The organism is Parafrankia sp. Ea1.12, assembly GCF_900465275.1.
GTDB classification, from domain to species: Bacteria; Actinomycetota; Actinomycetes; order Frankiales; family Frankiaceae; genus Parafrankia; species Parafrankia soli.
Window position 1 is genome coordinate 1 of the sequence record NZ_UBIZ01000394.1, and the last position, 47,091, is coordinate 47,091.

General features: G+C 71.3%; 26 protein-coding genes. 14 read left to right on the forward strand and 12 right to left on the reverse strand.

Features of this window, described 5'->3' with window-relative positions; genetic code table 11:
- Positions 1-159 precede the first annotated feature (159 nt).
- Positions 160-1,197 carry an alcohol dehydrogenase catalytic domain-containing protein gene (locus FMEAI12_RS22475; RefSeq protein WP_200835382.1) on the reverse strand — a complete coding sequence of 346 codons (1,038 nt, stop codon included), beginning with the start codon at positions 1,195-1,197 and terminating at the stop codon, positions 160-162.
- A gap of 381 nt (positions 1,198-1,578) precedes the next feature.
- Between FMEAI12_RS22475 and FMEAI12_RS22480 the strand changes: the two genes are divergently transcribed.
- The gene (locus FMEAI12_RS22480; protein WP_112107738.1) at positions 1,579-2,133 is read left to right on the forward strand and encodes a hypothetical protein; all 555 of its coding nucleotides are present in this window, start codon (positions 1,579-1,581) and stop codon (positions 2,131-2,133) included.
- Positions 2,134-2,197: 64 nt separating this feature from the next.
- Here the strand turns inward: FMEAI12_RS22480 and FMEAI12_RS22485 are convergent, their stop codons facing one another.
- From FMEAI12_RS22485 to FMEAI12_RS22520, 8 genes are all read right to left on the reverse strand, one after another.
- Positions 2,198-3,568, reverse strand: coding sequence for an aldehyde dehydrogenase family protein (locus tag FMEAI12_RS22485; RefSeq protein WP_112107739.1), 1,371 nt, complete (start codon positions 3,566-3,568; stop codon positions 2,198-2,200).
- Positions 3,568-4,686 (reverse strand): AMP-binding protein, encoded by a 1,119-nt coding sequence (locus FMEAI12_RS22490; RefSeq protein ID WP_112107760.1) that lies wholly within the window; start codon positions 4,684-4,686, stop codon positions 3,568-3,570. The genes FMEAI12_RS22485 and FMEAI12_RS22490 overlap by 1 nt, the downstream gene beginning before the upstream one ends.
- A gap of 80 nt (positions 4,687-4,766) precedes the next feature.
- Positions 4,767-7,277: a diguanylate cyclase gene (locus FMEAI12_RS22495; RefSeq protein WP_112107740.1), complete on the reverse strand. Its 2,511-nt coding sequence runs from the start codon at positions 7,275-7,277 to the stop codon at positions 4,767-4,769.
- Positions 7,278-7,393: 116 nt separating this feature from the next.
- Positions 7,394-8,335 carry an SDR family NAD(P)-dependent oxidoreductase gene (locus tag FMEAI12_RS22500; RefSeq protein ID WP_112107741.1) on the reverse strand — a complete coding sequence of 314 codons (942 nt, stop codon included), beginning with the start codon at positions 8,333-8,335 and terminating at the stop codon, positions 7,394-7,396.
- A 138-nt stretch (positions 8,336-8,473) separates the two neighbouring features.
- A complete protein-coding gene (locus FMEAI12_RS22505) occupies positions 8,474-13,534 on the reverse strand; it encodes a DEAD/DEAH box helicase (protein ID WP_112107742.1) in 5,061 nt (1,686 codons plus the stop codon).
- Entirely contained in the window at positions 13,531-17,271 is a 3,741-nt protein-coding gene (locus tag FMEAI12_RS22510; protein ID WP_146776753.1) for a hypothetical protein, read from the reverse strand. The genes FMEAI12_RS22505 and FMEAI12_RS22510 overlap by 4 nt, the downstream gene beginning before the upstream one ends.
- Positions 17,272-17,491: 220 nt before the next feature.
- On the reverse strand, positions 17,492-17,869 hold the full coding sequence (locus tag FMEAI12_RS22515) for a hypothetical protein (protein WP_112107744.1): 378 nt from the start codon (positions 17,867-17,869) through the stop codon (positions 17,492-17,494).
- The gene (locus tag FMEAI12_RS22520; RefSeq protein ID WP_200835383.1) at positions 17,866-20,382 is read right to left on the reverse strand and encodes an AAA family ATPase; all 2,517 of its coding nucleotides are present in this window, start codon (positions 20,380-20,382) and stop codon (positions 17,866-17,868) included. Before FMEAI12_RS22520 ends, FMEAI12_RS22515 begins: the two co-directional genes overlap by 4 nt.
- Positions 20,383-20,661: 279 nt before the next feature.
- Between FMEAI12_RS22520 and FMEAI12_RS22525 the strand changes: the two genes are divergently transcribed.
- From FMEAI12_RS22525 to FMEAI12_RS22565, 9 genes are all read left to right on the forward strand, one after another.
- Positions 20,662-22,470 (forward strand): N-6 DNA methylase, encoded by a 1,809-nt coding sequence (locus FMEAI12_RS22525; protein WP_112107762.1) that lies wholly within the window; start codon positions 20,662-20,664, stop codon positions 22,468-22,470.
- Between the two features lie 62 nt (positions 22,471-22,532).
- Positions 22,533-24,500 (forward strand): class I SAM-dependent DNA methyltransferase, encoded by a 1,968-nt coding sequence (locus tag FMEAI12_RS22530; RefSeq protein WP_112107745.1) that lies wholly within the window; start codon positions 22,533-22,535, stop codon positions 24,498-24,500.
- Complete coding sequence (locus tag FMEAI12_RS22535) at positions 24,497-25,750, forward strand: restriction endonuclease subunit S (protein ID WP_146776754.1); 1,254 nt, start codon at positions 24,497-24,499, stop codon at positions 25,748-25,750. Before FMEAI12_RS22530 ends, FMEAI12_RS22535 begins: the two co-directional genes overlap by 4 nt.
- Positions 25,751-25,836: 86 nt before the next feature.
- On the forward strand, positions 25,837-28,914 hold the full coding sequence (locus tag FMEAI12_RS22540) for a DEAD/DEAH box helicase family protein (RefSeq protein ID WP_200835385.1): 3,078 nt from the start codon (positions 25,837-25,839) through the stop codon (positions 28,912-28,914).
- 33 nt (positions 28,915-28,947) lie between these two features.
- Positions 28,948-30,630 (forward strand): serine/threonine-protein kinase, encoded by a 1,683-nt coding sequence (locus FMEAI12_RS22545; RefSeq protein ID WP_200835386.1) that lies wholly within the window; start codon positions 28,948-28,950, stop codon positions 30,628-30,630.
- Positions 30,631-30,649: 19 nt separating this feature from the next.
- Positions 30,650-32,251: a hypothetical protein gene (locus tag FMEAI12_RS22550; protein ID WP_112107749.1), complete on the forward strand. Its 1,602-nt coding sequence runs from the start codon at positions 30,650-30,652 to the stop codon at positions 32,249-32,251.
- The gene (locus tag FMEAI12_RS22555) at positions 32,248-33,030 is read left to right on the forward strand and encodes a hypothetical protein (protein ID WP_112107750.1); all 783 of its coding nucleotides are present in this window, start codon (positions 32,248-32,250) and stop codon (positions 33,028-33,030) included. The genes FMEAI12_RS22550 and FMEAI12_RS22555 overlap by 4 nt, the downstream gene beginning before the upstream one ends.
- Complete coding sequence (locus FMEAI12_RS22560) at positions 33,027-37,610, forward strand: hypothetical protein (RefSeq protein WP_112107751.1); 4,584 nt, start codon at positions 33,027-33,029, stop codon at positions 37,608-37,610. Before FMEAI12_RS22555 ends, FMEAI12_RS22560 begins: the two co-directional genes overlap by 4 nt.
- A 191-nt stretch (positions 37,611-37,801) precedes the next feature.
- Positions 37,802-38,677, forward strand: a complete 876-nt coding sequence (locus FMEAI12_RS22565) for a hypothetical protein (protein WP_146776756.1) — start codon at positions 37,802-37,804, stop codon at positions 38,675-38,677.
- 74 nt (positions 38,678-38,751) lie between these two features.
- On the opposite strand, the gene FMEAI12_RS22570 is transcribed toward FMEAI12_RS22565, so the two are convergent.
- Positions 38,752-41,124: a WD40 repeat domain-containing serine/threonine protein kinase gene (locus tag FMEAI12_RS22570; RefSeq protein ID WP_112107753.1), complete on the reverse strand. Its 2,373-nt coding sequence runs from the start codon at positions 41,122-41,124 to the stop codon at positions 38,752-38,754.
- Positions 41,125-41,220: 96 nt separating this feature from the next.
- On the reverse strand, positions 41,221-42,768 hold the full coding sequence (locus tag FMEAI12_RS38525) for a hypothetical protein (RefSeq protein ID WP_235014322.1): 1,548 nt from the start codon (positions 42,766-42,768) through the stop codon (positions 41,221-41,223).
- A 304-nt stretch (positions 42,769-43,072) separates the two neighbouring features.
- Here FMEAI12_RS38525 and FMEAI12_RS22585 point away from each other — a divergent pair, with 304 nt between their 5' ends.
- A complete protein-coding gene (locus FMEAI12_RS22585; RefSeq protein WP_235014323.1) occupies positions 43,073-43,783 on the forward strand; it encodes a hypothetical protein in 711 nt (236 codons plus the stop codon).
- Between the two features lie 180 nt (positions 43,784-43,963).
- Here FMEAI12_RS22585 and FMEAI12_RS22590 read toward each other — a convergent pair whose 3' ends face one another.
- A complete protein-coding gene (locus FMEAI12_RS22590; RefSeq protein ID WP_112107756.1) occupies positions 43,964-44,455 on the reverse strand; it encodes a MarR family winged helix-turn-helix transcriptional regulator in 492 nt (163 codons plus the stop codon).
- A 182-nt stretch (positions 44,456-44,637) separates the two neighbouring features.
- Between FMEAI12_RS22590 and FMEAI12_RS22595 the strand changes: the two genes are divergently transcribed.
- The 3 genes from FMEAI12_RS22595 (at position 44,638) to FMEAI12_RS22605 (ending at position 46,970) form a co-directional block, all read left to right on the forward strand.
- Positions 44,638-45,585, forward strand: coding sequence for an NADP-dependent oxidoreductase (locus tag FMEAI12_RS22595; RefSeq protein ID WP_112107757.1), 948 nt, complete (start codon positions 44,638-44,640; stop codon positions 45,583-45,585).
- Positions 45,586-45,743: 158 nt separating this feature from the next.
- The gene (locus FMEAI12_RS22600) at positions 45,744-46,250 is read left to right on the forward strand and encodes a DoxX family protein (protein ID WP_112107758.1); all 507 of its coding nucleotides are present in this window, start codon (positions 45,744-45,746) and stop codon (positions 46,248-46,250) included.
- Between the two features lie 261 nt (positions 46,251-46,511).
- Complete coding sequence (locus FMEAI12_RS22605) at positions 46,512-46,970, forward strand: VOC family protein (RefSeq protein ID WP_112107759.1); 459 nt, start codon at positions 46,512-46,514, stop codon at positions 46,968-46,970.
- Positions 46,971-47,091 lie beyond the last annotated feature (121 nt).

Consider the following 47,091-nt stretch of genomic DNA (forward strand, 5'->3'; position numbering starts at 1 on the left):
AGGAACCACTGTCGGGCGGTGGAGTACCCGACTCCGTTCGCCGCAGCCCACTCCTTGAGGTTCACACCACCACCATACAGCGCTATCTGACACCATCCAGCGCTAACACGACAGCAGATTTCACCCCCCGGTGGCGTGGCGGCCGGCCCCGGGCGGCCGCTACGGGCGGACGAGGACCTTGAGGACCTTGCGGTCGTCCATCGCGCGGTAGCCGGCGGGGACGCCCTCGAGGGAGACGGTGCGGTCGAAGACCTTGCCGGGCTCGACCTCCCCGTCGAGGACGGCGGGCAGCAGCGTCTCGATGTAGGCCCGGACAGGCGCCGGGCCCCCGGTGAGGGTGATGTTGCGGCCGAAGAGGCTGGGGAAGCCGATCGGCGCGTCGGCGTACTGGGGCACGCCGACCCGGCTGATCACGCCACCCGGCCGGACCACACCGAGGGCCTGGTCGTAGGCGGCCCGGTAGCCGACGGCCTCGAGTACCGCGTGGCTGCCGTCGCCGCCGGTGAGCTCCCGCACCCGGGCGACGCCCTCCTCGCCGCGCTCGGCGACGACGTCCGTCGCGCCGAACTCGAGGCCGAGGTCGGCGCGGGCCTTGTGCCGCCCCATCAGGATGATCCGCTCCGCGCCGAGCCGGCGGGCCGAGAGCACCGCCATCAGCCCGACCGCGCCGTCACCGATGACGGTGACCGTGGTGCGCGGGTTCACGCCGGCCCGGACGGCAGCGTGGTAGCCGGTTCCGAACACGTCCGAGAGGGTCAGCAGGGACGGCAGGAGGGCGGAGTCCTCGGCCACCGGGACCTTCACCAGGGTGCCGTCGGCCTGCGGGACGCGTATCGCCTCGGCCTGGCCGCCGCCGACGCCGCCGGCCGCGAAGAACCCGCCGGTGCGGCACGAGGTGTGCAGGCCCTCGCGGCAGAACTCGCAGGTGCCGTCCGACCAGGCGAACGGGGCGATGACGAGGTCGCCGGCGCGCAGCGTCGACACCTCGCCGCCGACCTCCTCGACGACGCCGATGAACTCGTGGCCCATCGGGACGCCCGCCGGGGTTGCCACCAGGCTGTGATACGGGTGCAGGTCGCTGCCGCAGATACACGCCAGCACGACGCGCACCAGCGCGTCGGTCGGCTGCTCCAGCGCCGGGTCGCCGACGTCGGCGATCCGCACGTCGCCGGCGCCGTACATGTATGTCGCTCGCATGGGTCTCTTCCGAGGTGCTTGTCGAGGGGGTGGCCGCCCCGGCGGGGCTGACCCGTGGCCCGCCCTCGAGGGGCGTGCGCACCGCGCCGCGCGCCTGCGCGCCGCGTGCTGCGTGCTGCGTGCTGCGTGCTGCGTGCTTCCAGCGAACAGGCTGGCACGCGCGGGTGGGAGTCCCTGCCCGACCAAGCACTGGCAGAACCCCCCACGCCGGCTCTACCCGGCGGCGACGGCCAACGGTATTCCGCGGCGCCGCCTATCGGTTTGACCGACATGCGAACAGTACGATCCATACTCCATTTGCCACCCTTCTTCGACCCCACTAGGCTGGTGTCCGGAAACACCCGGACGATGGGCGTCCGAACACGAAGAGGGGTCTTTCTGATGGCACGCGAAGTAATATCGCTCATCAACGTCTGGTGCGACAACGTCGGGAACCACGGTACGGAGAGGATCGCTGCCACCAGGACCGCGGTGCTCGCCTACGACGGCAGGCTGGTGCGGCTCGACGTGTGCGACGAATGCCGCGACGAAATAGCGTCCGTGCTCGGCGAGTACGCGGAGTACGGCGAGACGGTGGCCATCGCCCGAACGGCCAAGATAGACACGGCGTGGACGGACGTGGAGAAGAACGACGCTATTGCGCCACCGGCGCCGGAGAGCGCTCCGAAACGCCCGGTGCCGGCCCGCTCCCGGCCACGCCGCCCGCACCAGACGGCGTCCGCGACCGACGTCCGCGCGTGGCTGAGGGAACACGCCGAAGACCACGGGCTGACCCTGCCCGAGCGGGGCTCGCGCCTGACCGCCGAGCTCAACGCCGCCTACGACCGGGGCCACGGCTGGGCCGACACGGACGGTACCTGGCGCCCGGTCGCCGACGCGCCCGCTGACGCGCCCGACGAGGTGCCGGCGACGGCCCGGGAGACGGTCCCCGGGTGACCCCGCCGGCCAGGCCGACCGCACCGGCCCCGGCGACCGCGCCGGCCCCGCGGGCGACCCCGGCTCAGTCACGGATCATGCCCTTCGTCCGCATGAGGAACTCGCCGAGATAGCGGTCATGCGGGATGCCCGGCCGGATCCAGTAGGTCGGGTGGTCGCCGATGTAGACATTGCTGATCGTCGGCTCCGCGACCAGCTCGTCCAGGAGCGCGTCGTCCGCGGTGATCGCGGTGAGGACGAGGGAGCCCCGCACCGGCCCGACGCCGTCCTCGCGGGACCACGGCGCCATCCACACGCAGGGGAAAGGCAGCTCGATGCCGGCCTGGGGCGCGTCCGACCTGTCCAGCTGGAGCACCGCCGGGCGCAGGGCGGCGCTGCCGTCGCCCAGCTCGTCGGCCACGCCGTCGCCGCCCAGCAGCATCCGCGCGTCGCCGGCGTGGTCGAGCAGGTAGCGCTCGACGGCGTGGGCGGCCGCGGCGCCCCGCACCGGCAGGACGGCCTTCTCTTCCTCCGGCTGCAGCGTCGGAATGGCCGCCAGCCGCTCGGCGAGGGCCGCGGCGACCGGCGCCGGGTCGCCGGCGACGAACACGGCGGTGGTGTTGACGCAGGCGGCCCCGCCCTCGTGGCTGACGGAGTCGACGACGACGTCCAGGTGGGAGCGCCAGTCCGGGTCGTCGAGCAGGATCTTGGTCCGGCCCGGGCCCTGCGTGAGCACCCGCGGGTCCCGGCCGTACCTGGCGACGACGTCGTCCCCGCCGTAGGCCATCGCCAGCTCCGCACCGTCGATGATCTCGTCGGCGACCCGGTGGTCGGTGGGCAGCAGCAGCACCGAGTCGTCGGGGAAGCCGGCCTCGCGCAGGGCGAGGATCAGCCGGTGCGGGGTGAACGGCTCGCGCCGCGACGGCCGGACGGCCACCCGGTAGCCGAGCGCGAGTGCCTCCAGCCACAGCGAGTGCACCGCGGGATGGTTGCCCGCCGCGTGCACCGCGAAGACGTTCCCGCGCCGGGTCCACAGCGCCCGCCCCTGCCTGGTCAGCGGGTCGTGCCAGTCGTCGACGGCCGCGGCCGGCCGGGCGGCGTCGGCCGAGGCGTACGCCTCCTGGGCGGCGAGCGCGACCGCGTCGGTCGCGGCCCGCACGACGGAGATCGGCAGGCCGCACACCCTGGTGACCGTGTGCTCGTACTCGTCGCGGGACATCCCGTCGATGACCCCGGTGGCGAAGATCTGGCCGGCGTGGGCGAGCGCGGCGGCGCGGCGGTCGGCGGTCAGGGTGTCGGCCCGGTGCAGGGCGGCCATCCCGCGCCGCACGAACAGGCTCGGTACCAGGCTCAGCTCGGCGACGGGCCGCCCGGTGACGTCGGGGATCGTCTCCCGGTTGCGGGCCCGGTACGGGCCGGCGGGGCCGAGCGCGTCGAGATCGATCAGGCCGGCCATCAGTAGACCCCCTCGATGAGCGGCTCGTCGTCGAAGACCGCCACCGGGCCGACGTCGGCGACCGAGTCCCCCATCTGCCCGGGCGGCGGTTCGATCCGGGTCGCCAGGTCGCGTTCGAGGTTGTTGGGCAGCAGGGCGTTCCTGCTGATGTGGTGCATGATCACCTGGCCGCGCTCGCCGTACCCGACCGGACGGCGGGTCTGCGGGTCGACGACCTCGAACGAGATGTACGGCGAGTACGGGTCGAAGACGCACGGGTCGTCGGCGGTCAGGCCGAGCCGCTCGTGCGCCGCGCCGAGCACCATCGTGCTGCCGTACACGCCGTAGATCTGGATCTCGGGGAAGACCTCGTCCCGGAGGATCGACCGGGTGTCGGCGTCCATGTGCGCGCCACCCCAGGTGATCACCCGCACGTGTTCGTTGACGAGTTTCACGAGGTCGTCGCGGCGCGCGAGCCGTTCCAGCAGCGGCGGCGTCGTCACGAGCACCCCGATGTCCTGGGTTTCGAGGATGCGCCCGGCCTGGTCGATCACGTGCTCGGCGTAGCGTTCGGCCTCCTCGGGACGGCCGTCCGCGAGCACCTTGCGGACCCAGCGCGGATCGAGGTCGACGGTGAAACGGACCGAGCCGCGCTGCCGTGCCTGCCGGCCGACGAACTCGCCGAACACGTGCGGGCCGCTCGGCGCCACGGACAGCCAGCCGACGCCGTTGGGGACACCGCGCCGGTCGCTGAGGTCCTGCGAGTTCGCCACCAGGCGCCGCATCCAGTCCTCCAGGATGACCACCCGCTTGGGCGCCCCGGTCGTCCCACCGCTCTCGTAGACGCCGACCACGTCCGGGTCGGGCCCGTAGCCGCGCGGGATGAGATCCTGCACCCGGACGTCGCGGAGCTGGTTCACAACGTTGGGGAAGCGCGCGAGATCGGCGAACGTGCGCACGTCGCGGCGCGGGTCGAAATCGAAGGTCTCCGCCGTCCGCAGCCAGAACGGCGATCCCGTCTCCGGCGAGAAATGCCAGCGCATGGCCGCCTGGATGAGCGCGTCCGGTTCCGGCTCGGCCCCGAAGGGGGCGTCCAGCACAGGATCGGGCTCCAGCACAGGATCGGAACGATGCGACATTCTGTCCTCCTCCAGCACGCTTGATGCGATTTCCCGGGCCGATCGCCGGCCGGGCGGCGGGCCGCGACGAGCGCTGGCCGTCACGGCGATCGGCACCGGTCGGCGTGACGGAGATCGGCATGCCGGGGATCGGCGTGATCGGCTGCGTCGGCGTGCGGGAGCGGGCTTGGCAGGAGGGCACGACCGCAGGGATCACCGAAGGCCAGCCGGCAGCCGCGTTCCCGCAGGCGGGCCGCGGTGGCCGGGCCGTCCACCCCGTCGGCGACCACGGTGATGCCGAGACCGATCAGGGTCGCGAGGCCGGTGCGGGCGAGGGCCGCGGCCGGATCATCGCGGCCGGGGGCCGTCCAGGTCGCGGTGAGGTCGGAATGGACGGTGACGATGTCCACCGGGGCACTGCCGAGAATGCCGATGGCGGCGTCGATCAGGGTGTCCGGTGCCCCGATCTCGGCGAGCCCGATCCGGACCCCGCTGGCGCGGACGCGGCTGACCACGTCACCGAAGTCGGCCGGGCCTGCGGCGCGCGGGGTGGGGCGGATCTGGAGGACGAGGCCGGCGGGCGGCAGGTCCGCCGCCCGCAGCGCGGCGGCGACGTCGTCGACGAGGGTCGGCTGGCCGGCCCGGCGGGCGGAGATCGTGACGTGCACGGGCAGCGGACGGCCCGACCCGTCCGCACGGCAGGCGGCGCGCAGCAGGATCCGGTCCAGGGCCGGCACCAGGCCGAGGGCATCGTCGGCGGGGAGCGGCCGGGTGGCGCCGAGGTCGGGATGTGCCCAGGCGAGACGCGCCTCGTGGGCTACCGGGGTGGCGGTGGTGAGGTCGATGATGGGCCGGTAGATCACGGCGAGCCGGCCGTCGGCGGGCTCACCGCGGGCCGCGGCGTCGAGCGCGGCCCGCAGCGCGGAGCCCGAGCGCGGCACGGCGAGATCGGGGGTGTAGACCGTCTGCCGCCCGTCCCCCTGGGCTTTCGCCGCGTACATGGCCAGGTCGGCGCGGTGCAGCAGGGCGTCCGCGGTGACGGGCCCGGTGGCCGGGTCGACGACGACGAGGCCGGTGCTGGCCGCGACGGTGAACGTGGTGTCGGCGAGCCGGATCGGCGCCCGCACCGCGGCGGCGAGCCGCCGCCCGACCGATCCGGGGTCCTCGGCGTCGGCGTCCAGCAGGATCGCGAACTCGTCCCCGCCGAGCCGGGCGACCGTGTCCGCCGGCCGCACGCACCCGGCCAGCCGACGGGCGGTCACCCGCAGCAGGTCGTCGCCGGCGGCGTGCCCGAACTCGTCGTTGACCCGCTTGAATCCGTCCAGGTCGCAGAACAGCACCGCGAGACGTCCGGCGCCCAGGTCACGCCGGCGCAGCGCCGAGTCGAGCCGTTCGGTGAACAGGGCGCGGTTCGCGAGCCCGGTGAGCGGGTCGTGGAACGCCTGGTAGTGCAGCTGGCGCTGCTTCTCCTCCACCTGGCCGAGCAGACGGATGTTGTCGCTCATCGTGGTCATCTGCCGGAGCAGCGCGATCAGCAGCAGGGCGAGCAGCGCCCAGATCTCCTCCTGCTGGGCGATGTCCTCCCGGGAGAGTTCGAGCAGCGTCGCGACGCCGGCCGCGGTCAGCGGCAGGTACGGCAGCATGGCGTGCCACCGCCGGCGCCGCGAGGGGACGAACGTGTCACCGCTCCCGTCCACGGCGGCGCGCCCCGGCCGGGACGTCTCCGGCGCCAGCGCCGCCAGCCCGACCAGCAGCGGCCCGGCGATCAGCAGCAGGTCCAGCAGCCGCGGGACGTCCGTCCCACCACGGACGACCACCGCCATGTAACTGGCGATCGAGGCGGTGACGGTGAGCAGCCCCATGATCAGCAGGCTCAGGCCACCACCGGAGCGCGGCTGGCGGAACACCACGACCAGGATCACCACCACGGCGATGATCAGGGTGTTGGCGGACAGGACGATCGAGTAGATGGGCCCGTCACCCAGCGGCCCCCACGCCGCGATCGCGTCCTCGAGGATGGTGATCCAGGCCAGCAGCGTCACCGCGCCGGCCACGATCAGACCGTCCATGATCGTGATCACGTACCAGCGGCGGTCGCGGCCCCGCCCCGGCGGCCGCAGCGACAGGTCGAACGGGTCGGTCGGGTAGCACAGCACTCCGGCCAGCCCGAACGCCTGCGGGATCAGATAGGCGAGCGAGGACGCGTCCTGCCGCGGGACCGGTGGCCCGCGGCTGGCCATGGCCGGGAACATCTCCGCCGCGCCGGCGCCGATGCCCAGCACCATCCCCGCGACCAGCAGCCGCCACGCGCGTTCCGCGCCGCGCCGGCGCAGGCCCGTCACCACGCAGGTCCCGCCGCCCAGCAGCAGACAGAAGATCATGATCAGGCGGACGGTGAGAAGTGCCGGCCGGGCCGGCAGGGCGACCGCGACGACCGCCGATCCGACGACCAGCAGCGCGCTGATCACCACCGCCGGCCAGAAGTAGCCGCTGCCGGCCGCCTGGCGCGGTACCGTCCGCGGTTGATCGACTGGCGGCGCGGACGGGTCGACCATCACGTTCACCGCCTTCAGGCGGGCCGCGGCCAGCGCCGTCGCCGGGCCGCGGCCCATCCCCCTCCTCTTGCCCCGGGCCGGGCGGGGATATCCGGATGGCTACGGAAAGCAACCAGGAGTAGACGCCCTGGCGCGGCGGCCGCCCGCGGACCGCCCGCGGACCGCCTAGGTTCTCAGGCGAGCGTGTCGACGGTGACGTCCCAGAGCCGGGCCGCGGCCTCGGGGTCGAGGGCGTAGGCGGCCACACCGCCCCGGACACCCGGAGTGTTCGGGAGCGCCTCGTTGCAGTCCTCGAAGTACCGGCCGCCGATCCCGTCCAGCAGCGGCGAGGTCGCGAGCAGCACCGAGGTCGCGGCGCCCTGCTCGACGGATTTCCAGACCAGAGCCGGGGCGTTGATCTGGCCACGGAGCCGGTCGAGATCCTCGGTGCTGATGTGGCGCTGCAGCCTGGTGGCGATCGCCCCCGGCATCAGCGCGTTCACGGTGATGCCGTCGTCGGCCCAGCGCCTGGTCGCCTCGACCGCGAACAGCACGTTCGCGGTCTTGGACTGGCCGTACGCCGCCCACGGCTCGTAGGCGCGCTCCCGGAAGTGGATGTCGGAGAAGAACACCGGCGATCGCAGGTGCCCGCTCGAGCTGACCGACACCACCCGCGCGCCCCCGGCCGCCGCCAGCGCGCCGCGCAGGCCGGAGGCCACCGCGAAATGACCGAGGTGGTTGGTCGCGAACTGCAGCTCCCAGCCTTCCGGCGTGCGCAGCTCGGGCGTGGCCATCACACCGGCGTTGTTCACCAGGATGTGCAGCGGGCCGTCCCAGCCGGCGACGAACGCGGCGACCGACGCCCGGTCGGCGAGATCCAGCGGCGCCACATGGATCTCCTTGTTGTCCGTGGCGGCGACGATCTCGTCGGCGGTCCGCCGGCCCGCCTCGACATCGCGGACGGCAAGGGTGACCTCGGCGCCCGCCCCGGCCAGCGCCCGGGCCGTCTCGACCCCGATGCCGGACGACGCGCCGGTCACCACGACGCGGCGGCCACCGAGATCGATCCCGGCCACGACCTCGGCAGCGGTGCACTCGGCGGTGAACGGTGTGGTGATCCGCCCGGACGTCGCCATGACCTCTCCATCCCCGGGTGATCCGGCCGTGCGGCACTCACCCGATCCGCTCCGATGGAGCCCCCGCGGGACTCCCGCTACTGCCATCTACCAGACGGCCTGCCTCAACACCCACCGCCGGCACCCGGGGGTACGACGCTAGACCGCGACGGCCACCACCATGGTCCTGGCCGGGTCGTCATGCACAGACCCGCCGTGCGACGGGCTGACGATCACCCCGGTGATCTCCCGGTCCTCACGGACCAGGGTGAGCCTGCCGACGACGTAGGTGCCCCTGCTGTCCCGGGCGAGCACGACTCGACCGTCCCAGAGATCGATCTGGCCAGGTGCCACGACCTCGAACACCTCTCCGGGGGCTTCTGCGAGGCGGAACCGTTCGTCGTGGCCCGCGAGCTCCGCCGGCGTGAAGGCCGCCAGATCCAGCGAAGTGATCTCACGCGCCGCCGCGTACCGGTCCGCCCGGCCGATGTCCGGCTCACCGAGCAGCCGCTGCAGGACGTCGAGAGCGGCACCGCGGCGCAGGATCTCGTGGTGACGTTCGTTGCGGAAAACGCGTAGGCAGCGGTGGCAGCTGGTCTCCGGGCCGCACTCGCAGTCACGGACCCGCGCAAGCGCCGCCGGCAACACCAGGTCCAACGCGTCGGCGATCCGGCGCACATTGCCGGCGCCACCCGGCACCGTGTCGTAGATCATCATCGAGGTCGAGCCGAACCGGTTGAGGAACAGGGTGCCGTCGATGTCGTCGCGCGCGATCTCCAGGGCCACCGAGGCGCCTTCCGCCAGGGCGTACAGCACCGACCGCCACACCATGTCGTCGGCGCCCACCGCCGCCTGGCCGTCGAAGGCGATCTCCAGGACGTCCGTCTGGTACTTGTGCGCGAGCGAAAGGGCCTCGAGCGGGCCGGTGCAGCTCTGCCCCGTTGTCGGCTGGTGGTGCTCTCTGACACTGGCGGCGGCCACCGGACGGCCGTAGCCGCACCACTTGCAGATCAGGTAGCCGGACCCGGCCGGGCCGTCGTTGAGGCTCACCAGCTCGCCGCGTGCGCCAGCCCGCGCGTAGACGGTCCCACCAGGCTTCTCGACCTTGTACTCCTCGATCTCCGCCCCGGGCGAGACGACATGGGTGCCGCCGTGCCAGGACCGCCGCGGCGGGCTGGCACCGGGCCGGCCCGGTTTACGTTCCGCGACGAACCCGTAGACCGGCAGGGCGTAGCGCCGTGGCGCGCCGACGAGAGGTGTCCCGCACCGCGGGCAGACGGGATCCAGCTCCGCGATGCTGTCGCGGAAATGCCCACAACCGGCGCAGATCGTGTAGTTGAGCCGTTCCAGCTCACGGTTCGGCAGCCGGTACACACCACCGGAGCGCCACAGCAGCCCACCGGCGACGATCTCCGCCGCCGGCGCGTACTCGTAGACGGCGGTCGTCAGGTCCCGCGACAGTTCGATCTTGCTCGCCGTCGGCGTGCCGATGTGAGAGACCCGCAGCTCGACCGTGTCCACCGGGAATCCGTACTTCGGCAGCACGTTGCGGTTCGCGAGCAGACCGATCAGATCGCGCTCCTCCAGCGTCCTGATCACACGCCCGTAGGTCCCGGCGAGGGAGTCCCTGCGGTTCTCGTACGCCTCCTTCCGCATCCGCTCGTACGTCTCGATGTCCGCGGTGTACTCGGCCAGCACGTCGACCAGCAACCCGTCCAGCTCGCCGACCCAGGTCCCGTCCGTGATGCCGAGCTCGTCACGCTCGGCCGCCGACGGGATGATCGCGGCCAGCGAGTCCGCGACCGCAGCCGGCAACGGACGCAGGAAAGGGGCCACGAGCGTCGCGGGCGCGAGCCCGGTGGTGTCCGGCGAGAAGAACTCACCGGCCTTGCGCCAGACGGCGCCGAAGGTGTCGAACTGATACCGGAAGAACGCGGACAACGCGACGGAGTGGAGGTGCCGACGGTCGATGCGCGGGTTGCCGAGCGGCACCAGCGGCGCGCGCACCTTCCCCGCGACCATGTTCTCCGGTTCGGCGAACCGGGCCAGGTCGTGCGAGCGACGCTGGGCGTAGGTGAGTACGAGCGCGGCCGAGTCGGTACGCCGGCCCGCCCGGCCGGCCCGCTGTACGTAGTTGGCCGTTGTCGGCGGCATGTTGCGAAGAACGACCGTCTGTAGCTCGCCGACGTCCACACCGAGCTCGAAGGTCGTGGAGCAGGACAGCGCGTTGACCCGGCCGGCGACGAAATCCTGCTGGATCTCCGCGGCCCGATCGCTGCGCCACTGCGCGGTGTGCTCCATGACCTTCAGTGGCACCGGGTCCATCGTCCGGTACAGCGTCCGGTAATGGTGCTCGTCCGCGGCCGGCAGGTGCCACTCGGTCAGCTCGCCGGCACAGTTCATGGTGGGGCAGACCCCGGCCACGTTCACCGCGGTGATCGTGCGGCATCGCCCGCACTCCCACATCCGCTCATCCGGGGTGACCAGACGCGGCGTCAGGCGCTCGTGGTTGAGCTGGTAGACCACGCCAAGGCCCGGCTTGTTGACGGCGACGAGCCACCGGTCCCGGGGGTCGGTCACCCTCGGGTCGTTCACCAGCATCTTCCACAGGCCGTCGAGGAGCTGGACGGGGTCGTCGCCCCGACCCAGCACCGCGAGCACCCGGCGCAGGTAGTCGACCCGCCGATTCATGCCACGGGTCGGCAGCCAGCTCAGGACCTTCCGCTGGCGTTCCGCGCCCGTGCTGCGCAGATAGATCGGCCCCCTGCGTGGCTCGAACACCTCGTCGCTCGGGTCGACGTCCTCCGGAGCGCTGACCGCGCCCTGGCGACGCACTGTCCGCAGCAGCTCCTCCACCAGGCCCCAGGCCTGCTCGGTGGTCAGGCCCAGGTCGAGCAACGGCCGCGGTGGCGCCCAGCCGGGGTCCCGGTCCAGTGCCCAGCGCAGCAGGCCGATTCCTTCCAGGGACATCCGTTCGTCGAAGCTGAGCAGCTCCTGCTGGGCCCACAGGTCGACGGCCCGGACCTTCTCCTGTTTTGAGAGACGGCGTTCGAACACCCCGGCACGGGTCGCCGCCCGGACCGAGTGGTGGAGGAGGTCGCCCCGCCTGACGTCCGCATCACCGTCGTCATCACCGTCGTCGACGGCTTCCCCGGTGGCGGCCACGAGGCCCTGATAGAGGATCCGCCGGTGCTCCGCGCTCGCATAGGAGTCCTCGAGGTAGGGCGCGAAGTAGGCGGCCGACTGGCGGCTGTCGCTGAAGAACAGGATCTTGCGTCCGCCACCCGGCAGCGCCGCCTGTTCCGTGTCGTCCATCGGCGGCAGCAGCTGGTACAGGGATGTCGCGAGTACCGACACCGCGGCGTCGTTGCCGCTCTCGAAGGACCGGATCAGCCGGCCGCCCCGGCCGCCGCAGCTCAGGCAGTGACCGAGTTCGCCGCCACCCGTCTTCGGCCTCATCAGCCGGACGGGACGGGCTGGCGCCCCGCCGCAGGCCGGGTCCGCGCAGGTGGCCGCGCTGCCAGGGCGATAGCAGCCGGAGCGGGTGCACAGCGTCCCCTGAACGGAGTCCCCCTTCCCGGCCGCGCCGGACCGGGTCTCCTCCAGGATCTCGTCGTCCTCGTCGCCGCCGCCAGCCATGGCATCGTCCATCGCGAGCCACACCTGGTGGGCGTCGTCCATGCCACGCCGGGAACGGAACACCGCCTTGGGCCCGACCCTCTCGAGCACCCCGGGCAGATAGACCGCCCCGCAGCGCCGGCAGGCCGCGAACTCGAAGGCCGCGGCGGCGCAGTGCTCGCAACGCTCCCGCCGGGTGAGCGTGACATGCGGCCCGGACTCCGCGAAGCAGGTGAACGCCCCCTCGGTGGCGCGGGCGAACAGGTGGAAGCGGGTGGACAGGACAGGGGTGCCGGCGGCGGTCCTGGTGGCGTTGGCGAGTTGGACGAGTGCCGTGGCCCGGTCGGCGGCAGCGTGTGCCGGTGCCTCCGGGAACAGCTCGGTGGCGAGGTCACCGAGCGGCGCCGGCCCCTCGGTGAGCCGTTCCCGCAGCTGGCGCAGCCGGCTCTCCGTCGCCAGTGCCTCACCGGCGTCGTCCCCCTGATAGCCGTGGCCGCGGGCGGCGGCGAGGACCGCGGCCCGCGCCTCGCCGGAACCAAGCAGCGCCGAGTAGTCCTCCCCGGCGAGCGGGCCCCAGGCGGGCCCGTCAGGAGCCGGCACCCGTTCCGAGACGACGAGGTCCTGGCGGTCCGGGTCGCCGTCGGCATAGTCGAACGGCGCGCTGAACAGCGTCTCGGCGAACCGTGTCACCGCGTGGGGATCGGCGCCGACCGTGGCGCTCGTCGCGATGCAGCGCAGGTTGGCGACATCGACCGGGTCGATGACCCGGTCGCGCAGCCGGCGCAGCAGCATCGCGAGCTCGGCGCCACGGGTGCCGTCGTACACGTGCGCCTCGTCGACGACCAGAAACCGCCAGTTACCCCCGTGCTCGCCCTGGAACAGCGCGATGTCCAACGGCCGCAGCAACAGGTATTCGAGCATCGCGTAGTTGGTGAGCAGCAGGTGCGGTGGCGTGGCGCGCATCTGCTCCCGGCTGAGCAGCTCGTTGGGCAGCATCGGCTCGCCCGGGTTCTGCGCGGCGAACTTCGCCTGCGCGTCCCTGGTGCTTTCCTGCGTCTCTCCGGTGTAGCGGCCGAAGGTGATGTCGGGTTCGTCCGCGAGCAGCTCCCGCAGCCGCTTCATCTGGTCGTTGGCGAGGGCGTTCATCGGGTAGAGCAGCAGTGCCCGCACCCCTGGGCCGAGCGTGCCGCGGGCACGCTGCGCGGACAGCTCGTTGAGGATCGGGAGCAGGAAGCTCTCCGTCTTGCCCGAGCCCGTACCGGTGGCGACGATCAGGTTGCGGCCCCGCGCGACCTTGCGGACGGCCTGCTCCTGGTGCCGGTACAACGGCCGGTCCACCGGCACCCGGATGCGTCCACCGACCAGGTCCGGATGCACGACACCTTCGGCGGCGAGCTGCCGCAGGGACGCACCGGTCCAGTACGGCGGGGTCGCCTCCACCAGCGGTCCCCGGGTGATGCCGGTGCCCACCGCCTCGCCGATGGCCGCGTGCAACGCCGCTGCCAGCCGCGGGTCACGGGGCACGATCAGACTGCGCAGGTACCGCTGGTACGTGTCGACGATCGCCTCGCTGGCGCTCAGCGGGTCGAGCCGGCTGGTCATCGGTCACCCTTCAGTTCCCGGGGCAGGTTGGTCGTCTGACAAGCAGTCGCCTGACGAGCGTTGGTCGTCTGACGAGCGGACGGAATGCCCGCGGACGGCACTGCGGGACGCCGCGGCGCGGCGCCCCGCAGGAGCAGCTCGGCGAGCAGCACATCGATGGTCACCAGGTCGGGGGCATGCCGGGCCAGCGCCGTGTGGGCGGGCAGGAGCGCCTGGTAGACCTTGAGCGACCGATCACGATCATCGCTCCTGGCCGCCTGCCGGGCGAGCCCGGCCAGCCCCAGGGACACCGCGGGCAGCAGCAACCAGCGCGGCGCGTCGGCGTCCCGACGGGCCGCGATCGCCGCCTCCAGCGCTGACGGCACCTCGGCGAGCGTGAGCGCCGCGAGCACCCTGCGCAGGGTGACGTCCGCCGTCCGGGCGAGGTCCCTGATCTCCTCCTGGTTACGCGCGTCGAACAGCCGGCGGGCGGCTACGGCCCTGGTGTCGGCGTCGAGCAACGCTCCCGGGACCACGCCACTGGCGCGCCAGACGTTCTCCAGCTGATCGGGGGGCAGTTGAGCGAACCGCGCGACGGCCGCGTCGAAGCGGCCGGCGGTCCGATGCGGGTCGGAGCCGCCGTCGAGCACGACCAGCGCCACCTCACCCGCAACGGAGCCGAGGCGATCCCGCTGCGCCTCGCGGCGCTGCTCCCGCTCCGTCTGGCGGGCCGCCCATCCTGGGTCGAATCGACGCGGGTCCGGTGAACCCGGCCGTCCCTGGACGCCCCGTGGTCCGCTCGCGGCCCGCAGATGGACGGCGCCGGCCAGGATCGCGGCCAGCGGGCTCGCGGACCAGAGGGCACGCTCGTCGTCGGCCGACAGACGGCTCCCGAGCGGCAACGCGGCCAGGCCGGCCTGCACCAGCGGAGCGACGGACGCCGTCGCGTCGACGCGGGCCGTGAGCGGCGCCGCGAGCGCGTCGGACGGGTGGGCCGCGAGCAGCGCCGCCGCGACGGGCCGGCCGTCCCGGGGCAGCCCGCGCCGCCGCAGGTCCTCGGCGACCCCGTACAGCCGCAGGGCGGCGACCGCGCCACCCGCGGACCGGGGCTGCCCGCCTCGGCCCGCCAGGCAGGCGGACAGTTCGGTCTCGACGGCCACCGGCCCGCTCGGGTCCGCCGGCGCCCGCCACAGCCGATCACGCAGGAGATAGACGTCCTCGTAGTCGCGAGGGTCGGGCCAGTCCGGCCAGTCGACCGGCACCCAGGGGTCGTCGAGGCGGAGCACCACCAGCAACGGGCCGGCGTCGCGCAGCTCGGCCGGGAGCGGACCGCTGCACCCGGCCTCGTCCAGCGTCACCAGTACGGGCGGACGCCACGGGGCGTAGAGCTGATAGCAGCCGGCCACGACGCCGCCGACGCCGGGAAAGCCCTGCGTGCTCAGGACCTCCGCGCCCTCCGTGGGGATGATCTCGATGCCGGTGGCGAGCCGGCGCGGTGCGTAGCGGATGACGGGGATCCGCAGACCGCTCAGATCGACCTCGACGACCGCCCGCCGGTACCGGGCGACGGTGTCGGCCAGCCGGGTGAGGTCGAACCGGGCCACGGTCGTCTGCCGGTCGCGGGTTCGCGGGATCCGCTGCAGCTCCTGGTCACCGGCGCTGACAACCAGCTCGGCGGGCACGGCCGCGGGTAGCTGGACCAGCAGCTCGCCACGGCCGTCGGTCTCCGCGTGCAGCCGCAGCGGCTGATACGACCAGGTGTTCCGGGCTCCGGGGACGACCCGCCGCAGGGCCATGTACGGCGCGCCGGCGAGCAGCTGCCGGCTGTGGCCGTGGGCCGAGGCGGTCACCCGGGCGGTGATCTCGTGGCGGCCCAGCGAGACCCGCGCCGGCGAGACACCGGGCCCTCCGCCTCCGGCCGGGCCTGCCTGCGCGTCGGTGCCGAGCTGGAGGGTCAGCCCGGCTGGCACCAGCCCGGCCAGGCTCATCTCGCGCCACGGCGGGTCGCTGCGCACGACCAGCCCTTCGGCGATCTCGACGACCCGTGTCAGGCCACGGCCGAGCGGACCGCGCACGGTGACCTCATAGGCGCCGAGAAGCGGGCGGGGCAGGCCTTCCCACGGGTCGACCCAGCGGGTCGCGGACCGCTCCGGCCGGGCGGAACCAGCGCGAACGTCGTCGCCGGCGCCCGGGTCGATGAGGCCAACCGGGTCGACGACCGTATCGATGGCGCCAACCGTGACGTCCCTCGCGGCAAGGCTCTGGTGGGCGCCGGGACGGCGCACCCGGACGGCCCAGGTGACCGGCACGGTTTCGACGGGCAGCGAGAGGCGAGGCGGCGCGCCCAGGACAGGCGTTCCGAACACCGTCGTCACATTCCGGAGCGGGGACGGCAGCTCCAGATGGGCGCGACGGGCGGTGTGCACGAAGCGTTGCCGGCCGGCGTACCCGAGCGCCTGAACCCCGGTGAGGTCGACATGCCGCAACAGCCAGCCGCTCCACCCGTACGGAGGCGGCGCGTCCTCGAGCTCGGCCGGGGTCCCGCCGACCGCCTCGAGGTCACGCTCGCCGAGCTCCTTGGGATCGGGGTGGAGCAGCCACACCGGGCCCTGCGGCAGCGAGTCGGCCGGGCCGATCCGCATCCCGTCCTCGGTGAACACGAGCAGCGGGTCGTCCTTGTCGACCAGCGTGAGCTCGTAACGCGGAGACGAGTCGTCGAGGCGCACGTCGATCGACCGGACCGGCTGGTTCAGCGGCAGCACCGTCTCCGGGGCGGTCTCGGTGGTCCCCGGCCAGATCGACCGGGTGCGCACCCGGTTCACGACGGAGTCGGTGGTCACCGTCCAGACCGCGCGGCCGTCCGGCGCCTCACCGACCGGCGGCAGCCACAGCACGACCCCGTTGTTGTAGGGGTCGAGCCGCACCTGGGGGCGCCCAAGCCCGACCGGGCCGGCGGCAGGATCCGTACTGCCGCTGTCCCGGCTCGTGCTGTCACCGGCCCTGGCACGCGCGTCGCCATACCTGGGCGACGACTGCCGGGCCGCGGTCCGCAGGGCCGCCAGGTCGAGCTCGCCGAGGTTCGCGAGCCGCACCGCCTCGTCGACGATCCGGCGGGGCAGGGACAGCTCGGCCGGGTCCAGGTCCGGGCGGTCCGGCGACGCGAGCAGGTTGACGAGGTCGAGGCAGCGGTCCACGAAGTCGGCCGCGTAGTCGCCGCCCTGCCGCAGGAAGCGCAGCACCGGCTTGTCGACGCCGATCTGGTGTTCGGGCGCGGTCCTCGCCCAGGTCAGGACCTCCCGACCGGTCACGCCCGGCTCCGCCTGCTCGCGCCGGATCAGCATCCGCAGCAGGTCCGCGAGGCAGTACACCGGGACGCCGCTGTGCATGAGGATCTCGTCGACGTTGACCCTGGTCAGCCCGGAGAACCTCGCGAGCCCGAAGAGGTCGAGATTCCTGCGGAACGCGTCGGCCCACGCCTGCTGGTCATGCTGGGTCGCCCGAAAGCCTGCGGTATCCCACACGCCGGACCAGTAATTGCCCTGGTGGTAGTTCTGCGCGCCGATCCCCGCAAGCCCGATGATGAGCGCGGCCGGGAAGCGCACCTGCAGGAGGCGCCACGCGTCGTCAGGGGGCGCGTCCGGGTATAGCCGGCCGAGAGCGTGAAGGATTTCACGCACCTCCCGGTCCGGCACGTCCAGCTCCGTGACCAACGAGACGGCCCGCAGCTGCCGCCGCCAGCCCAGTTCGTTCTTGAGCAAGAGTTCCTTGCCGAACACCATCCACCGCCCCCGATAGATCAGATCGTGTGACATTAACCCAGCGCAAGCTCACACAGTTGGCCCCATTTCCCGCCGATTGGCTGACAGGGCATCAGGGGCGGGTCCACCGGCGCTCCCCCTGTGGGCGCCGGTGGACCCGCGGCTCATCGGATTTACCGGCTCCACCCGAAACCCTGTCGTCGCGTTTGCTTGTCCAGCGTCAAGAAACGAGCTGGCTGACCAGGGCGTCGACCTCACACCGCCAGATCCGGACCTGCGCCGGAGTGGGGCCGATCTCGTACCCGTGGTAGTGGCAGCCGAGGCAGACGTGGGACCAGACGGCGGTCGCGCGGCGGGCCGTCCGCGGTGCGGCATAGTGGCGCAGGCAGAGCAGCTTGGCCCGCATGTTGATGCGGAAGGGCTCAGGGAGCACGGGTTCTAGCTTCCGGTCGATGGCGATCTCCAGGGCGGTGCGCAGGACGAGAGAGGCCCCGCGGTGGCACGCGGCAGGTGTGGTGTCGAGGTGTCCAGCGAGCAGCAGATCGGCTGTTCGCAGCAGCTCGCCGATCAGGACCTCGGGCGCCAGGGCGGCGGTCATGGCGCGGCCACCTGCGGCCTGCGGATCTTCTCCACGATCTCTTCGACGCGATCGACGAATCTGTGCGGGTCGGAGATCTGCGCTCCGAACCCGTGCGCGCCGCGCTGGCACTGCTTCACGATCTCGACGGCATGCGAGCCACCGCACAGCCTGGCCAGCTCGCCGTAGACGTCGCGGGTTCTCGCGACGTCACCGAACAGGGCAATCGCGGCGACTTTGTCGAGTTTCCCGGAGCCGTCGATCGCCGTCTGCAGGACACGTTCGTCGCCGCCATCACGGTGGTGCCGGATCCAGGCCGCCTCGGTGAAGGCGCTCTCCAGCGCGGTCCTGCAGACGCCGGGCAGCACATGGGTCCGGACCACCGGCGGCAGACTCTTGGTGCTGGCGAGATCGCGCGCGTCCTTGAGCGCCTGAGCGACAGGGTCCGTGACCCGCCGGACCGACACCCTGGACGACTCTGCGCGCTCGACCTGGAGAATCGTCACCGGCAGTTCCTGGCTGGTGAACGCCCGCTGGAGCCGGGGGTCGTGGGTGAACACCACGACCTGCCGGTGCCGGCCGATCTCGTCCAGCACCCGCGCGAGCCCGTTGACCTTCGCCGGGTCCATGGACTGCACCGGGTCGTCGATGACGACGAAGCCGAACGGGCTGTCGGCGGCGGTGGCCAGCGGCAGGAACAGCGACAGCGCGAGCGAGTGCTGTTCCCCCTGGCTCATCACTGACAGCGCCGAGGCCTCAGCCCCGTCGACGGAGACGTCCATGACGAGCTTGCGGACGGTGGCCCGCTCGCTGCCGTGCAGGTGGATCTTCTTCAGGCTGACATTGCTCTCCTGGCGCAGTTGCTCCCAGATCCGCTGGGATTCGTCGCCGAAGGCCTCCATCCGCTGCCCCTGGAGCTCGGTCACGAGCTCCTTGAGCCACCTGCGGGCCTTCCCGAGGTTCCGGAACCTGGGCTTGTTCTCCTCGACCTCGCAGGCGAGGGCGGTCCAGCTCGCCAGGCGGCCGTAGAGCGGACGCCACCGCTCGTCCCGGGAGGCGAGCTCGGCGGCTGCCTCCCGGCTCGCGTCGGTGCAGGCCGTGGCCACCGCCTGGGCGGCCTCGACGGCACGCCCGGCCAGCGCGGCGGGGTCGTCGATCGTCCGGCAGGCGCCCCACTCGCGCCACACGTCGGCGAGCTCGGCCGGGACGCTCGACGGCACCCGGATCAGACTCCGAACCTCCTGGACGGCCGAGGTCAGGCGGCGGCGCGCGTTCCCGGCGGCCTCGCCCTCCCGCCGCAGCACCGTCACCTGCTCGGCCGCTCGCCGCGCCCAGTCGGCGTCGAGAACCCCGCCGGTGCCGCACACCGGGCAGGCCTGCTCGCCGGCGTGCCGGCCGTGGTGCGCCAGGGCGTCGGCGAGCAGCTCGGCGCGGTGCAGGGCGTCCTCGCCGTCCGTCGCACGCGTGGCCTCGACCGCCTCGGCGGCCTCACGGAGCCGGGCCACCGCGGCCGTCACCTGCCCGGGGTCGGGGCCCCGCAGGGCCGCGGCGAGCCGCAGCTCGGCGAGACGCCCGTCATCGGCCGCCGGCAGCGTGGCCAGCAGCTCGGTCAGGGCCGCGAGATCCGGGCCGCCGGTCGCCTCGAACGCCTCGATCGCCCGGATCGCGCGACCCTCGTCCGGCAGCTCGTAGAGGTCCTCCTTCAGCACCTTCGCCTCGGCTTCGGAGCGCTTCGCCGCACCGCGCAGGCTGGTCTCCTCCTCCCGCAGCCGGCTGTCGGCCGTGCCGAGGTCCCCGAGCCCGAGGATCACGTTGACCGCGTCGTACAGCTCCACGGGCCTGCCGTTGATCATGCGGTCGAGGTCGACGTAGGAGAGGAAGGGCCGGAAGTCGGTCAGGGCCCGGGCCCAGGCCGCCTCGTCCTCGGGGACCTTGCCGTGGCCGGGCCGCTTCAGCTCGCCCTGGGAGTCGCCGAAGTCGTCGCCGTTCCACGTGCGGGTGAGGGTGCTGCGGCCGTTGTCGCCGTCGACGGCGAGCTTGACCTCGATCCGTGGGCTGGCGCCGTCGTGCAGGTTGCGCCACGCGCCGCGGCGCGTCGGGTCCAGCCGCTCCCAGCGGGCGTTCGTCCCGGTGAACGCGGTCTCGATGCTCTCGGCGATGCTCGACTTGGCCGAACCGTTGCGGCCCGTCACCAGGTTCACCCCGCGGCCGGGAGCGAGAGCCAGGCGGGTGCGAGCGCCGATGCCGCGGTAGCCGGTGACGGTGACGGAGTCCAGGTAGACCCGGCCGGTCGTGGCCGTCCCCGGCGCGTCCGGGCTTCCGAGGGCCTCCCGGAGAAGCTCCTTCACCGGCTCGGCCAGCCCGGGCTGGGCCAGGCGGGTGGCCGCCAGTTCGGCGATCGGCACGGAGCGGCCGGGCTCCTCTTCCTCTTCCTCTTCCTCGGGCGGACGGGCGGTCCCGCGCTGCTCGGGCACGGACGGCTCGGGCATGGACCGCGCCGGCGGTTCGGGCTCGTTCGGTTCGGTCTCGGTCACGGTGGCTCCCGGGTTCGGGTGGAGCGGCCAGGGGGAGACGAAGCCATCGCCGTGCAGGGCGATGATCTGGGTGGAGAGGACCCGGCCGTACCGCCGCCCGCTGAGGGGAGCGCGCGTTCCGGGTCTGTGCGGTGCGCGGCTGAACCGCGTCGAATCGTGACTGTAAGGTAGATCTTGTAACCACGTCAAGCGTGCACAGGCTTTCTGTGAACAGTGGCGTCACCGTACACAGACCCTTGCCGAGTGAACCCTTGCCCCTGTAAGGTCACCCCTGTGAACATGGACGGGCAGGACGAGATGACGGCGGCCGCCATCGCGCGGCGAGCCGGCGTCGGCCGGGCCGCCGTGTCCAACTGGCGCCGGCGCCACGAGGACTTCCCGAAGCCGATCGGCGGCGGCTCCACCAACCCGACCTACTCCTGGGCGAAGGTCGAAGCCTGGCTGCGAGAGACCGGGCGCGCCGACCAGCTCGCGATGTCCGGGCGCACCGAGACCGGCACGCAGTCCATCAATGATCCGATCAGGGCAGCGGGCGGCCGAGCAGAGGTGTCCACCGAAGCCGAGCCGGCCGTCACCAGCCTGACGTCCGGCGCACTGCTCGCCAGGGTGATCGCCTCATTGCTGCCGCTCTCCACAGCCGCCGGCCCCGGCGACCGCGACGGCGATACGGACGGCGACGATGGCGAGGCCGACGGCGACTTCGACCTCTCCGGCGCCGGGCTGCCCGCGGTGCTCGACCCGACGTGCGCCGCCGGCGAGCTGCTGCTGTCCGTCGCGGACAGGTTCGAGAACCGGGTCCGGCTACTCGGCCAGGACAACGACGAGTCGGCCGCCCAGCGCGCCGCACTCAACCTGCGCAGCCATCCGTTGGCCGGGCCGTACGAGATCCGCTTCGGCGACTCGCTGCGGGAGAACCAGTTCACCGACATCCTGGGCCGCGCGGCGGCCGTGGTGTGCGAGCCGCCGCTGGACCATCCGGCGTGGCCCGCCGACGAGCTGGCGGCCGACCGGCGCTGGGAGTTCGGGATCCCGGCGCCGCGCGACGGCGAGCTGGCGTGGGTGCAGCACTGCTACGCCCACCTGCGCCCGCACGGCACCGCGGTCGTCGCCGTGACCCCGCGGACCTGCGTGTCGCCGTCCGGGCAGCCGATCCGGGAGGAGATGGTCCGCTCCGGCGCGCTGCTCGCGGTGATCGCACTGCCGCCGGGGATGAGCTCGCTGCCCGACACCGACGTCTGCCTCTGGGTGCTGCGCCGCCCGTACGGGGACACCGACGGCGGGCCGGTGGTCATGATCGACCTGTCGCGGGTCGCGGCCATGGCCGACGTCCCGCAGCAGCATTCGGTCTGGCGCCGGCTGTTCCAGGAAGCCGAAGCGGCTCCGCCGGCCTCGGGGCAGGCCCGAGCCGGGCAGGCGGACCCCGGCCCGGCCGTCGCCCGTGCGGTCCCGCGGCTGCGGCTACTCGGCGGCGATGCCAACCTGCTGCCGTCCCGTCATGTCACCACCCGGGTTGAAGCCAGCGCCGAGGACCTCGCGGAGGTCACCGACCGGCTCGCGGCGCTGTACGCCCGGATCGGCGCCGGCCTCCCCCGCTTCGCCGCGGCCAGCGCCGGCTCCCGGCCGCCTCATACCTACATGACGACGCTCGCCGAGCTGGAACGGACCGGCGCACTGAGGATCCGGCCCAGGGACACCACTCCGCGGTGCGGCGACGTGCTGATACGCACGATGGGCCGGTCACCTGTGGTGGCGACCGGCGCAGAAGCCTCCGACGCCCGAATCGCCCACGTGGTCGAGCTGAACGCCGACCGCCTCGACGCCCACTTCGTCGCGACCTTCCTCGACGTCGACGCCCGGGCGATGCCGGTGGCGAACACGCTCGGCGCGCTCAGCCGCGAGGACCTGCGCCGCTGCCGGATCCCACGGATGTCACTGCCCGAGCAGCGCCGTTACGGCGCCGAGTTCCACCGCCTGGACGAGCTGCGGGACGCCCTGTCGGTACTCGCCCGGCTCAGTGCCACAGTGATCGAGCGGACGGTTCACGGCCTGACCGTCGGCACCCTCGACCCCGGCCGATCCGCTCACTGATAAACCGACCGACCAGCACGCGCGAAGACAACGAAACACGAGGACAGCGAAATGGAGACCCTGTGTCCGCTGGACCCAGTCACTCGAAGATAGCCGCCGACATCTGGGCAGTGGCCGACCTGCTGCGTGGCGACTACAAGCGCCACGAGTACGGCGGGGTCATCCTGCCATTCACCCTGCTCCGCCGCCTGGACGCGGTCATGGCACCGACCCGCGAAGCGGTCTGGAAGCGGGACACGGAGCTGCGGATCGACAACAAGCGGCGCATGCTGGAGATCGCGGCGAAGCTGCCCTTCTACAACACCTCCAAGCAGGACCTCAGGTCGATCGTCGCCGACGACAAGAACGTGGCGAAGAACCTGAAGGACTACGTCAACGGGTTCTCGCCGAACGTCCGCGAGGTGCTGGAGCGCTTCGACCTAGACAACGAGATCACCCGGCTCAACAGCGCCAGGATTCTCTACCAGGTCGCCGGCCGGTTCGCCGCGATGGACCTCGGCAGCCTCAGCAGCCACGACATGGGCTACGTCTTCGAGCACCTCATCCGCAAGTTCGCTGAGGACTCGAACGAGACCGCCGGAGAGCACTTCACTCCCCGCGAGGTCATCAAGCTGATGGTCAACCTGCTCATCGCCCCGGACGCGGACACCGTGGCCGGCGAGGGCCAGGTCATCAACGTCTACGACCCGGCCTGCGGCACCGGAGGCATGCTGACCACCGCGGAGGACCACCTCAAGTCAATCAACCCGGGCGTCGAGGTCTACCTGTTCGGCCAGGAGCTCAACCCCGAGTCGTGGGCGATCTGCCAGGCGGAGATGCTGCTGCGCAGCCAGCGCGGCGACATCCAGCTCGGCAACTCCTTCAGCCAGGACCACTTCCCCGGCCGCCGGTTCGACTACATGCTGGCCAACCCGCCGTTCGGGGTGGAGTGGAAGAAGGTCAAGACCGAGGTCGACCGCGAGGCCGAGCGCGGCCACGCCGGCCGGTTCGGCGCCGGGCTGCCGCGGATCAACGACGGCTCGTTCCTGTTCCTGCAGCACATGATCTCGAAGATGGAGCGTGTCGAGGGCAAGGGCGCCCGCCTCGCGATCGTCTTCAACGGCTCCCCACTGTTCACCGGCGCGGCCGAATCCGGCGAGTCGAACATCCGCCGGTGGATTCTGGAGAACGACTGGTTGGAGGGCATCGTCGCCCTGCCCGATCAGCTCTTCTACAACACCGGGATCTCCACCTACTTCTGGATCCTGTCGAACCGCAAGCCCGCCAAGCTCGCTGGGAAAGTTGTTCTGCTCGACGCCCGCGACCAGTGGGAGAAGATGCGCAAGTCCCTCGGCGACAAGCGCAAGCAGATCAGCGAGGCACAGATCGAGCACATCACGAAGCTCTACATGCGGGCCGTCGACGTCGCCGCGAATCCGGACGACCCCGATCACGGCAAGGTGAAGATCTTCGGGACCCGGGACTTCGGCTACCACCGCATCACCGTCGAGCGTCCGCTGAAGCAGCGCTTCGAGATCACCGAGGACACCCTCACCGCACTGGAGAACTCCAAGGCACTGGCCCGGTGGGACGGCCGGGACGCTCTGGTCACCGCGCTGCGCGGCACGAACGGCTCGGTGTGGCGGACCAAGGACGAGGCATCCGCCGAGCTGCTCACCACAGCCATGGCCGCCGGCGCCGGCCTGCCCGGCACCGCCGCGCTACTCAAGGCCTTCTGGGCCGCGATCGCGGTCTCCGACCCCGACGGCGAGGTCCAGCGAGCGAACGGCTCCCCGCTGCCCGACCCGGACCTGCGCGACTTCGAGAACGTCCCCCTCGACGAGGACATCGACGAGTACTTCGCCCGCGAGGTCACCCCGCACGTCCCCGATGCCTGGATCGACCACGACAAGACCAAGGTTGGCTACGAAATCCCCTTCACCCGCCACTTCTACGTCTACACCCCGCCGAGGCCACTAGCCGAGATCGACGCCGAACTCCGCGACCTCGAGTCCCAGATCCAGAAACTCCTCGGCGAGGTGACGATGTGACCACAAAATTCCTTCCGAGCTCCGTTACCTGGCCGTCACATTGGCAAAATCTTCCGCTCTGGGCACTTTTTGATCGAATCAAGGATGTTGGGCATCCGGACGAAGAGATGCTCAGCGTCTATCGGAGCCATGGGGTAGTCAAGAAAGATGGTCGCGACGACAACAACAACCAAACTGCCGAGAATCGGAATATTTATCAACTAGTTGAGCCTGGCTGGTTCATTGTCAACCGAATGAAGGCATGGCAAGGCTCGACCGGAATATCACCTTTCCGCGGAATCGCCTCGGGTCACTATATCTGTTTTCGACCGAAACACCGAGAAGACCCAAGGTATCTCAACTGGCTGCTACGTTCCAACGTATACACGACCGAGTATGCGCGCATGTCTCGCGGCGTGCGTCCAGGTCAGATCGAGATCGACAATGACGAGCTACACGGTCTAAGAATAGCCATCCCACCGCTCGACGAGCAGCGCCGCATCGCCGACTTCCTCGACGCCGAGACGAGACGCATTGATGCCCTGACAGCAGCAAGAAGGAGGATGCGCGAGCTACTTTCCGTTAAGAAACAGCGCGCGATCGAAGGCGCCCTAGGAATAGACTCCAGACCTCGCATGCTTCCACTGAAATTCATGGTACAAGCGATCGGGGTTGGCATCGTAATCAGACCATCGGACTGGTACGTAGAAGAGGGTGGCGTCACCGCTCTACGTGGCCTAAATGTTCACCCAGGCCGCATCGACACCTCCGAAGTAGTGCGGATCAGCATTGAGGGCCATCTTGAGAATAGAAAATCGCGACTGTCGGCCGGCGACGTCGTCGTGGTGCGAACCGGGCAAGCCGGCGCAGCGGCAGTTGTCCCCGAAGAATTGGATGGCTCGAACTGCATCGATCTACTAATTATCCAACCAGGCCATGTAACAAACTCACACTTTTTGGCGCACTATCTAAATTCCCCATATACACAAAGAAAAATAATCGAACATTCAGTGGGAAGCATTCAAGCACATTTTAATGTTGGCAGCATGAAACAGCTCGATTTCCCGGCATTGGACCTCGTCGAGCAGGAGCGACGCGCGACCGTCGTCGATGAGGTTGTCGGTTATTTCGATCTTTTGGAGTCCCGAATTGGGATGCAACTCAGTGTACTCGGTGAGCGTCGACAGGCTCTGATCACTGCGGCGGTCACTGGCCAGATCGACGTAGCGACGGCTCGTGGACTCGGGCCTTCTGGAGGTGTTGCTGCATGACTTTCGGAGCGCACACCGAAGGCGCATTCGAGGCCCGAGTTGAGTTGGAGTTGCTTGCGCGGGGGTGGGAGCGTGGACAGCCAACGGTGGGATTCAGTGCGGAGCTGGGGCTCGATACCGCCGAGATGATCAGGTTCATCGGGGCCACGCAGCCGCGGAGTTGGGACCGGCTCGTCGACCTGTATGGCGACAGGGTGGTGACGCATCGGCAGTTCTGCCAGCGGGTGGCGGCCGAGGTGGACGCGCGTGGGGTGCTGGACGTGTTGCGGCAGGGGGTGCGGGACCGCGGGGTGCAGATCGACCTGGCCTACTTCCGGCCCGGCCACCTGCTCGCCGCCGACGCTCTCAAGGAGTACGACGCCAACGTGCTGACGGTGGCCCGTCAGCTTCATTACAGTGCCCGAAACCCGGGCCAGTCGGTCGACCTCGCGTTGTTCGTCAACGGCCTGCCGGTGGCGACCGTCGAGCTGAAGAACCCGAACACCAGGCAAAACGCCGATCACGCGATCGACCAGTACCGCGAGCGTGACCCCCGGGAGCTGTTCTTCGCCAAGCGGGCGCTGGTGCACTTCGCGGTCGACCCGGACAGGGCGTTCGTCGCGACACGGCTGAAGGGCCGGGACACCGAGTTCCTGCCGTTCAACATCGGCTCGAACGGCCCCGGGCGCTCGGGCGGCGCTGGTAATCCGGCCCCAGCAGCCGGCTCGTACGCCGTCGCCTATCTGTGGGAGCAGGTCTGGCAGCGGGACAACTGGCTGGAGATCCTGCAGCGGTTCCTGCACGTCAAGGCGCCGGAGAAGAAGGGTGCGAAGACCAGCGTCCACGAGCTGGCGCGAATCTTCCCCCGGTTCCACCAGTGGGACGCGGTGCAGAAGATGGTCGAGCACGCCCGGAGCAGCGGCGCCGGGCACAGCTACCTGGTGCAGCACTCGGCCGGCTCCGGTAAGTCGAACACGATCGCCTGGCTCGCGCACCGCCTGTCGAACCTGTTCGACGCGGACAACCAGCCGGTGTTCCACAAGACAATTGTGATCACCGACCGGGTCGTCCTGGACCGCCAGCTCCAGAACACGATCTACCAGTTCGACCACACCCCCGGCGTCGTCAAGAAGATCGATCAGGACTCCGCGCAGCTCGCCGCCGCCCTCGGCGACTCCACCTCGAAGATCGTCATCTCGACGTTGGAGAAGTACCCCTTCGTCCTCGACAAGATCGCCGGCCTGGGGCTACAGGGTCACCGGTACGCGGTGATCATCGACGAGGCGCACTCGTCCCAGGGCGGTGAGTCGGCGAAGAAGCTCAAGGAGGCGCTCGGCGCGAACGCCGTCCGCGCGGAGGACGAGGATCTGGCGACCTACCAGACCCGGGTGCGTGGCAAGCAGCCCAACCTGTCGTACTTCGCGTTCACCGCCACCCCGAAGGCCGGGACGCTGGACCTGTTCGGCACCCTCGACCCGGAGCGGGTGAACCCGCACAGCGGTGAGCAGGGCATGAAGGTACCGTTCCACGTCTACTCGATGCGGCAGGCGATCGAGGAGGGCTACATCCTCGACGTCCTGGCGAACTATCTCACCTACGACACCAAGTGGCGGCTGCGCAACGCCGCCGTCGAGCAGCAGAACTCGGCGATCGCCAATCCGGACGTCGACGAGAAGAAGGCCAAGCGGAAGCTCGTCCAGTTCGCCGAGCGGCACCCGACGGCGGCGGCGCAGAAGGCACGTCTGATCGTCGAGGACTTCCGGGAGAACATCTCGGGCCGGCTCGGCGGCCGGGCGAAGGCGATGGTCGTCACGGGCAGCCGGCAGCAGGCGCTCGACCTGTACCAGGCGATCCGCCGCTTCGTCGACGACTCCGGGTTCACCGACTGCGGCACCCTGGTCGCGTTCTCCGGGAAACTGACGGACGACGCCACCGAGGCCGAGTTCACCGAAGCCCAGCTCAACGGCTTCCCCGAAGGCCAGCTGCCGGAGAAGTTCGGCTACACCCAGGCCGACGACCCGCACGCCGCCGACCGGGCCCAGGCTGGCCGGGTCCAGGACGAGTACCGGATCCTCGTGGCCGCCGACAAGTACCAGACCGGCTTCGACCAGCCGCTGCTGTGCGGCATGTACGTCGACAAGCCGCTGACGGGCGTGAACGCGGTGCAGACGCTGTCGCGGCTGAACCGGATCCACCCGCTCAAGTCGCAGGACGACGTCCGGATCCTCGACTTCGTCAACGAGGTGGAGGACATCCAGGCCTCGTTCGCGGACTGGTACGAGACGACGATCACGCCGCCGACCGACCCGAACCTGCTCTACGACCGGCAGCGCAAGGTCATGGAGTACGAGCTGCTCGTCGCCTCCGAGATGGAGTCGTTCATCCGGGTGCTGGCCGAGGCGGGCCCCGCCAGGATGACCGACGCCGCCGAGCGGAAGCTGCACGCCCAGCTTCACCAGCACATCCAGCCCGCCATCGACCGGTTCGTCGACCTGCCCACGGACGACGAACGCGAGGGCTTCCGCAAGGCGCTCACGGACTACGTCCGCGCGTACAGCCTCATCGCGCAGATCGTCGACTGGGGCGACCCGGACCTGGAGCGGCTCTACCAGTACGGCCGGATCCTGCTGATCCGCCTGCCGGGCCGCCCGGCCGCGTCGGTCGACATCGGCGACGCGGACCTGACCCACTATCGCCTCGAGTTCACCGGCAAGCACAACATGTCCCTCTCGCCGGTCGGCGACCGGGACGTCCGCGGTCACGCGGCCGACGGCGGCGGCTTCGAGGAACCCGAACTGGTCAAGCTTTCGACGATCATCGACGAGCTCAACGACCGGTTCGGTCTCGGCCTCGGCACGTCCGACCAGGTGCTCTTCTACCAGCAGGTTCTCGGCCTGGTCGAGGACACCCAGATGCAGCAGATCGCGCTGATGAACGACGAGGCCCGCTTCGGCCAGGTCGCCGACGACCGGCTCGACGACATCGTCGCCGAGAACGCCGAGCGCAACACCGATTTCATGAAACTCTATTTCGACAACACCGAATTCCAGAAGGCCATCAAGGAGGCGGCACGCAGGCGCGCCTACCGGATCATCACCGAACCCGCGCGCGACGAGGCCCTGGCCCGCCTCCGTGCCGAGATGCTCCGGGAAACCACCGGATCGGGGCCCGCCAGTATCGGCTGATATAAATATCGACCGGACTGCGAGGGGGATATCGTGGCGGATACAGCGAGTCCAGCGGGTATAGCGGATACCGCGGCGGCGGGCCCGGCGGGCGAGCCCGACGGAAAACGGCGGTTCGGCGGGCGTTACCGGGTCGACGGGGAGCTCGGCCGCGGCGGGATGAGCCAGGTGTTCTACGGCTACGACGAGCGTCTCGACCGGCCGGTCGCCATCAAGGTGCTCCGGCAGTCCCCCGCAGGCCAGATCCCCACCTCGCCGGACAGCCCGGAGAACATCGAGATCCTCGACCAGTTGGAGCGCGACCGTAAGCGCTTCCTCCGCGAGATCCGCACCACCGCGCAGCTCGAACACCCCGGCATCCCGGCCGTGTACGACACCGGTTCCGAGAAGAATCCCGACGGCAGCCCCCGGCTCTGGCTCGTCATGCAGCTGCTCCGCGGCTCCAGCCTCGAAGCCCTCATCGACGGAACCGACTACGAGACCGAGCCGCTCGCCCTGGCCAGGGCGGCGGCCGTCGCCGCCCAGATCGCCGCCGTGCTGGCCGACGTCCACCGCGTCGACATCGTCCACCGCGACATCAAGCCGGCCAACATCATGGTCGTGGACGGCGGCCTGGTGAAGGTCCTCGACTTCGGCATCGCGATTCTGCGCGGCGCCGGTGCCCTGCCCCGCCTCACCCAGATCGACAAGACCGTGGGCACCCCGCCCTACATGTCGCCCGAGCAGCATCTCGGCCAGGTCGTCACCACCGCCTCCGACATCTACTCTCTCGGTTGCCTGCTCTTCGAGCTGCTCACCGGTGACCGCCCGTTCTACGACCGCCCCGACAACTCGCTGCGTGCGCAGCACGTCCAGACGGCGGCACCGCCGGTCCGGGCCCATCGCTCCGGGATCCCCCCGGAGCTCGGCTCGCTCGTCGCGGCCATGCTGGCGAAGGAGCCCCGGGAGCGCCCCACCGCCGAGGCCGTTTACAACGTCCTCGTCCCACTGGTTGCCGGACCATCCTCCGCGGGCGTGCCTGACAGCCCCAGCGGGCAAGACGGCCGGGTACACCCAGCTGACGAGCCTGCCGGCGACGGCCGCGACCCGACGCGCCCCTTCCGACACCCGCTCCTTGCCCCGCCCCGGCGCCGCATCCCCGCCGCACGCCGCCCGCAGCTCTCCGATGCGGCCGTCGACCAGCTTCGCGCCAACATCCGCGTGCTTCTGGACAACGACCGTCCCGCCGAGGCCATCAGCCTCCTCGAGGACGGCGTCGAACGGGGAGCCGAGGATCCTGCCCGCGCTCTCGAACTGCGGGAGCTGCTCGCTGCCACCTTGTTCTTCGCGGACGAGTACAGCCGAGCGGCCTCGCTTTTCGACGCGGTCGGGCACGAGTACCGCCGGTGGGGCCTGGAGCCGAGCCATCCCTGGGTCCTCAACTGCGCCTACCACGCCGGTATCGGCTACGCGCAGGTCGGGAAGCCAGACGAGGCCCTCCCCCAGCTACGGTTCTATGTCCAGCACGCCGACCCGACAGCGGGCGACGACGAGCCGGACCGGATCCGCGACGCCCGCGTCACGATCGCCCAGCTCCTCGCCGGCACCGGCCACCGCGCCGAAGCCCTCGCCGAGCTCGAAGGCGTCCGCCGAATGCTGCTGGCCACATTCGGCGGCGACTCGACCCAGGTTCGCAACCTCACCAAGCTCATCGACCGTATTGCGATGATTCGCTGATCAACCGTGGGGGTCGGTGGTGGAAGATGGGTGGGACCGGGTTCCGGACCTGGCCGAGTGGAGCATCAGCATCCCGACGGACGACGCGTCGATCGCCCGGCGGCGGCGCGCGCTGGCGCCCATCGAAGTCCTCACCGACATCGAGCGGACGAAGACGAGCCTCGACGGCGATTTCTGGCCGCACTACGACCTGTTCAACATCGCGCTGGCGGTCATCGACCAGGTGGCTCTCGCGATGGGAATCTCGGCCGGGCGATCGTGGGAGGAGATCCTGGAGTACGCCGCCGAGCAGGCGGCGCGTCAGGTACCGGACGCCGGATCCGTCCAGTGGCAGGCGGTCGCCGAACGCGTGGTCGTCTCGTTGGTGACAACAGACGTCGAAATCGTGCCCTATCTCGTGCACACCACCGACGGACCACGTTGGAGAGCTCAGCGTTTCCGCCTTCTTTACATGTACGTGGGCTCCGACGGCTCCGAGCACCTGCGGGCGTCGGAACAGGCGATCAACATCTTCATCGACGCGCTCGACCTGGACATCGAGGCCGCGCAGATCGCGAACGAGGCACAGCTACGGGCACTGATCGACCGTGGCGCCATCGAGTCGGCCGTGACGATCGCCAGGCATGCGCGCTACCGGTCCATCCAGTTCCAGGAGCGGATCCGGCGCATCGTCGCCGACACGCTGATCGACCCGGACACCCACGACTGGATCGACACCGTCCCCGGACTTCTCGACGCGGCCCTCGCCCATGTCGCCGAACGGCTGCGAAGTGAGACCGCGCTCCTGGACGCCGTCGCCGATCAACGGTCGGAGATCGGCGACGCGGCCCGGCTGGTCGCCGCGAACCGGCTCATCGAGATCCTGCGGGAATGCCGGCACCGCCACAACGAGCTGCACAGCCATCTGATCGGTGCCCGCAGCCGGCTTCGCGAGGCGTTGGACGACAGATTCACCCGGCCACCACGGGCGGCGCACCGTTGCGACGTCGGCTCCGACCTGCTCGAACCGTACTTCGCACGTTCCACCGCCGAGGCTGCCGAGGCAGCGGCCCGGCTGGTGGCCGCGGTAGGCGGGGTGACCACGCGGTGGTGGCCGGACCTCGCCGTCCTCGTCGACGAGCTGTGCGCCGAACCTCGTACGCCTGGTGAGGGTGAGCCGGTCGAGGAGCCGGAATTCGCCGCGTCCGACGAGGCCGAGTGGTGGGAGCCGTACGAGGAGGCGGTGGAGTCGATCCTCGCCTCGATCGACGAGCCGATCCGCCTGTCCCAGCTGGTCGCACGGGTGGAGGACACCGCCCCGGCACTCACCGACGAGGCCGGCGACCGGCTCGATCCCTTCCTGCTCGTCGCGGCCGTCGTCCACGCCGCGCACCGTGCCTGGTCGACCCGGCTCGCCGGACGTGCCGCGGGTGATCGTCTGCTTGTCGGTGTGGACACCGGCGCGACCATGGTCACCGGGGACATCCGGTCCTCCGACCTGTTACTCGTCCCCGCCACCGTGACGGCGGACATCAACCCGCCTGCCGCTCAGGAGCCAGCCCTGCCTGCGCAGTTCCAACCCCTACCGGCACCGTTCGACGAGCTGACTCGCGACGGCGTCGACCCGGAGGCAGTCAGTTGACCCTGACCGCGGACGCGCACGATCTCGGCCGCCTCCTGTGGTGGGCGGCCCGGCCCCGGGAAACCCCGGCGCGCAACGAGGACTACCACCGGATCGTCGGGCGCTACCGCCGCGAGCCGGATTTCGCCCTCGCCGCGGACGCGATGTTCACCGGCGCCGGGCTGCGAGTGGTTGTCGACGAACGGGACGGCGTGATCGTCATCGCCGAGTCGAACTCGCCGCTGCGCCTCACACTGGGCGATCTCATGAAACGCGCCCAGCCTCATCACCGGGCGGTGATCGGAGCGGTGGTACTGGGCATCGCCCGCGCCGCCTACCCGGAACCATCCATGGTCGACGACCCGGACCGGATTCCGCTGATCACCGCGCAGAACGTCGTCGACATCCTGGACCGGGTGGCGCAGGCACACGCGGACACGCGCGGCGACGACAGTGACCTCGACGACGACCGGGTCGAGATGTGGCGACGCTGGACGGACCTGGCCCCGGCACGCCCCAACGCACGCCGCCAATCGATGAACGACCGCCGCGGCGTCGTCAACCGGGTGTGCCGGCTCATAGCTGAAGCGGGCTATCTCACAGCGCGTGGTGAAACCGACGGAGGCACCTGGACGGTACGTCCACGATTCCGGCACACTGTCGCCACGCTGACCACGGATTCGGATCTGTACGCGCTGGTCAACGGCCTCGCCGACCGGTCGGCGCAGGAAGCCGGAACATCCGGCGAGCCAGCCGACGCGAGCGAAAGCAGCGATCCTGACGACCGGGATGGTCGATGAAGTCGAATCGTAACGACCAGTCCACGTTCGACTGGGACACGTTGCCCGGTAAGCCCACGGATCCGAGTGGGCTGCCGACCCCGCCGCTGCGGCTGCGCCGGGTGTACCTGCGCGGCGTCGGCCCGGAGGGAGCCCGCTTCGATCCGCTGGACCTGGACTTCACCACGTCCGCTGGGGCGGCCTCGCGTGTTCTGTTGTCACTGACGAACACCGGCGGCAAGTCGACGCTGATCACCCTTGTCTCCAGCCTTGTCGTGCCGGCCGCCCGGGCACAGGTCGGCGGCAAGAATCTCGGCGACTACGTCCTCACCGGCGACACGTCCCATGTGATCTGTGAATGGGAGGACGCATCCACCGGGACCCGCACCGTCACCGGCACGGTGATGGAGTGGAAGGACGGCCGGCGCCAGCCCGGGCACCGGCAACGCTCGACGACAGGCATGCATCGGGCCTGGTACCTGTTCCGGCTCCGCTCAGGGGATCCCGGCATCGATGAGCTGCCCTTCCTCACCGCGGCTGGCCACCGCACCACCTTCGATTCGTTCGTCGGCCAGGTCACGACCCTGCTGTCAGCGCGCACCGACTCTCCACACGTGATGGCACGGTCCCAGGGCAAGTGGATCGAGGCCCTGGAGCAGTATACGAGTGTCGACCCTGTCCTGTTCGGCTACCAGATGCGGATGAACGACTCGGAGGCCGGCGCCGAGAAACTGCTCGCCACCTTCGACTCGCCCGACAACGTGGTCCGTTTCTTCGTGGCGGCTCTCAACGACGACCGCGAGCTGGCCGATTTCACAAAGAAGCTCGCACCGTACGCCGAGCTCGCCGGCCAGCGACCTGAGCTCGAGGCGCTCGCCGCGTTCGGAGCGCTGCTCGGCCCACTGATCGAGACGGTGGCCGACCGGGCGACCGGCGCGGACGCCGCCGAGCAGGCGGCACGGCGGGCCCGGATGGCCGGTGGTGAGCACGCCGCCGCGCTCGACAACCGGGTTGCCCGCGACCGGGCATCGCTCATCGAGCTGGCGGCGGCCCAGCTCCAGGCCGCCCGAGAGGCCGCCATCGCCCGCCGCGAGTACGGCCAGATCAGCGACATCCGTCTGCAGCTGCAACTCGAGGAGACACGCGCCCGTCTCGACGTTGCGACGACGGCGGTCCACCGCGCCGCACGTACCGCGGAGACGGCCACGGCGCTGGCACGAGCATGGGACGCGGTCGACCTCGTCCTCGACCTCGCGGAGGCCCGCGGTGCCCGCGACGCTGCCCAGGCGGCCTACGATGCGGCCGACGCCGGGCTCGATCCGCTCCGGACCGCGACAACCGAGGCTGCCGCAGCGCTCGCCGGCCGACTCGACGGACTCGTCGTGGAGGCCGACGAGGCGGAACGTCTCGCGGACGAGCAGAGTCAGACGGCCGATCGGAAGGCCGAAGATGCGGCGGAGCGCCGGACGGCAGCCGAGAACCGCGCCGGCGACGCCCTCCGTCGACTGAACGAGATCGACGCTGAGGTCAGAACCGCTGAGATGGCCCGCGAGGCGGCACTTGCCGCCGGATGGCTGCTGGACGGTGAGCGCCCCGAACGTTGCGCGCGCCGCTGGTCAGATCAGCATGACTCGGCGGAAGCCGAGGCTGGGAGGCAGGACCGGACAGCCACAGAGGCGGAGGGCGCCTTCGACGGCGTCACCGGCGAGATCGAACGCACCGACGACGAGATAACGGGGCTGAGTGAAGACGCCAGCCGGGCTCAGTACGAGCTGGGAACGTTCGACACCGATCTCGCCGCTCTCACGGCCAACCCGACGGTGGTGGCCCTCGTCGGCGCCGAACCACGCGGCTCTGATCAGGTCGCCAGAGCCGCGGAGCTGGCTGGCGCGGCGGCGCGGGCCGCTGACGGTCGGGGCGCCGCCCACGAGCAGCACGCGCGGGCCGCTCAGGAGGAACTCGCCCACCTCGACGAGACCGGCACGGCGCCGGCGGGGGCGGACACGCTGGCCGTGCTCGCCGTCCTGACCAGCGGCGGGTTCGGTGCGGTCACGGGGCTGCACTGGATCGAGCACAATGTCGTCGACGCCCAGGCCCGACCGGCCTACATCACCGTCCACGCGGACATCGCCGGCGGCGTCGTCGTCACGGATCCCGCCCGCTTCGACGCGGCTGTGGCCCACCTCCAAGCCCAGGAGGTAACCGCCAGGACGCCGGTCGCGGTCGTGACCGCTCCTTCGGCCTCGTCCACCGCACCCGCAAACGCAACCGCGTCCGCGTCCGCGTCAGTAGGCGAGGTGCCGGCCGCACTGCTCGTGACCGACGGGCGCGGGACGCCACGCAGACATGTCGTCATCCCGCACCGCGCGACCTGGGACCGGGAATGGGCGGCGGCCAGCCGCGATCAACTCGACCAGCTCGCACGCGACGAGGCGGCAGCCGCGGTGACGGCGCGGGCGGCAGCCGCCGACCACCGCGCCGCGGCAGCCGCCTGCGGGCAGTTCACGCGCCGCTGGCAGTCGGCCTCCCGCGATGACCTGGCGCGTCGGGCGCGGGAGGCCGCCGAAGCTGTGACCGATGCGCGGCAACGCCGCGCGACGCTGATCACCAGACGCGACAGCCTCCGGGAACAGGCCGCTACCGCTCGGCAGCGGCGGGACGCTGCCCGGAAGGAGGCGGCAACGGCCGAGCGGCACCAGGAGGCCGCCTCGGATCTCGCGCGGCAGTCCGCGTCAGCGGGAGTGGCAGCCGAGGGCCGGGGGCATGCCGAGGACCTCCGAAGGCGGGCGTTGCGCGAGGCGAAGACCGCGTCCGCCGAGGTGGAAGCCGCGCAGCGGGCAGCACGCCAAAGCATCAGGCAGGCGGCCGATGCCCGCGCCAACCGGGGGCCGTGGCTGCGGGAACGCGCCGAGCTCGGCATCGAGGTCGCGGCGCCCGATCCCGGCGGCAACCCCGAAGTCGTCCGCCGGAAATGGCGCGACCTGCTAGACAAGCTCTCCGCCGCCGAGCGCGGCATGCTCGAAGCCGATGCGCTGGATCGCGCCAAGCGGCGGGTGGGTGAGGTCTCCGGGCGGCTACGGCGGCATGACGCGGAGGCGATCAGGCACGCCGAGGTGCTCACCGGGACGATGGACGCAGCGTCACCGGAGCTGCGCACCGCCGCCCAGCGGCGGGCGAGCCAGGATGCCCGCGACGCCGAGTCGGCCCGGCTGCACGCGCTGGCGGAGCGGACCAGCGCGCAGGAAGCAGTGGACGCGGCGCAGCCAACCAAGCCTCCCAACTACGTCGACCTGTCCAGCACCCCGGAGTGGCTGCCGTCCACGCCCGCCGACATCCCGGAGATCCTCAACCGGCTGGAGATCCGGAACACCGAGCTGCTCGCCCGACGGGATGCGGCCGACCAGGCCGAGGCCGATGCCAAGGCACTGCACGACCTGGTCGACGCGGACGTGACCGCACTGGCGGACATCGCCGCCATGTGGCCGTTGGAAAAGTCGGTGACCGGCGCCGAGTTCGCCAGGACCAAGGACGCCGCCCGACAGCGCATGCGGGGCCTCCTGGACGACCACCGTCGCGCGGAGAATGCGGAGAACGAGGCACGCAAGATGCTGCACGACTCCGTCGTCGACGCCCGTGCCGCGGCCGGTGAGACACGCTGGCGCGATCTCGGTGCGCCCGTTGCCGTCCGGCTGCGCGCGCTGCGGGAGAACGAGCTAGTCGCCGAGGCACCGACGCTGGCCCGGCGGATCGCAGCGATGACCACGTCCGCTCTCGGTGATCTCGATTCGATGAACACCCACCGCTCGGTGCTGCGCGACGGCCTGGTGTCACTGTGTCGCGAGCAGCGGCGGCTCCTGCGCGAGGTCTCCCGTTCGTCCCGCCTGCCACCCGGGCTTGGTGACCTCTCCGCGCAGCCGGCAATCAAGATCCGCTTCGAGGAGGCTCCGGACGACGTCGCGACGGGTCGGCTCGCGGTCCGCATCGACGGATGGGCACGGGAGCTCGCCGACAACCCGAAACGGGCTTCGTCCGCCGACGTACGCGCCCGCTGGCTGGCCGACGCTGTGCGGGACACGGTGGTGGACCGTATCCGGGCGGGCGCGTGGACGATCGAGATTCTCAAGCCGCGGATCGACGGCAGGGTGATGTACTGCCCACCGGATCGGATCCCGCACGAGTTCTCCGGCGGCCAGGTCCTGACGCTCGCCGTGCTCATCTACTGCGCGCTGTCGGGGGTCAGGTCCGCCCACCGGGTAGGCGGAGCCCGACCGCCTGGCGCGCTCATCTTGGACAACCCGTTCGGCGCCGCCTCCGCGGAGGCACTGATCGAGATGCAGCACCGGCTCGCCGCGCACACGGGCCTGCAACTCGTCTGTGCCACCGGCCTCAACGACGCGGGGGTGGACGCGGCGTTCACCGGGCCCGGGTCAGTGATCGTCAAGCTCCGCAATGACGGAGACCTGCGGCGCAACCTCTCTTTCCTACGACTGCGCGCGGCCGTCGTCGACGGTGTCGACATCGCCACCGCGATCACCGCCGGGCGCGACCCCGCCGACAGCCGGAACTGGGTCGATGGCACGAGCTACGAGGTACGACGATGAGCCGGCCAACGGTTCCCGTGCTCCCGACCGAGGCGACCGCCATGGCTGCGGCCCTTCGCGCCCACGGGTCGGTGCGGGTCGGCCTGGACGCGCTGTGGCGGCTGTGGGCAGCCGCCGCGCCCCGCCTCGTCGGCAGCGCCGTCCAGACCGAGGGTCTGTCCGCCGTCCTCACGGAGCTGGCCTGCGACGGCGTGATCACGCTGCCGGTCGGCGCTTGGGATACTTCGACGGTCCCCGCGCTTCCTCAATGGGTCGCCGTCCCCGAAACACGGCGGGCCCGCCGCGATCGAGCGTGGACGCGATTTCCCTGGCGCGCCGAGATGGGTTGGGCCGCCTCGCTGACCGACCTCTCCGACGACCGATTCCGCGACCTGGTCGCCATCAACGACTGGCTTGTCCGCACGGATGGTACGGGCGTGCCGATCGTGCCGGTCCGGTATCGGTCGGTGGAGCTGTTCGGCGACGAGAAACACATGGACGCGATGGAACGGACCAGGCTGTTCGGGGCCGGCCGGCTCAGCCTCGAGCTCCTGCGCTGCAGACGGATCCCGGCGCCGCTTCCAGCGGCGATTGTCGGCGCAGGCCCGGATGTCCTCGTTGTGGAGAACAGTGACACGTACTGGGTGGCCGTCGAGGCAATGCTGGCGGCACGCGGACACCCGGTCGGGGTGGTTGCGTGGGGTTCAGGTCGGACGTTCCCCTCCCAGGTGGCGACGCTGACCATCGATGTCGCCGGCCGCGGCCCAATCACCGGAGCCATCTGGTACTGGGGGGACTTCGACCCTGCCGGCGTGACGACCGCCATGGAGGCGGCGGAGGCGGGCGACGCGCGGGGACTCTCCATCCGTCCGGCGATCGGACTGTGGTCCGCCATGGCGGATCGGCCTGTTCAGAATGCCGGCAGCATCCGTTGGCCGCCTGGCCTCGGACAGGACTGGCTGGGATCGCTGCTGTGGGAGCGTCTCAGTCACATCCGCGAGGCCTCCGGGCGGATTGCCGAGGAATCGGTACCTCGTTCAGCGATCACCGACTGGGCAGCCGGGCTCACCGAAACCGACATCGACTGAAGCACCTCGATGATGCCGAGGGAACTGAACACATCCAGAACTTTGTTCATTGGCGTCACGAGGCAGATGTCGTGTCAGGGGCAGGGTGGGGCGTAGGGCGTGTTCGGGAAGTTGGCGTACCACTCCTTGGAGCCGATCTGGTTTGACGGGTCGGCGCAGGCGTTGCGGGTGAGCACCGCGGGGTCGACCGTCCACAGTCGGACGGAGCCGTCGCCGCTGGCCGACACGACGGTCCGCCCACCGGGGACGAACATCGCCGCGCTCACCGCCTTCGTGTGCCCGCGCAGGTCGGTGAGCAGGACGGGGTCCGCCGGGGCGGAGATGTCGGTGAGCCGGACGGTCTCGTCCTCGCTGGCCGAGACCAGGATGGCGCGGTCGGGGCTGAAGGCGACGCTGGTCACCCCGCCGACGCCGCCGGGGGTGGAGCCGAGGTCGACGACCGATCCCGGGCCGTCGGCCCGCCAGGTGTGCACGGCGCCGTCGATGCCGCCGGCGGCGAGGATCGAGCTGTCGGCGGAGAAGGTGACGGACTGCACCGTGCGGCCGGTGCCGCGCAGGGTGGAGCTGGTGGCGGGCCGCGCCGGATCGGCGACGTTCCACAGCCGGACGGAGCCGTCGTCGCCGGCGAGGGCCAGCAGGCCGCCGCGCGGGGAGAACGCGAGCGACCGGATTCCGGCGACGGCGCCGTCGGTCGCCGACCGCCGCTGCGGATGGGCCGGGTCGGTCACCGCCCACAGGCCGACCTGGCCGTCGTCGCCGCCGGAGGCGAGGGTGCCGCCGTCCGGGGCGAAGGCGACGGAGCGCACCCGGTCGCGGTGGAACGCGATGGTGGCGAGCGCGCCGGCGTGGGCGGGGTCGGTCACGTCCCACAGCCGGACGGCTCCGTCGCCGACACCGGCCGCGAGCAGGTTCCCGCCCGGGTCGAAGGCCACCGAGTAGACCCAGTCACCGACCCCGGAAATGGTGCCGGCGTGGCCGGGATGGGCGAGGTCGGTGAGATCCCAGAGCTCGATGGTCCCGGCTTCCGTCCCGGCGGCGAGCAGCCGGCCGTCGGGACGCAGGGCGGCGCTCAGGACGCGGCTGCCCAGCGGGGCCACCACCGGGTCGACGTCGGCCGCGAACAGGCCGATCACCGCGTTGCGGGTGGACGCCGACTCCGGCGCGGCGTGGTAGGCCGCGAGCGCGAGCCGGCGGGCGAGTGGGCGGTCCTGGAACTGCAGCCGCAGCGCCCTGGCCGCGACCTGCTCGGGCACGCCGGTCGGGCTGGGCGCGCCCCGGTTGTCGACCACGACGAGCACGACCGTCGCGATGACCGCGGCGAGGATCGCCGCGAGCAGGGCGATCCCGCGCCACCCATGTCGGCTCCGCCTGCCCTGGCTCCGCCCGTGCGCTTTGGCCCGCCCGGCCGTTCCGGCGCGACGATCCGTTCCGGCGCGACCGGCCGTGGACGGCGCCGGCGAGCCGTGCGGGGACAGAACGGTAACCGGGGTCGGCGGGACGGCCTGCGTCTCCACCGATGACAGCGACGGCGACGGCGACGGATTCCCGGGTGTTCCAGGTATCCCAGGTGTTCCAGGCGTTCCAGGCGTCCCAGGCGTCCCGGGCGCGACCGGCTGGACGAGCGCGGTGACCTCTGCGAGCGGGGGTCCCAGGGGTAGTTCGGCCTCGTCCACGCGCATGTCGAGCAGCCGGGCGTAGAGCTGCTCGGCGGTGGGCCGATCGGCCGGGGCCTTGCGCATCGCCTCCTCGACCAGCGGACGCAGGGAGTCCTCGAAGCCGTCGAGCGTGGGGGTGTCGTTGACCGTGCGGTAGAGCAGCGCGGCGGCCGGGCCGGTACCGAACGGGTAGCGGCCGGTGGCGGCGTACACGAGCACCCCGCCCCAGGCGAAGACGTCCGCCGCGGAGGTGATCGTGTCGCCGCGGGCCTGCTCAGGGGCCATCAGCGCGGGGGTGCCGACGGGGTGCTCCCCGCTCAGCACGGACGCCGTGTCGAGCGCGCGGGCGATGCCGAAGTCGATGACCTTCGGGCCGAGCCGGGAGAGCACGATGTTGCTGGGCTTGAGGTCGCGGTGGACGATGCCGGCGCGGTGGATCGCCATCAGCGCGGTGGCCATGCTGGCGGCGAGCTGGTGCAGCTCGGCGGGGTGCAGCGGCCCGCGCTCGCGCACCACCTCGGCCAGGGTCGGGCCGTCCACGAACTCGGTGACCAGGTAGGGCACGTCGGCGGTGACGTTCACGTCGAGCACCGCCGCGGTGCAGAACCGGGCGACCCGCCGGGCGCTGTCCGCCTCCCGCTTCAGCCGCTCGCGGAACTCGGCGACCCGCGCCAGGTCGGGTCGGACGAGCTTGACGGCCACCTGCCGCCCGGAACCGTTCAGCCCGAGGTAGACGGTGCCCATGCCGCCCGCGCCGAGCCGGCGCAGCAGCCTGTACGGCCCGACCCGCACCGGATCGGCGCCGTCGAACCCATCGAACCCACCGGGTCCATCAGATCCATCGGATCCATCGGATCCACCGAGGCTGGACGAGCTCACCGTCACCCGCTACGGCTGCCGCCGCCGGGGGCGACGGCCGCGCAGGGGGGCCGTCTGGCGGTGGACGGCGAGGGACCCGAAAGCGAGCAGGAACGGCAGCGCCACCGACGGGACGGAGGCGCTCGTGTCCGCGGAGACCAGCATCATGTCGACGCCGGAGGCGAGGTGGGCGCCGCAGTCCGCGGCGACCTGCCGGTGGCCGGGACGGAAGCTCGCGAAGCGCACCACGGTCTCGAAACGGCCGTCCTGGTCGGCGACGGTACGGCCGACGAGCTCGCCGCCGGCGGTCAGGGTCGTCTCCGCGCCCGGGATGCAGCCGGCGCCCTGCGCGTAGAGGAGGTCGCCGGCGGCCAGCACGTACCGGTCGAAGCGCAGCTCCCCGGGTTCGGGCTCGCGCGCTACGGGGACGCCGGGCGGCGGTGGCGGCGAGCCCGGCCGGGCGATCGGGGTACAGGCGCCGAGGACGCGCGCCGTGCCCGGCGGGCACTTCGCCGACTCGGCCGGCTCGGCGCACCTGCTCCCGAGCGGGACGGTGACGCCGCCCGGGCAGAACGTGCGGCCGGGTGGGCAGGCGGCGGTGCTGGGCGCGGTGGAGCCGTCCCAGCAGGCGACGGGCACGGGCCGGGCCGACGCCGGCTTCGGGCACGGCTCCCCCACGGCCACGCTGACCGGGGTGTTCGGGCACTGGACGCGCCGGATCGGGCAGTCGCCGGCCGTGCGGGCCCACGAGCCGTCGTCACAGCGCACGACCGGGGCCCCGCCGCTGCCACCGCTGCCACTGCTGCCGCCGCTGCCGCCGCTCGTTCCGTCGCCGCCTCCGTTTCCGGAGTCCCCTCCGCCGTCAGACGGGCCGCCGGTCGGGTGGTCGCCCGGCGGGCAGCCGGGCAGGGGCAGCGCGTCGAACGGGCGGCCGAGGCTCGGGCAGACGACGGTGCCGCCGCAGTTCCCGCCCGGTGCCGCCGTCGAGCCGGTACCCCGGCCGGCCCCGCAGGGCGGGCTCGATGTGGGGCCTGCGGTCCCGCCAGGGGTGGGGGTCTCCCCGGGATCGGCTGTCTCACCGGGGGTGGGCGGCGGGCAGCCGCGCCGGCGCGGTGCCGCTCCCCCAGCCGCGCACGAGGGCGAGGTGGTCGGAGTGCCTGGCGCGGTCGTCGGGCTGTCGCCTCCCGACCCGGCCCCGCCGGGTGCGGTCGTGCCCGCGGTCGTGCCCGCGGGCGCGTCCTGATCGCCGGAGTTCGGCTCGGTAGCGCCGGCCGGCGGCGCCGCTCCGGAACCCGCCGGCGGCGGCACCGGCTCCACGGACGGCGCGGGCGCGGGCGCAGGGGCAGGCGGTGGCGGTGGCGGTGGTGCCGGCTGTTCGGACGGCGACACAGCCGGCGCTTCGGACGAGGACGTGACCGCCGGCGCGACGGTGTCGAGCGCCGAGGCCGGCACGGCCGCGCCCCCGGCGGGCGGAACAGCACCGATGACGCCGCAGAACAGAGCGGTGAACGCGAGCAGGAGAACACGGAGAACCCACGGTTTCCCGCGCATTCCAGCGGCGCGTCGCCCGCTCACCATCCACCCACCCCCGGAATAGTTTTCCAGCATTGTGAAAGCCGGCCGCGATCCCGCCCGAAACGCGGGCCGGTGATCGCCGGTACCACCCAATGGTGGAGTTCGACGGCGGCGCGGCCCCCGAAGTGCGCCACCCGAACGGCGCCCGCCCCCACCCAATACGATTGCGGTGAAGGGCCGCCGACATCCTGGCCAGCGTAACATCCGATTCGGTGAGCTACCGGCCGGAAGGGGAGATGTGATTTCCGGATCGCGCGGGCCGGCAACGGCACCAAAATGCCGTCTCCTCGCCGCCCTTGTTATCTGCATGACATGGCTCGGGGTATTCTTCGTACCCACCGCCTGGGCGGAGAACGACAATACGACACGGCTGTCCGTCACCATCGACGGCCGCCCCCTCGATGGTGACGTCATCCTCGACGCGTCGGCCGCGACGCGCCTCGTCGTCGGCCTGGAGAACCTCGGCCGGTCGGCGCTCGAGGTCGACTCGGTGCGGCTGAGTGGAACGGTGCTCGGCCTGACCTTCTTCGACTACGACACCCGGGTGCGCACGACCGTCCCGGCCCGCGGCGCGGCGACCTGGACGGTCGATCTCGACCTGCGCGACCTCGCCCGGCGGGCCAGCGGCTCGCTGCCGGTCAGGGTGGAGATCCGTGACACCGATCTCGCCACGGTGGCCGCCGCGAACGGGCACGCCGACGTCCGCGGCTCGCTGTTCTCCACCTACGGCCTGTTCATCCTGGGCATGTTCACGCTCGCGGGCTTGCTGCTCGCGGCGGCCCTGCTCGCGGCGCGGCGGAACGCTCCCGCACCGGCACCATGGCGGCGTGGGCTACGTCTCGTCCCGGCGGGCACGGCGGCGGGGCTTTTCCTGGTTCTCGTGCTGTCGGCGGCGCACCTGACGACCCCGTCGACACCAACCGATCTCGCGATCACCCTCTGCACCGCGCTGATCACCTTCGGGATCGGTCGCGTCCTGCCGGCCCGCACCCCACCCGGAGGTGCGGACGCCAGCTAGAAGGCCGCAACGGCATTCGGGTGTGTCCGCGGCAGGCGGCGGTGAGCTCATCGGGCAGGCCGCGGCGGGATTCCTTGAGATGGGCGGGGTCGGTGAGCAGCAGCCGAGTCAGCCGACGTGGGGACAACGGCGGGCGGTCACCCTCGACGCGGCCCTGGGCGATGTGGCGGTAGAGGACCGTCAGCCGGAGAGCCTGTCGAGGTGGCTGCCGTCGGGGTCGACGGCGCGGACGATGCGGCGCCCGATGTCGCCCAGCTGCCGCTGCTGCGCGCGGGTGAGGGGATCGAAGACCAGGGCGCGGACCGCGTCGACGTGCCCGGGGGCGGTCGCGACGATTTTCTCCCAGCCCGCATCCGTGAGGATCGCCAGGGTGTAGCGGCCGTCGGTGGGATCCGGCGTGCGGCGCACCCAGCCCGCCTTCTCCATCCGCCCGACCACGTGGGAGAGCCGGGAGAGTGATCCGTTGGCGAATACGGCCAGGGTGCTCATCCGCAGGGTGCGCTCGGGCGCCCCGGACAGCCCCACCAGCACCTGGTACTCGAAGTGACTGAGCCCGGCGTCACGCTGGAGCTGGTCGTCGAGCGCCGCCGGAAGCCTGATCAGCACGCTGACCAGGGCCAGCCAGGTCTGCATCTCCTCGTCGGTCAGCCAGCGCGGCTGCTGCGCGTCCACGCCCTCAGCCTAGCTTGAAGTATCAACCGAGCCAAGGCCGTTGACAACTTGACAGGTCAAGTGATCACGCCTAGGTTGAAATTGAAGCTTCAACTCACAGGCTGGGTGTCCGAGGCTGCGAGTTTGGCCGCGACGCTCACCCACCGGGGTCGTCAACGATCCCGATCCCCCAGGGAGCACACATGCGCGCACTGAACGTCCCGGCCGCGGGCGAGCAGCCCCGGCTGTCCGACCTGCCTGTCCCCGGGCCCGTAGAGGGCACCGTGCTGGTCCGCGTGAAGGCCGCCGGTCTCAACGCCATCGACAACGCCCTGGCCGCCGGAATGATGGCCGAGATGATGCCGCACGCCTACCCGCTGGTCCTCGGCCGTGACGCCGCCGGCGTCGTCGAGGCCGTCGGAGCCGGCGTCGACCACGTCGCCGTCGGCGACGCGGTGATCGGCCACATGCTGCTGGCCCCACCGATCCAGGCCGGCACCCTCGCCGAGTACGCACTGCTGCCCGCTGCCGCCGTCACCCGCAAGCCCGCCGGCCTCGACTTCACCACCGCCGCAGCGCTTCCCCTCGCCGCAGCCGCCGCCAAGACGGCCGTCGACGCCGTCGAGCCTGAGCCGGGTCAGACCGTTCTCGTCGTCGGGGCCGGCGGCGGCGTGGGTTCGTACGCCGTCCAGCTGCTCGCGGCACGCGGCGTCACCGTCGTGGCCACCGGCACCGCCGCCGACGCCGGCCGGCTGACCGCGCTGGGCGCGGCCACCGTCGTCGATTACACCGCCGGCCCGGTCGCCGAGCAGGTGCGCGCCGCCTACCCCGACGGTGTCGACGCCCTGATCGACCTCGTCGCCTACACCCCTGACAGTGCGCCTCTGGACGTGGTCCGCAAGGGCGGCAAGGTCGCCAGTACCCTGGGCGCCGCCGACGAAGAGGCCCTCGCCGCCGCCGGCCTGACCGGCACCAGCGTTATGGCCGCCCCCGTCCGCGAGCTCATCGCGGAGCTTGCCGCCCTGGCCGCCGCCGGCACTCTGAAGGTCGACATCACCACCGTCCTGCCCCTCGAGAAGGCCACCGACGGGCTGGCCACTCTCGCCAGCGGTACCGCCCGCGGAAAGATCGTCGTCGAGATCGGCGACTGACAGGACGCGCCCCATAACCACTGACGGGAACACCCGCGGAGACACACCGAACCGTAGGTGACCAACATGTACGGCAGAGACAGGAGATAAGACGGGTGTCTTCTTCGAGCAGCACCAGGACCGCGCCGGAACCCTTGACCGCCCTCAGGTTCTCTGGCGTGGGCGACACCGCAGCGGTTTCGCGTGGCACTGACATCGGGCTGCTGCTCCTACGCCTCGGGCTCGGGCTGACCATGGCGGCGCATGGCAGCCAGAAGCTGTTCGGCTGGTTCGGTGGTGGCGGTCTCGACGGCACTGGCCAGTTCTTCGGTATGTCCGGCTATCCCACGGGCAGGGCTATGGCGGTCATTGCGGGACTCAGCGAGACCCTCGGTGGGCTCGGTCTCGTCTTCGGCGTACTCACTCCACTGGCTGCCGCCGCGATCGTCGGAACTATGATCAACGCGGTGGCTGTGAAATGGGACGGTGGCTTCTTCGCTCCACAGGGAATCGAGTACGAGCTGTTCCTCGCCGTCGCCGGTGCCGCTGTCGCCCTGACCGGCGCCGGTGCCTACGCGGCAGACCGCTTCCTGCCCGTCCTGCGCTCCCACCGGCTTGTCCACGGCGTCGCCGCCCTGGTCCTGGCAGTGCTCACCGCCCTGACTGTCCTACTGATCCGCGGGTAACCCCGCGCAGACCGACACCCTTGTTCGCCCCGGGGAAAGAACGTCTGCTATTCCCGATCGCCCCCCAGGTCCACGACCTGGGGGGCGACCACATCAACAATCACCGTGCCATACACCGGCCGCGGGGTCCGGCGGCACCGCACCCGACGTAGCTACGTGTTCGCGGGCCCCGCTGCCGGAAAACCCGCGCTCACATTCGGCTGCGGCAAGTGAAGAGGCTCTGGAGGGCCCCGGCCGGGGACCACGTCGAGAGGAACGGCTGTGCAGATCAAGGAGCTGGGACACATCGTCCTGTACGTGCGCGACCTGGACCGTTCGGCCCACTTCTACCGCGACATCCTCGGATGGCGCCCGGCCTACTCCGGCGACGAGCCCCTGCGCTACCGCGGGATGGCGTTCAACGCTGGCGGGCGTACCCACCACGAGCTGCTGCTCCTCGAGGTCGGCCGGTCCGCGGCCCCGCTGCAGCGTGGTCGTCACGTCGGCCTTTACCACTTCGGGCTGAAGGTTGGCGACAACGACGACGAACTGCGCGAGGTTCTCGCGACCCTGGTAGCCAACGGCGTCCCCATCCGCGGCGCCACCGACCACGGGTTCACGCACAGCCTGTACATCTTCGACCCCGACGGCAACGAGATCGAACTGTTCATCGACGTACCCGGCGTCGACTGGGACGACCCCGCGCACTGGACCGACCCGACCGCCCGACCGCTGCGGTAGTTGTCAAGTCAAGCGAGACAGTGGGTTGTTAGTCGACTGGCTGTGGGTCTGGCTGGTTGATCCACGCGGTGTCGGGTAGGCGGGGTGGCCGTGGCCTGCGGCTGAACCGTGCGGGGTAGGC

Excerpts from the sequence above, each read along its gene's own strand:
- FMEAI12_RS22475 (WP_200835382.1), bottom strand. The coding sequence starts at position 1,197 with ATGCGAGCGACATACATGTACGGCGCCGGCGACGTGCGGATCGCCGAC.
- FMEAI12_RS22480 (WP_112107738.1), top strand. The coding sequence starts at position 1,579 with ATGGCACGCGAAGTAATATCGCTCATCAACGTCTGGTGCGACAACGTC.
- FMEAI12_RS22485 (WP_112107739.1), bottom strand. The coding sequence starts at position 3,568 with ATGGCCGGCCTGATCGATCTCGACGCGCTCGGCCCCGCCGGCCCGTAC.
- FMEAI12_RS22490 (WP_112107760.1), bottom strand. The coding sequence starts at position 4,686 with ATGTCGCATCGTTCCGATCCTGTGCTGGAGCCCGATCCTGTGCTGGAC.
- FMEAI12_RS22495 (WP_112107740.1), bottom strand. The coding sequence starts at position 7,277 with ATGGGCCGCGGCCCGGCGACGGCGCTGGCCGCGGCCCGCCTGAAGGCG.
- FMEAI12_RS22500 (WP_112107741.1), bottom strand. The coding sequence starts at position 8,335 with ATGGCGACGTCCGGGCGGATCACCACACCGTTCACCGCCGAGTGCACC.
- FMEAI12_RS22505 (WP_112107742.1), bottom strand. The coding sequence starts at position 13,534 with ATGACCAGCCGGCTCGACCCGCTGAGCGCCAGCGAGGCGATCGTCGAC.
- FMEAI12_RS22515 (WP_112107744.1), bottom strand. The coding sequence starts at position 17,869 with ATGACCGCCGCCCTGGCGCCCGAGGTCCTGATCGGCGAGCTGCTGCGA.
- FMEAI12_RS22525 (WP_112107762.1), top strand. The coding sequence starts at position 20,662 with ATGGACGGGCAGGACGAGATGACGGCGGCCGCCATCGCGCGGCGAGCC.
- FMEAI12_RS22560 (WP_112107751.1), top strand. The coding sequence starts at position 33,027 with ATGAAGTCGAATCGTAACGACCAGTCCACGTTCGACTGGGACACGTTG.
- FMEAI12_RS38525 (WP_235014322.1), bottom strand. The coding sequence starts at position 42,768 with ATGGTGAGCGGGCGACGCGCCGCTGGAATGCGCGGGAAACCGTGGGTT.
- FMEAI12_RS22585 (WP_235014323.1), top strand. The coding sequence starts at position 43,073 with ATGACATGGCTCGGGGTATTCTTCGTACCCACCGCCTGGGCGGAGAAC.
- FMEAI12_RS22595 (WP_112107757.1), top strand. The coding sequence starts at position 44,638 with ATGCGCGCACTGAACGTCCCGGCCGCGGGCGAGCAGCCCCGGCTGTCC.